The 57,671-nt window shown below is 63.2% G+C and carries 51 protein-coding genes and 1 pseudogene (2 of these 52 running past the window's edge); 36 read left to right on the top strand and 16 right to left on the bottom strand.

Features of this window, described 5'->3' with window-relative positions:
• Positions 1-765 carry the 3' portion of an SDR family NAD(P)-dependent oxidoreductase gene (locus ACFFDA_RS02270; RefSeq protein WP_404477973.1) on the top strand. 3 nt of this gene lie to the left of the window's left edge, so 765 of the gene's 768 nt are visible here — the last part of the coding sequence; its start codon lies beyond the left edge, outside the window; it ends in the stop codon at positions 763-765.
• Positions 766-807: 42 nt separating this feature from the next.
• Here the strand turns inward: ACFFDA_RS02270 and ACFFDA_RS02265 are convergent, their stop codons facing one another.
• Positions 808-1,932, bottom strand: a complete 1,125-nt coding sequence (locus tag ACFFDA_RS02265; protein ID WP_404477972.1) for an FAD-dependent monooxygenase — start codon at positions 1,930-1,932, stop codon at positions 808-810.
• A gap of 163 nt (positions 1,933-2,095) precedes the next feature.
• Here ACFFDA_RS02265 and ACFFDA_RS02260 point away from each other — a divergent pair, with 163 nt between their 5' ends.
• The 4 genes from ACFFDA_RS02260 (at position 2,096) to ACFFDA_RS02245 (ending at position 8,027) form a co-directional block, all read left to right on the top strand.
• The gene (locus tag ACFFDA_RS02260; protein ID WP_404477971.1) at positions 2,096-4,609 is read left to right on the top strand and encodes a TonB-dependent receptor; all 2,514 of its coding nucleotides are present in this window, start codon (positions 2,096-2,098) and stop codon (positions 4,607-4,609) included.
• A gap of 69 nt (positions 4,610-4,678) precedes the next feature.
• Positions 4,679-6,067, top strand: a complete 1,389-nt coding sequence (locus tag ACFFDA_RS02255; RefSeq protein ID WP_404477970.1) for a sulfatase — start codon at positions 4,679-4,681, stop codon at positions 6,065-6,067.
• A 3-nt stretch (positions 6,068-6,070) separates the two neighbouring features.
• A complete protein-coding gene (locus ACFFDA_RS02250; protein ID WP_404477969.1) occupies positions 6,071-7,000 on the top strand; it encodes an NAD-dependent epimerase/dehydratase family protein in 930 nt (309 codons plus the stop codon).
• A 46-nt stretch (positions 7,001-7,046) separates the two neighbouring features.
• On the top strand, positions 7,047-8,027 hold the full coding sequence (locus ACFFDA_RS02245; RefSeq protein ID WP_404477968.1) for a LysR family transcriptional regulator: 981 nt from the start codon (positions 7,047-7,049) through the stop codon (positions 8,025-8,027).
• Here the strand turns inward: ACFFDA_RS02245 and ACFFDA_RS02240 are convergent.
• Complete coding sequence (locus ACFFDA_RS02240; RefSeq protein WP_404477967.1) at positions 8,024-8,467, bottom strand: winged helix-turn-helix transcriptional regulator; 444 nt, start codon at positions 8,465-8,467, stop codon at positions 8,024-8,026. The two genes, ACFFDA_RS02245 and ACFFDA_RS02240, sit on opposite strands and share 4 nt — an antisense overlap.
• Before the next feature lie 95 nt (positions 8,468-8,562).
• On the opposite strand from ACFFDA_RS02240, the gene ACFFDA_RS02235 reads away from it, so the two are divergent.
• The 4 genes from ACFFDA_RS02235 (at position 8,563) to ACFFDA_RS02220 (ending at position 12,359) form a co-directional block, all read left to right on the top strand.
• Positions 8,563-9,372, top strand: coding sequence for an SDR family NAD(P)-dependent oxidoreductase (locus ACFFDA_RS02235; protein ID WP_404477966.1), 810 nt, complete (start codon positions 8,563-8,565; stop codon positions 9,370-9,372).
• The gene (locus ACFFDA_RS02230) at positions 9,369-10,958 is read left to right on the top strand and encodes a phytoene desaturase family protein (RefSeq protein WP_404477965.1); all 1,590 of its coding nucleotides are present in this window, start codon (positions 9,369-9,371) and stop codon (positions 10,956-10,958) included. The genes ACFFDA_RS02235 and ACFFDA_RS02230 overlap by 4 nt, the downstream gene beginning before the upstream one ends.
• A gap of 20 nt (positions 10,959-10,978) precedes the next feature.
• The gene (locus ACFFDA_RS02225; RefSeq protein ID WP_404477964.1) at positions 10,979-11,185 is read left to right on the top strand and encodes a hypothetical protein; all 207 of its coding nucleotides are present in this window, start codon (positions 10,979-10,981) and stop codon (positions 11,183-11,185) included.
• 103 nt (positions 11,186-11,288) lie between these two features.
• Entirely contained in the window at positions 11,289-12,359 is a 1,071-nt protein-coding gene (locus ACFFDA_RS02220) for a VOC family protein (RefSeq protein WP_404477963.1), read from the top strand.
• A gap of 493 nt (positions 12,360-12,852) precedes the next feature.
• Here the strand turns inward: ACFFDA_RS02220 and ACFFDA_RS02215 are convergent, their stop codons facing one another.
• Positions 12,853-13,527 carry a hypothetical protein gene (locus tag ACFFDA_RS02215; protein WP_404477962.1) on the bottom strand — a complete coding sequence of 225 codons (675 nt, stop codon included), beginning with the start codon at positions 13,525-13,527 and terminating at the stop codon, positions 12,853-12,855.
• 391 nt (positions 13,528-13,918) lie between these two features.
• Between ACFFDA_RS02215 and ACFFDA_RS02210 the strand changes: the two genes are divergently transcribed.
• The 3 genes and pseudogenes from ACFFDA_RS02210 (at position 13,919) to ACFFDA_RS02200 (ending at position 16,129) form a co-directional block, all read left to right on the top strand.
• On the top strand, positions 13,919-14,902 hold the full coding sequence (locus ACFFDA_RS02210; RefSeq protein WP_404477961.1) for a helix-turn-helix transcriptional regulator: 984 nt from the start codon (positions 13,919-13,921) through the stop codon (positions 14,900-14,902).
• 87 nt (positions 14,903-14,989) lie between these two features.
• Positions 14,990-15,178: pseudogene (locus ACFFDA_RS02205) on the top strand (IS481 family transposase); the annotation flags it as partial.
• Between the two features lie 126 nt (positions 15,179-15,304).
• Positions 15,305-16,129 (top strand): IS5 family transposase, encoded by an 825-nt coding sequence (locus tag ACFFDA_RS02200; RefSeq protein WP_404477960.1) that lies wholly within the window; start codon positions 15,305-15,307, stop codon positions 16,127-16,129.
• Between the two features lie 95 nt (positions 16,130-16,224).
• On the opposite strand, the gene ACFFDA_RS02195 is transcribed toward ACFFDA_RS02200, so the two are convergent.
• Positions 16,225-17,481, bottom strand: coding sequence for a hypothetical protein (locus tag ACFFDA_RS02195; RefSeq protein WP_404477959.1), 1,257 nt, complete (start codon positions 17,479-17,481; stop codon positions 16,225-16,227).
• Between the two features lie 492 nt (positions 17,482-17,973).
• On the opposite strand from ACFFDA_RS02195, the gene ACFFDA_RS02190 reads away from it, so the two are divergent.
• From ACFFDA_RS02190 to ACFFDA_RS02145, 10 genes are all read left to right on the top strand, one after another.
• Positions 17,974-18,972: a hypothetical protein gene (locus tag ACFFDA_RS02190; protein WP_404477958.1), complete on the top strand. Its 999-nt coding sequence runs from the start codon at positions 17,974-17,976 to the stop codon at positions 18,970-18,972.
• Positions 18,973-19,003: 31 nt separating this feature from the next.
• Positions 19,004-21,382: a TonB-dependent receptor gene (locus tag ACFFDA_RS02185; RefSeq protein WP_404477957.1), complete on the top strand. Its 2,379-nt coding sequence runs from the start codon at positions 19,004-19,006 to the stop codon at positions 21,380-21,382.
• A 107-nt stretch (positions 21,383-21,489) separates the two neighbouring features.
• Entirely contained in the window at positions 21,490-22,449 is a 960-nt protein-coding gene (locus ACFFDA_RS02180) for a hypothetical protein (RefSeq protein WP_404477956.1), read from the top strand.
• A 2-nt stretch (positions 22,450-22,451) separates the two neighbouring features.
• Positions 22,452-23,621: a phosphotransferase family protein gene (locus ACFFDA_RS02175; RefSeq protein WP_404477955.1), complete on the top strand. Its 1,170-nt coding sequence runs from the start codon at positions 22,452-22,454 to the stop codon at positions 23,619-23,621.
• Positions 23,618-24,139 carry a hypothetical protein gene (locus ACFFDA_RS02170; RefSeq protein WP_404477954.1) on the top strand — a complete coding sequence of 174 codons (522 nt, stop codon included), beginning with the start codon at positions 23,618-23,620 and terminating at the stop codon, positions 24,137-24,139. The genes ACFFDA_RS02175 and ACFFDA_RS02170 overlap by 4 nt, the downstream gene beginning before the upstream one ends.
• Positions 24,140-24,263: 124 nt before the next feature.
• The gene (locus ACFFDA_RS02165; protein ID WP_404477953.1) at positions 24,264-25,313 is read left to right on the top strand and encodes a phosphotransferase; all 1,050 of its coding nucleotides are present in this window, start codon (positions 24,264-24,266) and stop codon (positions 25,311-25,313) included.
• Complete coding sequence (locus ACFFDA_RS02160) at positions 25,303-25,896, top strand: hypothetical protein (protein ID WP_404477952.1); 594 nt, start codon at positions 25,303-25,305, stop codon at positions 25,894-25,896. The genes ACFFDA_RS02165 and ACFFDA_RS02160 overlap by 11 nt, the downstream gene beginning before the upstream one ends.
• Positions 25,893-26,639 carry an NAD(P)H-dependent oxidoreductase gene (locus ACFFDA_RS02155; RefSeq protein ID WP_404477951.1) on the top strand — a complete coding sequence of 249 codons (747 nt, stop codon included), beginning with the start codon at positions 25,893-25,895 and terminating at the stop codon, positions 26,637-26,639. Before ACFFDA_RS02160 ends, ACFFDA_RS02155 begins: the two co-directional genes overlap by 4 nt.
• An 81-nt stretch (positions 26,640-26,720) precedes the next feature.
• Positions 26,721-27,824: an NAD(P)-dependent alcohol dehydrogenase gene (locus ACFFDA_RS02150; protein ID WP_404477950.1), complete on the top strand. Its 1,104-nt coding sequence runs from the start codon at positions 26,721-26,723 to the stop codon at positions 27,822-27,824.
• A gap of 52 nt (positions 27,825-27,876) precedes the next feature.
• Positions 27,877-28,665, top strand: a complete 789-nt coding sequence (locus tag ACFFDA_RS02145; protein ID WP_404477949.1) for an enoyl-CoA hydratase/isomerase family protein — start codon at positions 27,877-27,879, stop codon at positions 28,663-28,665.
• Between the two features lie 413 nt (positions 28,666-29,078).
• On the opposite strand, the gene ACFFDA_RS02140 is transcribed toward ACFFDA_RS02145, so the two are convergent.
• Complete coding sequence (locus tag ACFFDA_RS02140; RefSeq protein WP_404477948.1) at positions 29,079-29,969, bottom strand: LysR family transcriptional regulator; 891 nt, start codon at positions 29,967-29,969, stop codon at positions 29,079-29,081.
• 142 nt (positions 29,970-30,111) lie between these two features.
• Here ACFFDA_RS02140 and ACFFDA_RS02135 point away from each other — a divergent pair, with 142 nt between their 5' ends.
• The 5 genes from ACFFDA_RS02135 (at position 30,112) to ACFFDA_RS02115 (ending at position 34,565) form a co-directional block, all read left to right on the top strand.
• A complete protein-coding gene (locus ACFFDA_RS02135) occupies positions 30,112-31,095 on the top strand; it encodes an aldo/keto reductase (protein WP_404477947.1) in 984 nt (327 codons plus the stop codon).
• 23 nt (positions 31,096-31,118) lie between these two features.
• Complete coding sequence (locus ACFFDA_RS02130; RefSeq protein ID WP_404477946.1) at positions 31,119-31,976, top strand: aldo/keto reductase; 858 nt, start codon at positions 31,119-31,121, stop codon at positions 31,974-31,976.
• 69 nt (positions 31,977-32,045) lie between these two features.
• Entirely contained in the window at positions 32,046-33,476 is a 1,431-nt protein-coding gene (locus ACFFDA_RS02125) for an MFS transporter (RefSeq protein ID WP_404477945.1), read from the top strand.
• Positions 33,477-33,523: 47 nt separating this feature from the next.
• Positions 33,524-34,105: a flavodoxin gene (locus tag ACFFDA_RS02120; protein WP_404477944.1), complete on the top strand. Its 582-nt coding sequence runs from the start codon at positions 33,524-33,526 to the stop codon at positions 34,103-34,105.
• A gap of 49 nt (positions 34,106-34,154) precedes the next feature.
• Positions 34,155-34,565: a cupin domain-containing protein gene (locus ACFFDA_RS02115; protein WP_404477943.1), complete on the top strand. Its 411-nt coding sequence runs from the start codon at positions 34,155-34,157 to the stop codon at positions 34,563-34,565.
• Between the two features lie 63 nt (positions 34,566-34,628).
• On the opposite strand, the gene ACFFDA_RS02110 is transcribed toward ACFFDA_RS02115, so the two are convergent.
• The 5 genes from ACFFDA_RS02110 to ACFFDA_RS02090 form a co-directional block, all read right to left on the bottom strand.
• On the bottom strand, positions 34,629-36,884 hold the full coding sequence (locus ACFFDA_RS02110; protein WP_404477942.1) for a molybdopterin cofactor-binding domain-containing protein: 2,256 nt from the start codon (positions 36,882-36,884) through the stop codon (positions 34,629-34,631).
• On the bottom strand, positions 36,881-37,618 hold the full coding sequence (locus tag ACFFDA_RS02105) for a 2Fe-2S iron-sulfur cluster-binding protein (RefSeq protein ID WP_404477941.1): 738 nt from the start codon (positions 37,616-37,618) through the stop codon (positions 36,881-36,883). The genes ACFFDA_RS02110 and ACFFDA_RS02105 overlap by 4 nt, the downstream gene beginning before the upstream one ends.
• A 78-nt stretch (positions 37,619-37,696) precedes the next feature.
• Positions 37,697-38,914: a carboxymuconolactone decarboxylase family protein gene (locus tag ACFFDA_RS02100; protein WP_404477940.1), complete on the bottom strand. Its 1,218-nt coding sequence runs from the start codon at positions 38,912-38,914 to the stop codon at positions 37,697-37,699.
• A 481-nt stretch (positions 38,915-39,395) separates the two neighbouring features.
• Complete coding sequence (locus ACFFDA_RS02095; RefSeq protein ID WP_404477939.1) at positions 39,396-40,373, bottom strand: hypothetical protein; 978 nt, start codon at positions 40,371-40,373, stop codon at positions 39,396-39,398.
• A gap of 19 nt (positions 40,374-40,392) precedes the next feature.
• A complete protein-coding gene (locus tag ACFFDA_RS02090) occupies positions 40,393-42,696 on the bottom strand; it encodes a TonB-dependent receptor (protein WP_404477938.1) in 2,304 nt (767 codons plus the stop codon).
• Positions 42,697-42,970: 274 nt separating this feature from the next.
• Between ACFFDA_RS02090 and ACFFDA_RS02085 the strand changes: the two genes are divergently transcribed.
• The 4 genes from ACFFDA_RS02085 to ACFFDA_RS02070 all read left to right on the top strand — a co-directional run bounded on the left by ACFFDA_RS02085 (position 42,971) and on the right by ACFFDA_RS02070 (position 45,916).
• Positions 42,971-43,843: a LysR substrate-binding domain-containing protein gene (locus ACFFDA_RS02085; protein ID WP_404477937.1), complete on the top strand. Its 873-nt coding sequence runs from the start codon at positions 42,971-42,973 to the stop codon at positions 43,841-43,843.
• A 138-nt stretch (positions 43,844-43,981) separates the two neighbouring features.
• On the top strand, positions 43,982-44,923 hold the full coding sequence (locus tag ACFFDA_RS02080; protein ID WP_404477936.1) for a hypothetical protein: 942 nt from the start codon (positions 43,982-43,984) through the stop codon (positions 44,921-44,923).
• 101 nt (positions 44,924-45,024) lie between these two features.
• Positions 45,025-45,390, top strand: a complete 366-nt coding sequence (locus ACFFDA_RS02075; RefSeq protein ID WP_404477935.1) for a hypothetical protein — start codon at positions 45,025-45,027, stop codon at positions 45,388-45,390.
• A 22-nt stretch (positions 45,391-45,412) separates the two neighbouring features.
• Positions 45,413-45,916, top strand: coding sequence for a hypothetical protein (locus ACFFDA_RS02070; protein WP_404477934.1), 504 nt, complete (start codon positions 45,413-45,415; stop codon positions 45,914-45,916).
• Here ACFFDA_RS02070 and ACFFDA_RS02065 read toward each other — a convergent pair.
• From ACFFDA_RS02065 to ACFFDA_RS02050, 4 genes are all read right to left on the bottom strand, one after another.
• On the bottom strand, positions 45,879-46,538 hold the full coding sequence (locus tag ACFFDA_RS02065) for a TetR/AcrR family transcriptional regulator (RefSeq protein ID WP_404477933.1): 660 nt from the start codon (positions 46,536-46,538) through the stop codon (positions 45,879-45,881). The two genes, ACFFDA_RS02070 and ACFFDA_RS02065, sit on opposite strands and share 38 nt — an antisense overlap.
• 181 nt (positions 46,539-46,719) lie before the next feature.
• A complete protein-coding gene (locus tag ACFFDA_RS02060; RefSeq protein WP_404477932.1) occupies positions 46,720-47,943 on the bottom strand; it encodes a phytanoyl-CoA dioxygenase family protein in 1,224 nt (407 codons plus the stop codon).
• 344 nt (positions 47,944-48,287) lie between these two features.
• Positions 48,288-50,444 carry a hypothetical protein gene (locus tag ACFFDA_RS02055; protein ID WP_404477931.1) on the bottom strand — a complete coding sequence of 719 codons (2,157 nt, stop codon included), beginning with the start codon at positions 50,442-50,444 and terminating at the stop codon, positions 48,288-48,290.
• The gene (locus ACFFDA_RS02050) at positions 50,441-50,848 is read right to left on the bottom strand and encodes a hypothetical protein (RefSeq protein WP_404477930.1); all 408 of its coding nucleotides are present in this window, start codon (positions 50,846-50,848) and stop codon (positions 50,441-50,443) included. The genes ACFFDA_RS02055 and ACFFDA_RS02050 overlap by 4 nt, the downstream gene beginning before the upstream one ends.
• Positions 50,849-51,057: 209 nt before the next feature.
• Here ACFFDA_RS02050 and ACFFDA_RS02045 point away from each other — a divergent pair, with 209 nt between their 5' ends.
• Positions 51,058-52,233: an ROK family protein gene (locus tag ACFFDA_RS02045; protein WP_404477929.1), complete on the top strand. Its 1,176-nt coding sequence runs from the start codon at positions 51,058-51,060 to the stop codon at positions 52,231-52,233.
• 96 nt (positions 52,234-52,329) lie between these two features.
• Entirely contained in the window at positions 52,330-52,986 is a 657-nt protein-coding gene (locus tag ACFFDA_RS02040; protein WP_404477928.1) for a hypothetical protein, read from the top strand.
• A 69-nt stretch (positions 52,987-53,055) separates the two neighbouring features.
• Here ACFFDA_RS02040 and ACFFDA_RS02035 read toward each other — a convergent pair whose 3' ends face one another.
• Entirely contained in the window at positions 53,056-53,307 is a 252-nt protein-coding gene (locus ACFFDA_RS02035; protein ID WP_404477927.1) for a hypothetical protein, read from the bottom strand.
• Between the two features lie 226 nt (positions 53,308-53,533).
• On the opposite strand from ACFFDA_RS02035, the gene ACFFDA_RS02030 reads away from it, so the two are divergent.
• The gene (locus tag ACFFDA_RS02030) at positions 53,534-54,328 is read left to right on the top strand and encodes a transporter (RefSeq protein ID WP_404477926.1); all 795 of its coding nucleotides are present in this window, start codon (positions 53,534-53,536) and stop codon (positions 54,326-54,328) included.
• A gap of 244 nt (positions 54,329-54,572) precedes the next feature.
• Positions 54,573-55,301: a MucR family transcriptional regulator gene (locus ACFFDA_RS02025; protein WP_404477925.1), complete on the top strand. Its 729-nt coding sequence runs from the start codon at positions 54,573-54,575 to the stop codon at positions 55,299-55,301.
• Positions 55,302-55,371: 70 nt separating this feature from the next.
• Here the strand turns inward: ACFFDA_RS02025 and ACFFDA_RS02020 are convergent, their stop codons facing one another.
• The gene (locus ACFFDA_RS02020; RefSeq protein WP_404477924.1) at positions 55,372-55,641 is read right to left on the bottom strand and encodes a hypothetical protein; all 270 of its coding nucleotides are present in this window, start codon (positions 55,639-55,641) and stop codon (positions 55,372-55,374) included.
• A 180-nt stretch (positions 55,642-55,821) separates the two neighbouring features.
• On the opposite strand from ACFFDA_RS02020, the gene ACFFDA_RS02015 reads away from it, so the two are divergent.
• Positions 55,822-57,671, top strand: partial view of a LamG-like jellyroll fold domain-containing protein gene (locus ACFFDA_RS02015; protein WP_404478287.1) — the beginning only. 1,894 nt of this gene lie beyond the right edge of the window; the window shows 1,850 of its 3,744 coding nt (coding positions 1-1,850); the start codon lies at positions 55,822-55,824; the stop codon falls past the right edge of the window.

Genomic DNA, 57,671 nt, shown 5'->3' with positions numbered 1-57,671 from the left:
GAGGCTTTGCCAACGACGCCCAGCTTCCGGCTGGATGGCAGGCGCGCGCTGGTGACGGGGGCAGGGCGGGGTATCGGCCTCGCATCTGCCGCCGCGCTGGCGCAGGCGGGTGCCCATGTGACGCTTGCCGCCCGCAGCGGGGAGGAGATCACGGCCGCGGCGGAGGCGATCCGCACCGCGGGCGGGCAGGCGGAGGCGGTCCGTATCGACGTCAACGATGTGGCGGGCATGACCGCTGCGCTCGGCGCGGTCGCCCCGTTCGACATTCTGCTCAACAATGCCGGGACCAATCGCCCCAAGCCGTTCACCGAGGTGAGTGAGGAGGATTATGACGCGGTGCTCGGCCTCAACTTGCGCGCCGCCTTCTTTGTCGCACAGATCGTGGCGCGGGGCATGATCGATGCGGGCCTGCGCGGATCGATCATCCATATGGGGTCGCAAATGGGCCATGTCGGCGGCCCGCGCCGCTCGCTCTATTGCGCGTCCAAATGGGGGCTGGAGGGGCTGAGCAAGGCGATGGCGCTGGACCTAGCGCCGCACGGCATCCGGTCCAACACGATCGCCCCGACCTTCATCGAAACCCCGATGACGCGGCCCTTTTTCGAGGACAAGGCGTTTCTTGCCAGCGTGCTCGACAAGATCAAACTGGGGCGGCTCGGCACGGTCGAGGATCTGATGGGGGCGGTGGTCTTCCTCGCCTCGGATGCCAGTGCCCTGATGACAGGCACCAGCCTGGTCGTCGACGGAGGCTGGACCGCCGAATAAGCAAAGGCCCGGCGGCTCCTGCCGCCGGGCCTTTCGCCGCGCTCAATAATCGTCCGCCAGTCGGTGCAGTCCCGCGCCAAGCGCCGCGCCGATAGATTCAGGCGGATCGCCCGCCAGCTGCATCTTGCCGACGGCGATGCTGGTTTCGACCACATGGCGGCAGCGCTCGTAACGCCGCGCTTCATAGGCGACCAGGCCGTCCTCCACGGTGTCCGCCCGGTCCAGTTCCTCCGCCAGCACCAGCGCGCTTTCCACCGCCATGCCCGCGCCCGACGCCATGTGCGGCGTGGTCGCATGGACGGCATCGCCCAAAAGCACGATATGCCCCATATGCCACGGGCCAGGCTGCAAGGCAGCGGCCAGCGGGCGATAGTTGATCCAGTCGTTACGGGTCATATTCTCCCGCACCCACGCGATGTTGCCGCCGAAATCGGCCATATTGTCCTGCAACCGGGTGAACAGTTCCTCGTCGGTAAAATGGGCCTCGCGATGTTCGTGCGGGGTGAGCATCCACAGATAGACCATGTCCTGTGCACAGCGATTGATGCCGGCAGGATAGCGATGGCCCAGATAAATCTCCCCGCTCTCCAGCGTCGGCGGGCGCTTCATCGATACCCGCCAGCATCCCTGGCCGGTGGGCTGCGCCTCCGCCATGTGCGGGAAGGCCATGCGCCGCACCGCCGAGTAGATGCTGTCCGCGCCGACCACCAGGTCAAAGCGCTCTTGCGTCCCGTCGGTGAAGGTCACGTTCACGCCGTCATCGCGGTTTTCGAGCGCGCTGACCGACAGGCCCAAGCGAATATCGGTATCCAGCGCCTTGACCCGCGCCTGCATGATGCGGTGCAATTTGGGCCGCATGATCCCGCCGGTCGCAGGAAGCCCTTCCTCCAGCGCTGGTTCGTCCAGTTGCTGCAACCGCAGCCCGTCATAGCGAAAGATCGTCGATCCCTTCGCGATTGCGCCTTCTTCCTTGATCGCGTCGAGCAGGCCAAGGCGCCTATAGGCGCGTAGCGTGGGGCCGGTGATCGTGATTCCCGCGCCATAGACCCGCCATTCCGGATCGATGTCGATCAGCGTGACCTTGCCGCCCAGTTCGCCCAAACGGATCGCAGCGGCCATGCCGCCAATGCCTCCGCCGACGATCAATATCCGTTTGCCCGAAATCATGATGCCATGCCTCTCCAGAAACTCTTCTCACAGTCCTGCTATCGAGTGCCGGGCGGCGGAGAAAATCCTTTGGCTCAATATCTGCTATCGGAAAGCTGGATAGACGGGGCGATTGCTTCGCCATCGTCCGTGCGTGCAGATAGGTCCCATCCAGAAAATCAATGTGACAGCGACCCGTTTCAGCGGCCAATGTCGCGCCAAAGCAAAACCAGTCAGGGAGAGGGCAATGCGCAAGATTCTATTCGCCACAACGGCCGCCGTCGTAACGACGGCTGCTATTCCGGCCGCCTGGGCGCAGGTCGCTGAACAGCCTGTCGATCAGTCGTCCGGCGGCATCGATGAAATCGTCGTGACGGCGCAGCGCAAGTCGGAAAGCGCGCAGAAGGCCGCGATCGCTATCGACGCCGTCACCGGCGACACGCTGATTCAGCAGGGCATCACCAAGGCGGAGGATATCACCAAGAGTGTCCCCGCGATCACAGTCACCAATGGCGGCGGCTCCAATACCTCCATTTTCATTCGCGGCGTCGGCAATATCACGTCCAGCAGCTACAACGACCCTGCCGTTACGCCCAGCTATGACGGCGTCGTGCTGGGCCGCGCGGCGGGTGCCTTCGGTTCCGCCTTCTACGACCTTGCACGTGTTGAAGTGCTCAAAGGTCCGCAGGGCATCCTCTACGGCCGCAACGCCACCGGCGGCGCGGTCAACATCATTCCCGCCCGCCCGGAACTGGGCCGCAATGGCGCGGGCTTCAACCTGTCCGTCGGCAATTATGACGCGGTCAATGTCGATGGCTATCTGAACCTTGCCACCAGCGACACCAGCGCGCTGCGCTTGGCCGCCACGCGTCAGGTCCATGACGGTTATAACCGCGATGGCAGTGACGATTTGAAGCGCACCGGCCTGCGTGGCCAGTTCCTGATCGAGCCGACCGACGCCATCAGCCTGCGCATCGGCGCGGACTGGACCAAGATCGGCGGTGTCGGGCCGGGGGGCAGCTATATCGGCGCTTATACGCCGGGTCCGTCGGGCTATAGCTTCACGCCGGGGCCGTTTGATGCGTCGGAAGGGTTCAACACCGATGCGGCCAACGCCTATCGGCAGACATTGCTCGGGGCGCCGGGCTTCGGCTTCCTCAACGCGATGAACCAGCAGCAGTCGGTCGATTACACTTATTGGGGCGTCAATGCGGAGCTGAACTGGAAGACCGATATCGGCACTTTCACCCTGCTCCCAGCCTACCGCAAGTCGAAGGGCGACAGCTTTTTCTACGGACCGGCCTTCAATACCGCATATACCAACGAAATCGACAAGCAGTATAGTCTGGAAGCGCGCCTTGCCGGGTCGGCTGGCATGATGGATTATGTGCTGGGCGGCTTTTACTTCAACGAAAAGATCGACGCGCAGAACGAATATAATCAGGAGTTCGTGCTGCCGATCCAGTCCTACACCCACAAGACGAAAAGCTGGGCCGCCTTCGGTCAGCTGACCGCTCATGTCAGCGATCGTTTCCGTCTGGTCGGCGGTGCGCGCTACACGCGCGACAAGAAGTCAATGGATGGCATCATCAACAATTTCATCACCTTCTGTGGTGGCCTGCCGCCGGCCAATATCGTACCGCCGGCCTCCTTCGCGGCGGGATGCGCCGCGCCGGGCGCGCTGCCGCGCTATCCCAATTTCCTGACGACTGGCGACACGGTCAACTGGCTGGCCAGCAATGGCTGGATCGCGGCGGGCAGCACCGACCAAGCAAACCCGCAAGTCTTCGCGCTGCTGAACGGCAACGGCACGATCCTCAAGACCTACAATCCGGTGGTGGACAGCGGCAGCTATTCGCGCGTCACCTGGAAGGCGTCAGCGGAATTCGATGTCGGCCCGGCAAGCCTGCTCTACGCCACGGTCGAAAGCGGCTACCGCGCCGGCGGCTTCCAATTGGCCGAAGGTAAGTCACGCTACAATCCGGAATTCATAACTGCCTATACCATTGGATCGAAGAACCGCTTCTTCGACAATCGCGTGCAGCTGAACGTCGAGGGTTTCTACTGGAAGTATAAGGACCAGCAGATCACCTATTTCACCGTCGACACCAGCGGCACGCTGATCAACTCCAATGAAAATGCGGGCAGGTCGACGATCAAGGGCGTGGATGTCGATGCAATCGTCAAGGCGACACCGACCACGACACTGAACGCCAAAGTGCAATATCTCAAAGCCACCTATGATGACCTGCACCTCTATACCGCCTCGCCCCGCGACAATATCGCCTGTCCGTTTTCCCTGACCGGCGCTACTGCCGGCGGTGCCCCGGTCAAGGACTTCAACTGCTCGGGCAAGCCCTTGCTCTATTCGCCCAAATGGACTGTCAATCTGGGCGCGGAACAGGTCGTGCCGCTCGGCGGCTCCCTCGAACTGGTCGGCAATGTCGCCACCGCCTGGCGCGACGATCAGTGGGGCGCGTTCGAATATCTCGATTTCGAGCATATCCGCGCCTATTGGCAGACCGACCTCAGCCTCACTCTGCGCGCGGCCGATGGCGGCTGGTCGCTGGGCGCCTTCCTCTACAATCTGGAGAATAAGCGCCGCATAGCCACGCCCCAGCGCTCGCCGATCGGTATGGCGGTCGCCCGTTACACGGCACCGCAGACCTATGGCCTGCGCTTCTCAGCGAATTTCTGAAATAGCTGAGGATAGGGTATAGGAGCAGGGCCTTGCGGTCCTGCTCCAGACACTTCCGGAAGGACGATCATGCAGTTGGACAGACGGGCTTTCATTGGCGGCGTATGCGCGCTCGGGACACTGGCTGCGAGCGGGGAGCGCGCTACTGCGTCGGTCGGCAAGGTTCGCCCCAACATCATCTTCATCATGGCCGACGATCTGGGTTATGCCGACCTGTCCTGCACGGGATCGCATCATATTCGCACCCCCGCGATCGACAGCATCGGTGCGCAGGGCATCATCCTGCGACAGGGCTACGCCAATAGCTCGATCTGCTCACCCACTCGTACTGCGTTGTTGACGGGCTGCTACCAATATCGCTTTGCCATCGGCGTCGAGGAACCGCTAGGCCCGGGCGCACCGGACGGCATCGGCGTGCCGGTCGACCGCCCTACCATCGCCTCGGTCCTGCGCGCACAGGGTTATCACACCAAGCTGGTGGGAAAATGGCATCTGGGCGAACCGCCCAGACATGGCCCGCTCCGCCATGGATATGACGAGTTTTTCGGCATCGTCGAGGGCGCGGCCGACTATTTCCGCCATCATATGGTGATGGGCAGAAAGGACCTCGGCGTCGGCCTTGCGCAAGGCGACACGCCGATCGAGCGCAATGGCTATCTGACCGACCTGTTCGGCGACGAAGCGGTGAAGACGGTCGAGCAGGCGGGCGACAAGCCCTTCTTTCTCAGCCTTCATTTCAATGCGCCGCACTGGCCCTGGGAAGGGCGTGAGGACGCCGCCGTTGCGCCGACGCTCGATGGCTCCTTTCACTATAATGGCGGAAGCCTCGCCAAATATAAGGAGATGGTCGAGGCGATGGACCAGAATGTCGCCAAGCTGCTGGCGGCGCTGGAGCGCAGCGGCAAGGCCGAGAATACAATCATCATCTTCACCAGCGACAATGGCGGCGAACGCTTCTCCGAAACCTGGCCCTTCACCGGCGTCAAGGGCGAACTGCTGGAAGGTGGCATACGCGTACCCTTGCTCGCCCGCTGGCCCGGCCATATCGCGCCCGGATCGACCAGCGACCAGGTCATGATCTCGATGGATTTCCTGCCGACCCTGCTGGCCATGGCGGGGGGCTATGTCGCAAAGGCGGGGACGTTCGACGGTGTCGACCTGTCGGCCCAGTTGACCGGCAAGGCTGCCCCGGTCGATCGCACCCTCTACTGGCGGTTCAAGGCCAATGGCCAGGCCGCCTTGCGACAGGGCGACTGGAAATATCTCAAGCTGGGTGACAAGGAACATCTGTTCAATCTTGCCAGCGACGTGCGCGAGCGGGCCGATCTTGCGCCCGACGATCCCGCGCGGCTCAAGGCCATGCGCCTGCAATGGGATACCTGGAACAGCCAGATGCTCGCCTATCCGCTCGGAAGCTATAGCGAGGATGTGCGCGCCCATTATCCGGACAGGTATTGAAACATGACGATCATCGTGACCGGGGCCGGCGGCTTCGTCGGCCGCCAGCTTGTGCAACGCCTGCTGGACGCGGGCGAAAGCGTCGTCGGCATGGATAGCGTGGCAGGCGGCATCCCCGCTGGCGCGCGCGCGGTGGCAGGTGACATTGCTTCGTCGTCCGTCCGTGCCGAAGCCTTTGCAGACGGATGCAGTGCGCTCGTCCATCTCGCGACCGTTCCGGGCGGCGCGGCAGAGGCTGATCCCGCCGCATCCCGCCGTATCAATATCGACGCCATGTACGACCTGCTCGATGCCGCTAAAGCAGCGGGGCGCAGGCCGCGCATCGTCTATGCCAGTTCGATCGCGGTGTTCGGCGACCCGTTGCCCGCCGCAGGCGTGGACGACCACACCCCGCTCGCCCCGCGCATGGTCTATGGTGGGCACAAGGCGATGATGGAGATCGCCGTCGCCATGATGCACCATCGCGGCGAGATCGAGGGGATCAGCGTCCGACTGCCTGGCATCCTTGCCCGGCCCAAGGGACCATCGGGCATGAAATCCGCCTTCATGAGCGACCTGTTCCATGCCCTGCGCGCGGGGGAGCCCTTCGTCTGCCCGGTGTCGGAAGGCGCGACCATCTGGGCGCAGTCGGTCGCGCGCTGCGCCGACAATCTGGTCCATGCGCTGACCATGGACCCGGCGCTGATGCCCGTTACCCGCGTCGTGACGTTGCCTGCACAGCGCATCGCCATGGGCGATCTGGCCGCCGAGGTTGCGCGGCAATGCGGCGTGTCGACCGATCTTGTCAGCTACCGCCCGGATGCCGCGCTGGAGACTGCCTTCGGCGCGCATCCAGCGCTTGCCACCCCGGCGGCGGACGATGCCGGCTTTGCCCACGACGGCGATCCTGCTAAGCTCGTTGCCAACGCGCTGTCGGCTATAGCGGCAGGCTGAGGAAGGAGAGCACATGCGCTTCGACAGGCTGGATCTCAATCTGCTGGTGGCGCTCGATGCGCTGCTGGCTGAGCGCAGCGTCAGCCTGGCTGCGGACCGCATCTGCCTGTCCCAGTCCGCCACCTCATCCGCTTTGGGCCGCCTGCGAGACTATTTTGCCGACGATCTGCTGGTGCAGAAAGGGCGGCAGATGGTGCTGACGGCCCGCGCCGAAGGTCTCGTCGATCCGGTTCGCGCCGTCCTGGAGCAGATCCGATCGACCATCGCGGTGCCGCCGCCCTTCGATCCCGCCACGTCCGACCGCACGATCCGCATCATGGCGTCGGACTATATCACCGAAGTGCTGCTGGCCGCCGCCATGACGGACCTGCAACAGCAGGCGCCCGGCATGCGATTCGAAATCCAGTCGCTGAGCGAAGCCTTGCTGGAATCGCTCGAACGCGGCGCCATCGACCTGCTCATCACCATCGACTATGCGATTTCCGCCGACCATCCCAGCCAGATATTGTTCGAGGATGACTATGTCGTCGTCGGCTGGAACGGCAATCCGGCGATGGCCGGGCCCATGACCAAGGAGCTCTATTTCGAGCTTGGGCATGTGACCGCGCGCTTCGGGCGCGCTCGTGTGTCTGCGTTCGAGGATTGGTTCGTGCGTCGTCAGAAGCGTCAGCGCCGGGTCGAGATCGTAACCCATAGTTTTCTCTCGCTCCCCGGCCTCGTCATCGGCTCCGACCGCATCGCAACGATGCACCGGCGGCTGGCGACCCGCATGGCTGCTTATCTGCCATTGACCCTGCGCGAAGTGCCGATGGATATCCCTCCCATTCGCGAGGCTATCCAGTGGCATATCTCCAGCAACAATGATCCGGCGATACGCTGGGTCGTGGAACGGATCATGTCCTATGCGCAGGTGCCTGCCGTTCCGGAATGCGATCAGTCCGTCATATCGCTAGAAGAGGCGCGCGTGTCGCGTGAGGAACTGGCGGCACAATTCCTGAGCGACTCGACACCCAAATCGCGCGGTTAGTCGCCCTCCATCCTGTCGAAGGCCGCGCGCGCCCGATTGATTGGCAAGCTGCTGGCCTGCACCCAGCCCAGCAGCCGACGGGCTTCCCCTACCAGCTCGGCCCCCAAAGGCGTCAGAGCATAGCCCACCTTGGGCGGAACGTCGTCGCTCACCGATCGCGCGACCAGTCCGTTGCGTTCTAGCAGCCGCAACTTGAGCGTCAGCACCCGCTGGGAAATCCTGCCTTCCGCGCTCAGCCGGTCGAGGAGCCTGCGCAATTCCGCATGGCGAAACGGCGCGACAGCCAGAAGCAGCAGGACGAGCATCGACCAGCGATCCCCCAGCAGGCCGAAGATGGTCCGGATCGGCGCATCGCGTTCGGCGCCATGGTTCGCCATGTCCTGCGCCAATGCCGCCAGACCCACGCGCGCGGGCGCATCGAAATCGTCGAAGTTCATCATCGGTCTCATTTTGGAGGGCACAAAAAAGTGCCGTCTTCCCGCATTTGCTGCGCAGCATATGATGCCTGCCGACAAGAGCAAGGGAGGAGAGGGCGATGCAGGCCGATGCGATCCGTCTGGATGGGAAAGTGGCGATCATCACCGGCGGGGCAGGCGGCATCGGCGCTGCGACGGCACAGTTGATGGCGGCGCGCGGCGCCCGCGTGGCGATCGCCGACATTGCGTTCGAGGCAGCAAAGGCGCTGGCGTCGACACTGCCCGATGCGCTGGCGATCGCGCTCGATCTGGAAAGCGAAGCGTCAACGGAAGCGATGATCGCCGCCACGATCGCCCATTATGGCCGGCTCGACATTCTCCACAACAATGCCGCGCTGCTCGGCCCCGACGTCGCGCGGCGGGATGGCGATATCGAGCAGATGGAAACGGCGCTGTGGGACCGCACCTATGCCGTCAATGTGCGCGGCAGCATGGTCGCCTGCCGCGCCGCACTGCCCCATCTGCGGGCCACGCGCGGCAATATCGTCAATACCGTCAGCAATCTGGCGTTGCAGGGGCATCTGATCCAGGCCGCTTACAGCTCGTCCAAGGCCGCGGTCATCCAGATGACACGCTCGATCGCCGCAAGCCACGGACCAGAGGGCATACGCTGCAACGCCGTCGCGCCCGGCATGACGATGACGCCGGCGCTCCGCGCCGCCTTCCCGCCGCCCTTGCGCGAAGCCGTGGAGGCCGAAACCCTGCGCGATCAGCTTGGCGACCCCGATGACATTGCCCAGGTCGCCGCCTTCCTCGCGTCCGACGCCGCCCGCAACATTACCGGCCAACTGATCGTCGCCGATGGCGGCTGCGCCAGCCACGTCCCCGGCATCGCCCAGTTCCGCGCCTTTTTTGGAGAGCATCGATGAGCAGTTACGACATCGTCGTCATGGGCGCGGGCCATAATGGCCTGACTGCGGCGGCCTATATGGCCAAGGCGGGAAAGAAAGTGCTCGTCCTCGAACGCAAGCCCCATTTCGGCGGCGGCGTTTCGACCCGCGAACTCATCACGCCGGGCTACTGGCATGACGAGCATAGCAACGTCCACATCATGATCCAGGGTAACCCGATGATCCGCGAGGACGAGCTGGGCCTGATCGGCAAATTCGGCCTCGACTATATCTACCCCGAACTGCCCCATGTCAGCATCTGGGACGATGGCACCGTGATGCGATCATGGAAGGATCTGGACCGCACTTGTCAGGAAATCGCGCAATATAGCGTGCGCGATGCCGACGCCTATCGGCGTTTCGTGGGCATCAGCCAGGGCGTCCTGCCGATGTTCATGGGTGGTCTTTACGCGCCGCCCTTCCCGATGGGCGCGTTCGTCGCGATGATGGACCAGTCGGACGAGGGCCGCTTCCTGCTCGACGTGATGCAGCGCTCCGCGCTGGATGTCGTGAACCAATATTTCGAGAGCGACCGGCTGAAAATCCACATCGTCCGGCTCGTCACCGAAAATCTCCAGATGCCCGACGAACTGGGTACCGGCATGGGCGCGCTGTTGATGCCGGGGATCATCCATACTTATGGCGTATCCATGCCAAAGGGCGGATCGGGCGAACTCAGCAAGGCGCTGGTCCGCGCGATCGAACATATGGGCGGTGAGGTGCGCTGTAACGCGGAGGTGAAGCGGGTCATCGTCACGTCCGGCAAGGCGACGGGACTGGCACTCACCGATGGCGAAACCATCATGGCGAAGGATGGCGTCATCGGTGCGATCCACCCCCATGTCCTGCGCAAATTCGTCAGCGAAACCCCTGAACCCGTGCTTGAGCGGGCCGAACGGGTTACGCCATCGACCTTCTCGATCAACCTGCTGCACATGGCCTTGAAGGAAAAGGCCAAGCTGCGCTGGGCCGAAGGGGAGGGCGGGGTTATGACCGAACTGCTCCAGACTCACACGATGCGCGACATGCTGCTGGATTACGACCATCTTCGCCGGGGCGTCGTGCCGCCACGCCGCCTGATCGCGGGCGGCGACAACACCACCAACGATCCCAGCCGTGCGCCGGCGGGGGGCGGAGTCTTCTACGGCGTCACCTTCGCGCCCTATGATCTGCACGAAGGCGGTCCGGCCGCCTGGGATCAGGTGAAGGAGCAGGTCGCACAAGAAAGCCTGCGCCAATATCGTCTGTTTTACAGCAATCTGGACGAGGATAACATCATCGGCTCGCTGGTCCGCTCCCCGCTCGACCATGAACGCGACAGCCCGGCCAGCTTCGTCAAGGGCGACATCCATGGCTGCGCGCCCTTCATGTACCAGACGGTCGGCCACCGCCCGACGCCCGACCTCGGCCATTTCCGCGTGCCGGGGATCGACAGCCTCTATCTCGTCGGTCCCTTCATGCATCCGGGCGGCGGCGTATTCGGCGCGGGACGCGCCACCGCGATCCAGATGATGGACGATATGGGCATCGATTATGACAAGGTCTGCGCAGGAGCCGTGCAGTGACGAACCAGAAACAGCCAGTCATGAAAATCCTCGACGCGCAGGACAAGGAACTGATGACCGTCCGCAAGATAGAGCGGGACGGCAACGCGCTTATCATCCGCGGCAAGATTTTCGGCGCAATGCCGATGGTGGCCAAACTCACCCCCGCCGAAGCGCGCGCCGCGCTGCGGTTGCTGGACAGGCGCACCATCCTTTTCCTGCTGACGATGCTGTTTCGCAAGGGCTGAAAAGACACCTGCTATTGGCAGGACCGATAGCAGGCTCCCACGAAATGCGTTTCCGCTCGCCAAGCCACGCCCGCATGGTGGTGCTCAGGATGAGGAGTCATGCATGAGCATTTTGGGCGTTGAGAGCGCGATTTTCGGGGTTGCCGACCTGGGCGAACATACCCGCTTCTGGACCGATTTCGGCTTGCCGCTGGAGCAGGCGAGCGAGGAGGAGGTAACATTTCGGCTTGCCTCCGGCTCGCGAATTATCCTCTATCGACATGGGGATACACGCTTGCCCTCGCCCGATCCTTACCCCGGCGATGGCCTGAAGGAAACGGTTTGGGGCGTGGAAAGCGCCGACGCACTGGATCGGATCGCCGCGAGCCTCGCGCGCGAAGTCCCTGTGCGCCGCGACGATGACGGCACCGTCCATTGCACCTGCCCCGACGGCCAGCCCATCGCCCTACGGGTCTGGGCCAAGCGCCCGGTCGTCAGCGAAACCAGCCCGGTCAACACGCCGGGTTCCTATCCGCGCTTCAACCAGCACCGGATCTGGCGGCGCAAGGCCATCCCCAAGACGATCAACCATGTCGTCTTCTTCTCGCCCGACTATGTGGGCAGTTTCGAATTTTACGAGCGCCATCTGGGCTTTCGCTATGTCGATCATAGCAAGGGCACCGGTATCTTTTCCCGCGCCGGCGGCACGTTCGAACATCATTCGATTTTCTGGGTGAATTGCGACCTCCCGATTGCGCCCGACCATTTCAAGTTCATGCATATCGCCTTCGGCATGGACGATATCGACGAAGTCATGCTCGGTGCCAACATCATGGAGGCGAAGGGCTGGAAGAACCAGACGATGAACAGTTCGGGCGGCATATCTCGGCACCGCATCTCGTCGGCCATCTATTATTATTGCGACATGCCGGGCAAGGCTGGGGAAGCGGAATATCATGCCGACACCGACTATCTGGACGATAACTGGGTCCCGCGCGCGTGGGATTTCCGCTTTGGTTCGCTGCTCTGGTCGAACAATGCCCCGCCGATCTTTCGCGGCGACAATATCCCCTGGGACATGAGCTTCGACGCCGATCGCGCCAGCTTCGAACCGTATCGCAAGAGCCAGCCGGGCAAGCGGCCGGTCGAAGGGAAGCTGGCTGACATCAGCGAAGCGGATGAACACGCCATATGAAGGATCTGACTGGCCGGCGGCCGCGCCGGCCAGTCCAAAGCGATACCGCTCAGCCTATTTGCACCCTTGCCAAGCCAGGGTGTCCGGGCGCAGCGTTCGCCCAATCATATTTAAAATTTGCGCTTGTCGCCACGTCCTCTCGATGCAGGACGCCATTGATTTCAGACTTTCATCGCTTTGGGAATCCCCAACCCGATTCAGCCTCAACGCAGGCTGTTATGAGACGGTATGCACCGTAAGGCGACCCTTCTCGATCCTGTGGCCGAGCACCGGCGTCAATGCGCCCTGGGAACAACGACGTGCGGCGGCCCATTTTGCCGCGGTTGCGAAACGGGGCCAGGAACAAGGGACACTTTCCCTGACCCCGCTTCGCGTTCCCATCGGCCTTCTTCAAGGATCGACGGGAACGGTCACCTGTGCAAACTTCGACAATCAAACTCGGCGTTTCCCGCCCCCCTACCCGCGAGGAGGGGAAAGGGGCGGCCTTCCAAGATCAGAAGGCATAACGCAGCGAGAATTGCAGGATCGGATAAACCTTGTACTTGTCGATATCGTCCTCAATTTCCTGCTCCTCACGGGCGAGGGCCGCTCGGAAATCAGGGTCGGAGGATATTGGACCACTAGCGCGCAGGTTGTTGATGCGCGGCGAGCCCTGAAACATGGCGCCAGCCTCGACTCCGAACTTGAGGCCCTTGGTGAGCCCCCCTGCATAGCCGACCGTCAATGTCGGAGCGAATTTCTTCGTCTTCACCTGCCCGCTGAGAGTGCCGACGGCAGCTCCCGAATATTCTGTATCGCCGACTTCGACGGTATTGTCCTGACTGGTGTTCGCTTTCAGGTTGACCTTGTTGCTGTTGATCCGAAAACCAGCCGAGACGCGAAAGCCACCGCTAAAAGGATGCAAGTCCGCCATCAAGCCGAGCGAACCCAGTTTGAGGCGACCGTCGTACGTGATATCGTCGCTGTCGACCGAGTGGCTGACTCCCAGGAACGTCGCGTTCGCGCGCAATCCCAGGACCGGAGAAACGCGAATTGCCGCTTCCGGGCCGATACCCAAGCTGCCACCCGTCACGCCAACACTTACCTGCGACGTCTGCTCCTGCGCCAGTGCGGGCATCGACGCACTGCTCGTAGCTACCGCAGCAACGATCAAGAAATGTTTCTTCAATTCAAACCCCCGTCAGTAGTTCAAGGGAACACCCCTTGTTCCCGTAGTGATCTTGAGAATTGCCTACCGGGCTTCGATCCCCACGGGTGGCATCTGCATGGTCCCGCATGCTCTTTCATCCCTCAAATGTGGGATGATTCTTAAAATATGAATCCGGACAAGAAACTTATTAAACACAGATACTTCCCGGACGGGCAGAGTGATGCTATTGCCCCGGGCCAGCCATGCTGGGCATGGCAAGGGGTACCCAAATGGGGCATTTTGATATCGCAAGTCGGAGCTTTGGCATTTGAGCGTTACGAGCCCCCCCATCCTCTCGACGGAAGATATTTACGACGCGCTGTTCGACGATGCAGCCTTCGATCGATTACCTGACCTGCTGGCGCGGACGGTGGGCGCACGCTCGGCCACGATGGCGTGGCGCCATCGTGGCGGTGGCACAGACGTCCTGCAGCATAACAACTATTTCACCGCTGCGCATTACGCCGACTATTGCGCCAATTACGCCGACAGCGACCCGTGGGTGGCAGTCGCGTACCGTCCGCAAAGGATGAACTGCGCTATCCGCATGGACGAAGAAGTCGATGCCGCTTCGGTTCGGCGCACCGCATTCTACAGTGACTGGTTGCGTGGGATGGGTGATGACACGCTCCATTGCCTGGGTGCTGCAGTCAAAACTGGCGATGGTGAAGGAATCATCGGGCTTCATCGCGGAGAAAGCGCTCGCGGTGCATTCTCCGTCGAGGAAGCCGGTCGGCTGGGCGCGGTGCTTCCCCATGTCGCGCGGGTGCTGATCGTGCGTGGCAAGCTCGCCGCAGCGGAGCGTCAGACGCAAGCCGCGCAATCGGCGCTCGATGCCACCGGCCTTGCGATGATTGTCGTCGATACCGGCGGACGCGTACGCTCGGTCAACGCGGCAGCGGAGGCCGCACTGCTTGAAGGAGAGCCCCCGGCCCGGCTTCGCGGAGGAGCCATCACCGCCGGCGCCGATCTGGCGCGTGCGATCGCAAATGCCACGCACCGAACCACGCCTTGCTCGACTGCCATCGTCGTGCCGCGCTCCGACGAGCGCCAGGTCTTCGTGAACGTTACGCCCTTCACCGATCCTTCCGGACGGCGCGCGGCCATGATCCTGTTCCGGCACGGGATAGGTCAAGGCGCGCGCCACGATGGGCTGCGGCAGTTGTTCGCGCTGACTGGGGCGGAAGCAGACGTCGCTCTGCTTCTGGCACAGGGAGAATCGCCGGCGCGCATAGCCGTGCGCCGCGGGACCAGCGTGCAGACCGTCCGGACGCAGGTGCGGACCATCATGGGCAAGATGGCATGCAGCCGCCAGGCCGAACTGGCAGCGCTCGTGAATGCTCTGCCCTTCTGACCGAGCCGTGGGGTGATCCATCACGATCCTCGATAGAATAGGCGGAATCAACCCCAAGACCGTTGCGATTGGTGCCAACGCCGATCGCTCGATGACCGGAAGGCCGGGCCGCAGGCGACGATCCCGCACCTGACGCGGTTGCCCGAGGGCGAGGGCGACAAGGCCGGGCGGAGCAAGTTCAAGAGCTGCCCCATCGGCTGCTTCCATATCGATATCGCCGAGGTCCGCACCGAAGAGGGCAGGCTTTACATGTTCGTGGCGATCAACCGCATCAGCTGCGCGAACACCTCGCCAACTTTAAAACTTTGCCACGCGGCTTAAGACCCTCCAGGACCTCAGAGGCTGTTTGGAAAATCGTTGCCGGGGGTTGTCGCGAGGCTCTGCGTCTGATTCAGGCTCTGGATGTGGACCCAGCAGAGCCGAGGGCGAATGGCCCAAATTGCCAAGAAGACGAAGCGCTATCCCAGTGATCTGACCGATGAAGAATGGGATCGCCTGGCGCCCCTGATGCCCAAGCCGGGGCGCCGGGGCCGTCCACGCGAGGTGGATTTTCGCGAGGTGATCAACGCCGTGCGCTACCTTGTTCGTTCGGGCTGTGGCTGGCGGATGCTGCCGATCCATTTCGGGGCATGGCAGACAGTCTATGGCTGGTTCCGGGAACTGGCTCGCAGGTTCCTGTTCCAGACAATCCACGACATCGAACTGATGCTCGATCGCGAGCGCCAAGGGCGAGAGGCCAGTCCGAGCGCAGCAGTGATCGACAGCCAGTCGGTCAAGGCGCCATCGGCAGAAAAGCGTGGGTTCGACGCAGGCAAGAAGGTTGTCGGGCGCAAGCGGCATATCGCCGTCGATACCGATGGGCGGCTGCTGATGGTCAACCTGACCACTGCGGACATTTCGGACAGCGCGGGCGCTCAGACCATCCTCGATGGCATCCGCAAACGCTGGCCCTGGATCAAACATCTCTTCGCCGATGGCGCCTATGACCGCCTCAAGCTCATGGACAAGGCAAGCTATCTGGATTTCGTCGTCGAGGTCATTCGACGCAGCGATCAGCAGCAGGGCTTCAAGGTGCTGCCCCGACGATGGGTCGTCGAGCGGACCTTTGGCTGGATGATCCGATGGCGCCGATTGGTCCGTGACTACGAGAAGCGCATCGACGTCTCGCAGGCCATGATCCTCGTCGCTATGGGCGGCAATCTCCTACGCCGAAACGCTCACCCCTGATTTTCCAAACAGACTCTCACCCCTGCGCGTTCATCTGCAAAAGAACCCCAGCGCTTTACATCAGACCAGCACAATCAAACCCCGGGACCAAACACCTAGGTTTCCTGCGTATAAAGGAAGGAGACAGACTTTAGAATGTCGTCGCATCCCGCCGGACTGATGGCCGCGCACGTATCGTTTAGAATCGCCTGGCCCTTGATCCAGATGCCGAACACCGTGGCGGCAGACCGCTCGATCGTCAGCCCGGTCGGCCAGATCGTCTGGCTGGCCCGAAAGGTTCCCGCCCCTTCGATCTTGCGAAGGTGGAGAATGACCGGGAGCAGGTCCTTTCGGCGCCTGGCGAACAGCGCGGCTTGTCCGATCAGCCGGGCAACCCCGACGTAGAAGCCCGGCCGGGCCTGCTCCTGCCGGGGTCGAATGAGCCGGGCCAGGAGTTGCGTCCAGTCATCGATGGCGGCCAGCGGCATGCCATCCGCGCGGTTTGGATCGACCTCGATAGGGATTCCCTGCACGAGGGCGCGCCAGACAGCTTCGTTCACGAAGCTTTCGGTATCGCCGAAATGGTAAGCGATCATCGACAGCGAAGCGTTCGCCTGCTTGGCGATCTTCTTGAGATTAAGTCCGGGGATGCCGTGGGCGATGATGTCGTCGATGGCGAATGCCATTAGTCTTTCCCTCAGCGCACTGCCGTCCGCATTCTCTGCTCGAATGCGAAACCGGCTTTCGTTGTCCGAGGCCCACTGGCTGACGGCGCTCTCGCAAGGCCGCGGCGGTGCGCCGAAGTACCGCTCGGCCAGGGCTCGGGTGGTTTCCCGCAGCATCAGAATGTATTCGATCCGGTCATGTAGGGCATACGAATATACTTCCTCCATCAGGATGTACGTATGCAGGATGGGAGCAAGCGTTCCATCGAGACCGAACGCGATCAGGCGGCCGGCCCAGAATTCCACCCGCATTTCGATCCAGCGATGCAGCGACACGCCTGGCGAATCGAGGCCGGCGTGCTTCAGCAGGATCTCCGACCAAAAGGGTGGTACCGTCCGTGTCGCTCTCAACTCGATATAGCCCGAGATCAGCGCGGCCAGCCCGTCGAGGCCAAGTGCGACGGTTCCGATGTCGGCCGTAAGCGCATCGTGAAACTCGCGGTCTTTTTCAAAGGCGCTGTCCATCGCTGCTTCGATCAGCTTGGCTTTGCCCGCAAAGTTCTGAAAGACGACGGCGGTCGAGCAGCCTGCGTTCGTGGCGACCGATCGCAAGGTGAATCCATCGAGGCCGTCCAGCGAGATCGCCTCGATCGTGCGTGTGAGAAGCGCCTCCTTCATGTTGACCGACACGTCAGATGTCATGGCCATGAGTTTCTGCGATCCTTTTGAGCGGTTGTCGGATGCGAGGGGTGGACGGTGTTCACTCCGGCCGTCTCGACGTGTCGAGCACGCGTCATGCCCTGCGCCAGCATTAGGGTTCCGCCGGCGGAAGGCGCAAGCGCTGTTATGCCGGGGTGGCGCGGAACAAGATGTTGGAAAACACAAAGATGGTCGGCGATATGCAGAAAATGCGCGGTAATAAGCGGCTTACAAACGATAAACTGCATTATCAAATAACACGATTACGGTTGGCATCGGGCGCGAACGTGCTACTATCACCAAGACACGGGCATCCGACTCGAAGCGGGGCCTGGCAACCTGTGAGAGGGTGCATGACCGACGATAGACACCGAAGCCGGTAGGCATCCCAAACCCGTCCTCAGGCCGTGTCGAAGCGTGCCTATTGCAGTGTCCGGTGCGTGACTGCGCACTTGTCCCGGCCGTGCCGCATGGATGCATGCTGCGCGCAGGGATGGGCGCGTGCAAACCGTCAACAAGAAGGTTCATTTAATGGCTTTTGACAATGTAATCACGACCCTTCCCGCGTTCGGCATCGAGCACGATAACCGCCACCGGTTGCGCGGCGACCCTCATTCGCGCGAGGCGGTGGTCTTCATGCTTCAGGTGCCCGAGCATGGTATCGCGGGCTTCATTTACCCTTGGATCAATGCCGATGGGACCGCGAGCGCCGCCACATGTATTTTCGGTCCGGGGGTAGGCGAGCCCATCCAGGAGCGTTTCGATGCCATCGCAGTGTCGCCCGACATGGACTTCTACGACTGGAAGGTCGCCGGACTCGCAATGAAGATCGACGAGCCGCACGTCAGCGCGGACGTTTCCTTCAAGGGCAAGCGGATCGACATCCAATACCGGTTCGACGCCATGCACCCGGTTTATGCCTTCGGCTCGCATCCGGACGGGTGTCCGCAGTATTATGCGGACGATCGGACGGAACAGCACGGCCGCGTCAAGGGCACGATCGCGATTGACGGAAAATCGTACGATTTCGAGGAGCTGGGCCAGCGCGACCATGCCTGGGGCAACCGCATCTGGGGCCTCAACCAGCACTACAAGTGGTTTCATGCCACAACCCCCAACCAGGCCGTGCATTTCTTCGAGATGCAGTCGTTCGGCACCCGCCATATCCGTGGGTTCGTCTTCAAGGACGGGCAGATGGCGGCGGTGCAAAGCGTCGAATACCAGTATCTGTTCGATGACGAGATGCATCACACCGCGATCGACGTGATTGTCACCGACGATGCCGGGCGCAAAACGCCGGTTCGGGGCAGGATGTTCGCGAAATTCCAGTTCGAAGTGAACCCCAAGGTCTTGCTGAATGAGTCGGCGATTACCGTCGAAATCGAAGGAGAGACGGGAACGGGCTGGTGCGAGTTCTGCTGGAACCGCGATTACCTCAACTTCGCCAAGGATCATGTGACCCAGTTCCAGCCATTCAAGAAACTGACCTTGATAAAATAAATTCATAAACAAAAAATGGGTGAGGATAATAATGAAAAAGAACAAATCGCAGCTTCTCTGCGCAGCCGCCTGTCTGGGTGTTTCCATGGCCGGCCATGCGACTGCGCAGACGGTGTCCTCGACGCAGGACCCCCAGGCCGGACCTGCCGAGATCATCGTGACTGCGCAGAAGCGCGCCCAATCGATCAACGACGTCCCGGTGACGATGACCGTGGCAAGCGGGGACCAGCTCATCGCCGCCGGTATCGCGAGCACGTCGGACCTGGCAAAGGTGGTTCCGGGACTTTCCGCGCAGCCGTCGCCGCTCAATACGCCGATCTACACCCTTCGCGGCGTCGGGTTCTTCGAGTATTCGCTCGGAGCGACGCCTACGGTTGCGATCTACAATGACGAAGTGCCGCTGCCATTCGGGGCGATGACGAAAGCCGCCGGCCTCGATCTGGAGCGGGTGGAAGTGCTGAAGGGACCGCAGGGTACGCTGTTCGGCCAGAATACCACAGGCGGTGCGATCAACTTCATCGCCGCCAAGCCTACGGATGCTTTCGAGGCCGGGATCAACGTCAGCTACGGTCGCTTCAACACCATCGACATGCAAGGGTTCGTCAGTGGCCCTCTGGGCGATACCTTGAAGGGCCGTGCCGCCTTCCGCTACAAAAGGAGCGACGACTGGCAGGTTAACCCGTTCCGCACCGATACCCTTGGCGCGGTCAGAGAAGCGCAGGGCAAGCTGTTGCTGGACTGGCAGCCGTCCGATCGCCTCAAGTTCGCCTTCAACGTCAATGGGTGGATCGACAAGTCCGACTCGCAGGCCCCGCAACTGGTCGATGCGTTCATCAGCGCTCCAGGCAACAGCAATGCCGACGCGATCGCCGCCCTGCCGGCGCTGCCTTCGACCGGAAACCGGGACGCAGACTGGTCGACGACGGGTGACTTCGGAACGAAGCGCCTCCCGCTCAAGCACGACGATAATTTCATCCAGGCATCGATAAGGGCCGATTACGAAGTCACTGACGACATCACGCTGACGTCGATTTCTGCCTATGCACATTACAAGACCGACTCGATTCAGGACTACGACGGAACGGCGCTTAACATTGCCGACCTGCATTCGAAGGGAAAGATCGATACGTTCTCGCAGGAGCTTCGCCTCTCCGGCAAAACGGGGCGACTCATCTGGACACTTGGCGGCAGCTACGAATACGACAGTGTCGACGATGCATACATGTTCTATGCGCAGGACGCCTCGACCAACTTCGTCGCCGGCCTGAGGGGCGGGCCGGTGATCGCGATCAACGATCAGCGGATCAAGACCGCAGCGGTCTTCGGCAATCTGGAATACGAGATCGTCGACGATCTGAGCATCATCGCCGGCGCCCGTTACACAGACCGACGGGCGCATCAGGTGCGGGCGGGCAACTTCGGTTCGGCGGCGCCGTTCCTCGGTGAGAGAAACCTCGATCCAGCGATCTACAGCTTCGCGAACGTCTTCACTTTCCTTCAGACCGTCCTCCCGCCGGTGGTGGAAAACCCGATCACGCTGACGCCGAGCGACAACATCGTTTTCGGGGAAGACGGTTATCCGATCGTCAAGCCGATCACCGCGCGCCTCAACGAGGACAACGTGTCCTGGCGCGCCGGCATCAATTACAAGACGGCCAACAGGGGGCTGATCTACGCGACGATCAGCAAGGGGTACAAGGCCGGCTCCTTCCCGACCACCGGCGGCGCGACGCTGCGGGAATATGCTCCGGTCCGGCAGGAATCGCTGCTTTCCTACGAAGTCGGCTTCAAGCAGCCGCTTCTCGGGCGGCGCCTTCAAGTCAACGGTGCGGCGTTCTATTACGACTACAAGGACAAGCAGCTTCGTGGCCGCGTACTCAACCCCGTGTTCGGTCCGCTGGACGCACTCGTGCAGATCCCCAAGTCCCGCGTGATCGGGTTCGAAGGCGAGATCCAGGCCGAGCCGATAGACGGGCTGCAGATTCACGTCGCGGCGACGTACATCGATACGAAGATCCAGCAGTTCACCGGCTACAACCAGGCAGGGACCTTGTCCGATTACAGCGGTTTCCGTTTCCCGTTCTCTCCCAAGTGGTCGATCATATCGGACGTTCAGTACGACTGGGCGCTCAACGATGCGCTCAATGCGTTTGTCGGAGCATCCTCGATGACGAACTCGTCCACTACCGCCAGCATCGGCGATATCCCGCAGCTCGCGATAAAGGGTTACACCCTCGTCGATATGCGGGCGGGTCTGCACGCACCGGACGACAGCTGGCGCTTTTCCGTCTGGGGCCGCAACGTGTTCAACACCACTTACTGGTCGAGCGCGAACCAGTCCCAGGACGTCTACGTGCGTTTCATGGGGCGCCCGGTGACCTACGGAGCTTCGTTCAGCTACCGCTTCTGAAGCTCGGCATGTCGGCGGTCGAGGCCGCCGATATCAGTGGCCTTGTGGCGAGGAAGGCCGGACATGCGCGGGCCGGTAAGAATATAGACGCTGAGGAGAGCGATAGAGTGATCCACGAACACGACATATTGTTCCATACCCCGCAGAACCCGCCGTACGACTGGGCCGAAACCGGCTTCTTCGGCTTCTACGTCCCCGAAGCGAACATATTGGGATGGGTATATATCGTTCACCGGGCGGGCGTGGGCGCCACCGTCGCAGATGTCGAGATCATCGATCGCTGGTCGCCCCACATCCACGATGCCCTTTACATGAACATGACCAATCACAATCCGCTGCCGCAGCGTGCCGAACTTTTCGAACTGCCCAATGGCTTGCGCTTTCACGCCAGGAGCCTGCGCGAATACGCCCTGGCCTATCAGGCGGCGGGCATCGCACTCGATCTTGAGGTGAGCGGCCTCATGCCGCCCTACGACATCCATGATGCCGACATGGACCCGATGGCGACCGACGACGCGGTTGCCGCCGTCGCCAACAGCGGTTTCGGCGCTGCCTATTCGGCGCATTTCGACATGACCGTGCGCGTGAGCGGTTCGCTGCGCCTCGGCGCGAAGACGTATCGCGTCGACTGCGTGGCGACGATGGACCACAGTTGGGGACCAAGGCCTGAAACTGGTATACATCCGATCCTCTGGGCGAACGCCCATTTCCACGAGAATTACGCTTTCCACGGGATATTCGCCTATGATCGCGAGGCAGCCATCGGCGAACAGCACGTCTTCAAGCACGGCTATGCGCTGATCGACGGCCAGGTGAGGGGCGCGGTAGCCGGTTCGGTGCGGGTGAAGCGCGAAGGCCTCTACGCGACCGAAGCCGAACTGCGCATCACCGACCGCGACGGTCGTGAGCATGTCGCGCATGGGGAAATGATGAACCATCACCCCTGGATGCCCTACGGCAACAATCTGGGCCCGATGTCCCTCGCCAGATGGAAGACCGAAGGCCGGGACACCGGGCATGGCATTTTCCTCGAGGGATTCCCTCTCAACCGTATTCGGGCTGCGTAACCATGGCGAGTTCAGTGATATCCTACGAACGCGACCTCGACGAACAGGACCCGTTCCTTGCCGCGATGCTGGATCGCCGGCAGGAACGCCTGCGCCGGGGCGCGTATCTGCCTCTAAGCACCGACGCGATCACCCATCGCCTGGCCAAGCTCATCGCGCACGGCGGCGTCCACGATGCGCATGCCGAAAACGTTCGGCGCATGGCTGGCGGGGCGTCGAAGGAACAGTTCGTGTTCGATCTGGTAGGCGACCATGACGGAAGTCGCGAAAAGCTCGTCCTGCGCATGGACCCCACCGACGGTGTGCTGGAAACCAACCGCGAGCGCGAATGCGAAATCATCGACGCCATGAAGGGCATCGTCCCGGTGCCCGAAGTGCGTTTCCGCGATCTCCATGGAGATCATCTGGGGGGCGTGGGCATGGTGACCACGTTCGTGTCCGGAGTGACCAAGCCGAGCGACAGCGCATCGGGCGTCACGGGGCTGGGCACGGGCTTCTCCGAGGCCTGGAGGGAGCGACTGACGCCGCAGTTCATCGAGGTCTTGCGCAAGATCCACGCGGTGGATTTCCGAAGCGTCGATCTGCCCCACTTCGGCATACCCGACAAGGATCCGCGGCAGGCCGCGCTGTGGCGGGTCAACCTGTGGTCGCGGGTATGGCGCGAGGACAGCCAGGTCCACCTTCCGATCTTCGCGCTAACGGAATCCTGGCTGCGGGCGAACTTGCCGACTTGCGACGACGTGGTGCTGCTGCACGGCGATTTTCGCACCGGAAATTACCTCTTCGACGAAGGGACGGGTGAAATCACATGCGTCCTCGACTGGGAATCGGCGCATATCGGCGATCACCATGAAGATCTGGCGTGGTCGCTGGTCAGGATCTTCGGTGCGCGCGCCTCCGACGGGACGTACTTGTGCTCCAGCCTCATGTCGGTCGACGAACTCGTCGATCGCTATGAGCAGGCGACCGGCCGTACCGTCAATCGCACCACGCTTCGGTTCTACCGCGTCCTGCAGGCATGGGGAACGTTAGCGATGGCGGCGGCGACGGGGCTTCGCGCCGCTGCCGCTCATCACAACCACCAAGACGTCCTTCTGACCTGGCTCTCGATGGTGACGCCGTCGTTGATCGACGAACTGACCGATGTGCTTCTTGAGGAAAGCGTTCTATGATCCCGAGCATTGAATTGCGGCTCGACAGCATGACCCGTGCGCTGCAGCAGGTCATCATTCCGGCCATCGACCCCGGCAACAGCCTGGCGCTCGAGCAGGCGGCATTGATGCTCGGGCACATCGGCCTGATCGTCGATCAGATCAGCGTGAAGGAAGCGTTCGCGGCGCTCTGCCTGGACGACATCGCGTCCGTCGTCGCGGATCTCGATCCTCAGGGCGGTGCGGCCGTCGCCGCCGTGATGCGGCAAATCAACGAACAGGAAAAGGCCCCCGGCGAAACAGCCGAAGCAGCCTATGCACGGCTTTCGGGGCTCATCGAACAACTGATCCGCGCTGCCGACATCGACGGCACGCAGAGTTTTCGGGCTGATCTGCACAAGGCCGTGCTGCACTTCAGCAAGCGTCAAGCCAGGCGCGACCGCATCTGGTTCGCGAAAAGCGGCTTCGATCCCGACAACGGCGAACTTCCCACCATCCGCTCGCTCCTGGCAACCCGGGAGGTGGGCGGTGGATCATAAGCAGAAGCCCAGCGATGCGTGGATCGAGCATTTGCGCGAACGGTTCCCGACAGAGGACACCGTCGACGAAGCGCTGACGCGCAAACTGAAGCAGCGTGCCGGGCCGGGCTATGTCGCCAGCCCCTTGGCCGAAATCGAGGCTTCGGTCCGAAAGTTCGTCGCGGACAAAGTACCGGGCGCCTCCGTGTCGGGCATACGCCCTTTGGGCGGCGGCGCATCCAAGGAGCAGTACCGGTTCGATCTGGCCGGTCCGGGCATTTCGCAAAGCTACGTCCTCCGGCGCGAACCGCCGGAATCGATCGTGGAAACGCATCGACTGCGTGAATTCCAGATCATGAACGCAATGCGCGGCGTGGTCCCCGTTCCCGAGGTTCCCTGGGTGGATCCGCAGGGGGCGTATTTCGGGCGCCCCTCTCTCGTCAGCGCCTTCGTGTCCGGGGTGACCAAGCCGGCTGCCTCGACCTCGAACGTTTCCGGTCTGGGGACGGAATTCGGTCCGGATCTGCGCGCTGCGCTTGGGCCGCAGTTCGTCGAGATTCTTGCGCGGATACATATGTTCGACTGGCGGGCGGCGCCGCTGGACGCGTTTTACAAACCTGCCGCCGGCACAACGGACGGCGTCCATTCGATCATAAACTGGTGGGACCGGATCTGGGAGGAAGACAGCTTCGAGGCGGTTCCCGTCATGCGCCTTGCAGCGCACTGGCTGCGCGCCAATGCCCCTGTCATCGACCAGGTCACGATCGTCCATCACGATTACCGTGCCGGAAATTTCCTCTTCGATCCCGATACCGCGCAGATCACCGCGGTGCTCGACTGGGAACTGGCCCATCTCGGCGATTATCACGAAGACCTCGCCTGGACGCTGCAGGAAGGATACGGCTATTACGACGACGAAGGGCGCTTCTATGTGTGCGGCCTTATCGAAAGAAGCGAGTTCCTTCGCCGCTACCAGGACATCACCGGCTTCGCAATCGACGAAGCCAGGCTCGCCTACTACGGCGTGATGAATGCCTGGAAATCGACGATGATCGTCATCGCCACCGGCATCCGGTGCCTCATTGGCGGCAAGAGCCATCAGGACGTGCTCCTGAGTTGGATCGCTTCGTTTGGCAATGTCACTTTAGCTACGCTGAACCGGTTGCTGAGGAAGGAGATGGGACATGGTGCCTGACACACGCATGAGGCTGGCGACGATCCTCAAGGCGTTGAACGACATCGTCGGTCCCGCCATTCCGGCCGAAGCCACTTTCGTTCACGAGCAGTTGGCTCTCATCTGCAAATCGCTGGCCATCGCCATAGACCACAGCGCCCACGAGTATGCGTTCGTGGTTTGCGACGCCGCCGACGTCATGAGCCTCGCACGCGATCTCTTGGCGGTCATGGCGGAAGATTTCCCTGGACGGACGCAACTGGCAGACCTCGTTGCCAGGGGCGAGAAGGTCGTGCCGGGCTCGATGCCGGACCACATCGGCCTCGAGGGTTTCCTTCGCGAGCTCAAACTGGCCATCGAGACGACAACGGCCGACCTGTTCACCGATCCCGAGGACGGACGCCTTCGGCAAATGCAGCGGCTGATACTCGACCATGGCGACCGGCAAACGCTGAGAGAGCGTTCGTGGACGATCGCCACCGGCTTCGAATCCGATGCCAGGAATATTCCGCCTATCGAGGTGCTCCTCTACGAGCAGCCATTTCCTGCAGTTGCCAATGCCGGAAAACCGAATGCGTTGCCGGTAGGGAGCGGTGTGACATGAGCGCGCGGGATGCGCCCAGGCCAAGGGTTCACGTCGTGCATGCGCATTCGGAAGCGGACTCGTTCGTGACTGCGATGAAGAACGTCATCGTCGCGGAATTTCGCGATACGGGCCACCAGGTGACGGTATCGGATCTCCACGCCAAAAACTTCAACCCGGTCGCGTCTCCGCGAGATTTCCTGGAACGCAGCGATGCATCCCGGCTGGTCTATCCGCTCGAACAGCGGCACGGCTATGCCACGGGTACGCTGGCGGCCGATATCCACGAAGAGATCGAGCCTGTGCTTGCGGCCGATCTGTTGGTGTTCACATTCCCGGTCTATTGGTTCGGCGCCCCTGCCATCCTGAAGGGCTGGTTCGACCGGGTTTTACTGTCCGGGGTCTGCTATGGCGGGAAGCGGGTCTATGGACGGGGCGGGCTGGCCGGCAAGCGTGCCTTCAGCGCCTTCAGTCTGGGGGCGAAGGAGGGCATGTTCGGCGCCGACGGAATACACGGTGAACTGGTAACGGGGATGATGCGCCATCTCTTCCAGGGCACCATGGGCTACGTGGGACTGGACGTGGTGCAGCCGTTCGGCGGCTACAACGTCCCATACATCGCCCAGGACAAGCGCGAAGGGCTGCTGGACGAACTGCGCGCCGTGGTCCGCAATCTTGACGATCGCCCGGTCCTGGCCGTCCCCGATCTCGATGATTTCAGCGAGAAATTGCTGCCGCTGCATGAGAATCCCGCTGTCTCATGAAGTAGTTTACCTATGTGGCCGGATACGTTGCGGATAACGCGCGCGGCGGCCGGCATAAACGAATGTCTGGAGAGATACTGCATGATCGAAGCAATCGCCGCCGTCACGCGAGAGGCCAATGCGCCGTTCACGATCGAGCCGGTTTCGGTAGCCGATCCGGGACCCGGTCAGGTACGCGTGAGAGTCGAGGCGGTGGGCATCTGTCACACCGACTTGGTTTGCGCGACAGGTGCGCTGGGGGCCGTCTTCCCGATCGTCCTGGGCCATGAAGGCGCTGGTACCGTCGAATCCGTGGGGCTCGGGGTCGGCAAGGTCGCTCCTGGCGACAAGGTCATCATGACCTTTGCCAGCTGTGGCAAATGTGGCCCGTGCCATGACCACGATCCGGCGTATTGCGCCAGTTTCACCACACTCAATTTCCCGGGGGTCGGCGCAGACGGCCGCACGTCGCTGAGCCAGTATGGCAAGGCGATTTCCGGGCGGTACTTCGGGCAGTCGTCGTTTGCGAGCTACGCGATCGCCGAGGAGCGCAACATCGTCAAGGTGCCCGCGCACCTGGACCTCGCGCTTCTGGCGCCGCTGGGCTGCAGCGTGCAGACCGGGGCAGGGGCGGTCATGCGCTCGCTGGAGGCCAAAGCGGGAAGCACACTGATTGTCGTCGGAGGCGGGGCAGTGGGCCTGAGCGCCGTTCTGGGTGGCGTCCTTTCGGGATGCGGAACGATAATCCTGGTCGAGCCGCAGCAGGACCGCCGTGCTGTAGCGCTGGAGATCGGCGCAACGCATGCGATCGATCCGGCCGCGGGTCCGCTCGCCGAGGCGGTGCGCGGGATAGCGCCGGGCGGGGCAAACTACATTGTCGATACGACGGGCAATGTCGCGGTCCTGCAAGAAGCTGTCGGTCTGCTGGCACAGAAGGGCAAGCTTGGAATGATCGGCGTTCCGGGTGCCCTCGACGCCGCGGTTCAGATGCCGATCGTACCTGCGCTCACCGTCGGATATTCGATCCAGGGCATATGCGAAGGCGATAGCGATCCCGACACTTATTTGCCTGAACTGATCGAATACCTCGAAGCCGGTCGCCTCCCGGTCGAGAAGTTCATTACGGTCTATCCGTTCGATCAGATCAACGAGGCGATTAAAGACGCCCATGGTTCCAAGTGCGTCAAGGTCGTACTCACGTTTTAAACGATCACCGGCCTCCGGGTGGCATCCGGCACAAGGCAAAGAAGGTTTCGTCATGCAGTTTGAAAAGATTTCCATCACCGTGGACGAAGGCATCGCAAGGCTTTGCTTCATCGACGGCGCCAAGGGCAATCCTATGGACGGGCAGCTCTGTGCCGAACTGGCCGAGGCGGCGATTGTGCTGTCCGAGCGCAGGGGCGTACGCTGTGTCCTGCTTACGGCGCAAGGCAAGGCGTTCAGCTATGGCGGCGATATCGCCGCTTTCTTCGCGGAACTGGACGCCCTGCCGTCAAACATCAAACGGTGGACGACGACGCTGCACAGTGCGATCGCACGTTTCCAGCGAATGGATGCCCCGATCGTCGCTGCTGTCCATGGCATCTGCACCGGCGGAATGGCTGGCTTCATCGCAGGCAGCGACATTGTCGTCGGCTCGCCGCAGGCACGGTTCGTCGCTGCTTATGCCGGTATCGGTTATAGCTGTGACGCTGGCTCATCGGTCATGATCTCACGCCGCATGGGGCTATCCCGCGCCCGCAAGTATCTACTCCTTAACGAAATCCTGGATGCCGACGCGGCATTGCAAGCCGGCCTGCTCGACGAAATCGTAGCTGACGCGGACTTGCTGGGCCGTGCTGAGGCAATCGCGCAGCAGCTTGCCTCGGGGCCGACCAAGGCTTTCGGGGAAATGCGGCGATTGCTGCTGACGGTGGAGGACCAGCCTCTGGAAACACAACTCGAACTTGAAGCGCAGGCGCTGGCGCGAATCTCGCGCTCTCAAGACGCGCGTGAAGGGCTTACCGCGTTCTCGCAAAGGCGCGCGCCGCGATTTATCGGGGCCTGATCTTTCGGGCTCGTTTTCGCGAGCAGCCCTCAGGCGGTATCGACCTGCAACTGAACGTCAACGTCTGTGGGGTTTTCGTAATGACCCAGGCTGCGCTGAAGCATATCTAACGGCGGCCGTGCCATCCCTGTGGGCATCGATGCCGGCCTGTCCGTCCCTTTTGCAGTCATAGCCGTCCATGCGGCGACCAAGTCCGCAATGGAGAGCTTCGCCCGCAGCCCTCGTCAACTAGTTCGGCGCTTGCGAAACCACCGTCAATCCGGTTCGTCCCGGCCGGAGTCACGTGGTCGGGTATCCTCGTCGATGCCGGTATCGCTGCTAAACTCACAACGAAGTCACCAAGTTCGAACAGCATCTTCTGGCAGTCTTGGCAAGTCTGCGGAACGACTGGCGCGACGCGCACTCCGCAGCCGTCACTCACGATACCGCAGGGCGCCGAGGAGAAGGCTGAAGGCCGCAGAAGGCTGGCGGCGGCTCGGGTAATAGAGGAAATAGCCGTCGAACGGGTCGCACCAATCTTCCAACACCCGGACGAGCGAGCCATCCTCTACGAGCGGTGTGACGCGATCCTCGACGAGGTGGGCGATGCCATGCCCGGAAAGAACTGCCTTGAGGATCAGATCCACGTCATTGAGAACGAGCTGGCCATCGGCTTTCACCTTCAGCTCCCTGCCGTCCTTTTCATATTCCCATTGATAGATGCTGCCACCGGCCATCCGCAAGTTGATGCAGGCGTGGCCCGTCAGGTCCGCAGGCACAGCCGGAATACCGCGTTTCTCAAAGTAGGCAGGCGATCCGACCGTTGCCATCCTAAGCCGGGGCCCGATCCGCACCGCCACCATGTCCTGATCGAGCCGCTCGCCCAGGCGCACTCCGGCGTCATAGCGCTCGGCGACAATGTCGGTCAGGCCGGACTGTATGTTCAGTTCGACCTTCACGTCCGGATGCTCTCTGGTGATGCGGTCGACTGCCGGCCACAGGAGCGTCCGGGCGGCGTGCTCCGATGTCGAAATCCGCACGGTTCCCGCCGGCTTCGTTCTCAGTTCCGTCAACGTGACGATCTTGGCATCGATCTCCTCGAAGGCGGGTGCCACCGTTTCCATCAGACGCTCACCCGCCTCGGTAAGGCCGACACTGCGCGTCGTGCGGGTGAGCAGTCGAAGGTCCAGCCGTTGTTCTAGCCGCCGGATCGAGTGACTGAGCGCCGACTGCGAGACGCCCAGCTTCGTGGCCGCCTTTGTAAAGCTGCGCTCCTCGGCAACCGCGATGAACATCGCCAGGCCGCCCATGTCCGTGCGCTGCATGGAATCGCTTCTCCATAGGTTTCATGACGCAGTGTCATAAGGTTTAGTTACATTACCCGTCTAATCATCATCAGAGCAGATGCCTAGATAGACTTCCTGGAAAGGCGTGGCTCGCCGCCGCGCCCATCATGAGGACTTTATCATGCAGACACGTATGCTCGGCCGCAGCGGCCTCGAAGTATCGGCGCTGGGTCTGGGCTGCATGGGCCTGAGCTTCGGCTACGGCCCGGCGACCGACCGCGCGGACGCGGTCAGGCTCATCCGTGCGGCGCACGAGCGCGGCGTCACCTTCTTCGACACCGCGGAAGCTTATGGCCCCGGCATCAACGAGGAAGTTGTTGGCGAAGCGCTCGAACCCGTGCGTGACGAAGTCGTCATCGCGACCAAGTTCGGTTTCGTGAACGGGGTGCCGGCGCAAGGCCTGGACAGCAGGCCGGAACGCATCCGCCAGGTTGCCGACGAAGCGCTTCAGCGCCTGCGCACCGATCACATCGACCTGTTCTACCAGCACCGCGTCGATCCGAACGTGCCGATCGAAGACGTCGCCGGCACGGTGAAGGACCTGATACAGGCTGGCAAGGTGAAGCATTTCGGCTTGTCCGAGGCTGGCGCCCAGTCGATCCGGCTGGCCCACGCAGTGCAGCCGGTTGCGGCACTGCAGAGCGAATATTCGATGTGGTGGCGCGAACCGGAAGCGGAGGTTTTGCCGGTCCTGGAAGAGCTGGGCATCGGTTTCGTTCCGTTCAGCCCACTCGGCAAGGGCTTCCTGACCGGCCGTTTCGATGCGGATGCGACCTTCGGTGAAGGCGATTTCCGCAGCACCGTCCCCCGCTTCTCGCCCGAAGCGCTCAAGGCCAATCAGGCACTGGTGCTTCTCGTCCGCGACCTCGCTGCCGAAAAGGGCGTGACCCCGGCGCAGATCGCGCTCGGATGGCTGCTGGCGCGCAAGCCCTGGATCGTGCCGATCCCGGGCACCACCAAGCTGCACCGGCTAGAGGAAAACCTCGGCGGTGCCAGCGTCGAGCTTAGTTCGGACGACATGGCCCGCATCGAGCAGAGCCTCGCCACCGTCGATGTGCAAGGCGATCGCTACGCAGCATCGCACCAGCAGTTCGTCAACCGTTGAGCGCTTTGAAAGGATAACCGACGATGACCACCACCATCCCCACCGTGACGCTGAACAATGGCGTAGAGATGCCCAGCCTTGGTTTCGGCGTGTTCCAGGTGCCCGACCCGGCAGAGTGCGAGCGCAGCGTGCGCGATGCGATCGACGTGGGCTATCGCCTGCTCGACACCGCGACTTCCTATGGCAACGAAGGGGCCGTCGGTGCCGCGATCCGCAATCACGGGATCGACCGCAGCGAACTGTTCGTCACCACCAAGCTGTGGATCGAGGACGCGAGCTATGAAGGGGCCAAGGCCGCCTTCGAGCGCTCGCTCAACAAGCTGCAGCTCGACTATCTCGACCTCTGGCTGATCCACCAGCCTTATGGCGATGTCTATGGCGCCTGGCGCGCCATGGAGGAACTGCACCGCGAAGGGCGCATCCGCGCGATAGGGGTCAGCAACTTCTATCCTGATCGCCTCGTCGATTTCGTGCTTCACAACGAGGTCACGCCCGCCGTCAACCAGATCGAGATCCATCCCTTCCACCAGCAGGGTGATGCCCAGGAAGTCCTGGAAGAATACAAGGTCCAGCCCGAAGCGTGGGGCCCGTTTGCCGAAGGCAAGAACGGCCTGTTCACCAACGAGGTTCTGCAGTCGATCGGTCGCAAGCACGGCAAGAGCACGGCGCAGGTCGTGCTGCGCTGGCTTAACCAGCGCGGCATCGTCGCCATTCCCAAGTCAGTCCGCAAGGAACGGATGGCGGAGAATTTCGCGATCTTCGATTTCGAGCTGGACCTCGACGACGTCACGAAAATCGCGGTGCTCGACGAAAAGGCCAGCGCATTCTTCGACCACCGCGATCCCGCGATGGTGAAGTGGCTGGGCACTCGCAAGCTCTGACAAGTAGCCCGGGAAATCGGCCGAACAGCGCCGATTTCCCGGGCTACCGGCAATACCAAGGCAAATACGATGGTTTCAAATAGCACGGATCGGCCCGGTGCCCATTCCAACGCGATCCTGGCGATCATTCTCGTCAGCTACGTCATGATCGTGCTCGACATCTCGGTCGTGCTGACGGGCCTGCCCAAGATACACCAGCAACTGGGGTTCTCCGAAACCAATCTCGCCTGGGTCCAGAGCGCCTATACGCTGACGTTCGGAGGATTTCTCCTGCTGGGCGCGCGTGCGGGTGACATTCTCGGTCGTCGCCGGATGTTCATTGCCGGGATCGCGATCTTCACGCTTGCTTCCCTGGCGATCGGCGCTTCCCCAACGGCGACCTGGATGCTGGTCTGGCGCGGCATCCAGGGCGTGGGCGCCGCGATCCTGGCGCCATCCAGTCTTTCCCTGTTGCAGACCAATTTCGCCGAAGGTCATGCCCGCACCCGCGCGGTATCTTACTATGCTGCAGCCGCCGGGGCCTCAGCCACGGTGGGCCTCGTGCTCGGCGGCGTGCTGGCGGAATGGATATCGTGGCGGGCCGGCTTCTACATCAACCTGCCTGTTGGCATTGGCCTGATCTGGGCGACGCGCCGCCTCATCGCCGAGACGCCCCGCCATGCCGGCACCTTCGATATTCCCGGCGCGGTCACCTCCACGCTGGGCATGGGCGGTCTGGTCTATGGCTTCATCCGATCCGCGCACACCGGTTGGGCAGACCCGCTGACCCTGGCGACGCTAGCCGCGGCGATTGTCCTGCTCGTTGCATTCGTCGCGATCGAGGCGCGGGTACACCAGCCCATCCTGCCCCTGCATCTATTCGCAAACCGGGTCCGGTCCGGAGCCTACGCTGCGCGCGTTCTCTATCTTGGCGCGATGGTCGGATTTTTCTTCTTCACCACGCTCTATCTGCAGGAAGTCGCCGGCTATAGCCCGGCTTGGACGGGTCTCGCGTTCGTGCCTGCGACCATCCTGCACGTTCCTTCCGCCATCGCCGTGCCGCGCCTGGTGAAGCGTTACAGCCCCAAACTCCTGCTCGTCGTGGGCATGATCGCCGGTATAGTGGGAATGGCGTGGCTGAGCCGGGTATCGGTCCATTCGGGCTATCTGGTCCCGGTCGCTTTGCCGATGCTGCTGATCGGCGTCAGCCAGGGCCTGACGCTCAGCCCGCTGACGTCCGCCGGCGTGGCGGGGGTGACCGACAGGGACGCCGGCGCGGCTTCGGGGGCGGTCAACGTGGCCCATCAACTCGGCAGCTCGGTAGGCCTTAGCATTCTCGTCGCCGTCGCATCGACCGGCTCGGGCAGCCTGACGGGCAGCGCCCTGACCGCCCATCGGATCACCACGGCATTCGATGCCGGCACGCTGATGCTGATACTCTCGCTTCTGGTAGCCACGCTGACCATCGTCCTGCCAGTCCGCCGGGTTACTCCGCCAAAGCCGGCGGCAGCATCAGCTTGAGAGAACGGCCGGAGCGACTTCCCTGCCTAAAAACGAAGGAACCCACCATGGACAGCCATTCCGACCTTTCCCGGCGTGCCGTTCTGGCCACCCCTATCGCGTTGTCGCTCGTAGGGAGCACGTCCGCATGCGCCGAGGAGCAGGCGGACGAGGCCGGTTCGGGATCGAAAACGCTCGTGGCGTTCTTCACCCGTTCGGGCAATACGCAGGTCATCTCGGGCACCCTGCACCGTCTGCTGGGAGCGGAACTTTTCCAGATCCTCCCCGCTCGCGCCTATCCCGAAGACTACGAGCAGACGGTCGAACAGGCACGACAGGAGCGCGATCGTGGCTATGAGCCGCCGTTGGAAACCCGCGTTCCCGGCTTCGCTGCCTTCGAAACGGTCTACCTTGGCTTTCCAATCTGGGGGGAAACCACCCCGCCGGTGATCCGCTCGTTCCTGAAAGCGCACGACTGGAGCGGGAAGACACTGCAACCGTTCATCACTCACGGAGGATACGGTCCCGGCAACAGCATGGAAATCCTCCGCAGCCACGCACCGGCCGCCAAAATGAAAGAACCCTTTGTCCTGGAGGCCGACCAGGAGCGGCGTACGCTGAACCAGGTCAAGGAGTGGCTGGGAAAGTGATGGCCACTCGGTCCCTCCGATCTATAACCACAGGAAAAAGGAACATGTCATGATACTCAAGCGTGCAGGCTCTCAGCCCTCGCAGGTCGCGCCTAGCGAATATTTCACCGGCACGGTCCGCCTTGATCCGCTCAGCGCGCCGCCTGCGCCGGCGCGCCATTCCTGCGCTGCCGTCACCTTCGAGCCCGGTGCCCGCTCGGCCTGGCATACCCATCCGCTGGGGCAGACCCTCATCGTCACCGCAGGCTGTGGCTGGACCCAGTGCGAAGGCGAGCCGATCGTCGAGATCCGCGCCGGCGACGTGATCTGGTGCCCGCCCGGCCACAAGCACTGGCACGGCGCCACGCCGACGACCGCGATGACTCATATCGCGGTGCAGGAAGCGCTCGACGGCAGCGCCGTGACCTGGATGGAGAAGGTGACCGACGCGGACTATCTTGTCGGCCCGCCGCAGGACTGAAGACGGCCACGGCCCGTCCGCAGTGCCGGCGGGCCGTGGCGCTTCCCGGTGGCGCCGGAAGGATCAGGCTAAGGGCGGCAAACGGTCGAGATATTTGTCGAGCGTGATCGGATAGTCGCGCACGCGCACGCCCGTCGCATTGTAGACCGCGTTGGCGATCGCGGGCGCCACGCCCGAGATGCCCAGTTCGCCGACGCCCTTGGCCTTCAAGGGCGACATCGTCGGATCGACTTCCTCGAGGAAGATCACCTCCTGATGCGGAATGTCCGCGTGGACGGGGACTTCGTAGCCGGCGAGGTCGTGGTTCACGAAGAAGCCGAAGCGCTTGTCGACGGCCAGTTCCTCCATCAGCGCGGCCCCCGCGCCCATCGTCATGCCGCCGATGATCTGGCTGCGCGCCGTGACCGGGTTGAGGATGCGCCCCGCCGCGCAGACCGCAAGCATGCGCCGGATGCGGATTTCGCCGGTATAGGCATCGACCGCGACTTCGCAGAAATGCGCTCCGAAAGTCTGCTGCGAATACCGCTTCGACAGATCGCCGTACTCCATCCTGTCTTCGGCGGTGATCGTGCCGGCTTGTGCGGCTTTGACGATAGGCATGGCACGGCCATCAGACCGGACCTGCCCGTCTTCGAAAACCGCATCCATGGCGTTGAAACCGAGGCTGGCGGCAACGGCCTCCCGCAGTTTCACGCAGGCCGCGTAGACACCCGCCGTGGCCGAGGCAGCGCCAGCCTGGCCGCCGCCGCCGAACGCATCGGGGAAGCGGGAATCGGCTAGCTTCACGACCACCCGCTCGAGTGGCACCCCCATCATCTCGGCGGCGGTCTGGCCGATGATCGTGTAACTGCCGGTGCCCATGTCGGTCATGTTGCTCTCGACGGTGACGATGCCCTGCGCATCGAGGCTCACGCGGGCACCGGCCGGCTGGATCGGCGCGCCGCGGATCGCCGAGGCCATGCCCATGCCGATCAGCCAGCGGCCTTCGCGGCGCGAGGCTGGTGCCGCGCTTCGCTTCGCCCAGCCAAACCGTTCGGCGCCGGTTCGAAGGCACTGCACAAGTTCACGCTTGGAAAACGGAATCTCCCCCGGCCCAGGCTTGGCTGCATCGCCTGCCTGCCCGCCTCCTGACGCGGAGCCGCGGTCGGCGTGTCCCGGCACGACCTGCGTGTCGTTCAGAACCCGCAGGTCCACGGGGTCCATCCCCAGTTTCTCGGCAAGCTCGTCCATCGCCACTTCGAGCGCCATCATTCCCGGCGCTTCGCCGGGAGCGCGCATGGCGTTGCCTTCGGGCAGGTCCAGCAGCGCCAGCCGCGTCAGGCCCAGCCGGTTGGCCCCGGCATAGAGCAACTGCGTCTGCGCCGCGGCGATCTCGGGCCCGCCGCCCGGCAAGTTGCCTGACCAAGTCTCATGCCCAATCGCGACGATCTTCCCCTGGCGATCCGCACCGATCCGCAACCGCTGCACCGTGGCGGGCCGATGGGTAGTGTTGTTCGGCATGAGCGGCCGCTGCAAGGTCACCTTGACGGCTCGTCCCGTGGCCCGCGCTCCGAGCGAGGCCAGGACCGCGTCGGAAGCTACGCTGCCCTTGCCGCCGAAACCGCCGCCGATGTACGTCGCGACGATGCGGACCTTGTCCCGCGCGATACCCAGCTTGTTCGCCAGGTCGCGCTGCGCCCAGCCGACGATCTGCTGCGCGGACCAGATCGTCAGGCTGTCGCCTTCCCACTTCGCGATGGTGGCATGCGGCTCCATCATCGAGTGGCTCTGGTCGGGGGTCGTGTAAGTCTGCTCGACGGTCACCGCCGCCGACGCGAAAGCGCCATCGAAATCGCCGATCCTGACGTCTGGCTGGCGCTGGTGAGGCTTGGCGCCCGACCGCGCGCCCATCAGGTCGTATGCCCCGTCCGCGCGCTCGTATTGCACGCGGATCAAGCCGGCCGCAGCGCGGGCCTGTTCGAAGGTCTCGGCAACCACCAGCGCGACCGCCTGATGGTAGTGCTGGACTTCCGGTCCGGCGAGCGGCCTGGCAACATAGAACCCTTCGCTGCGCAGCGGTCCCGCGTTCGCTGCCGTGACGATCGCCAGCACGCCGGACGCGGCCTTCGCATCTGTGACGTCGAGCGACGCGATCCGACCCTTGGCGATGGCCGCGCCCAGCACGTAGCCATAGGCTGCATCGGGAGCGACATCGTGCAACTCGTACGAGTAGCGCGCCGTGCCGGTCGTCTTGAGCGGTCCTTCGATACGGGGATGTGGCCGACCGACGACTTTTCCCCGGTCGATCGGATTGATGCCAGCGGGCGTGTCGAACTTCATGTCGTCTCTCCCTTGCCGCGTACATCGGCAATCATGGCCGCAAGCGTACGCTCGACGAGCATGACCTTGAAGCGGTTGTCTTCGTTCGGCCTGCCGCCGGACAGCAACGCCGCCGTCGCGCCCCTCGCTCCCTGCGGGAGCGCCTGATCGGCTGCGGCCATTCGGCAGGGTTTGGGAGCGACACGGCCCACAGCGAACCGCCCACTCCCGTCGTGATGAATAATAGCGCCCACCGAAACCGGTGCGAAGGCATAGGAGGCCCGGGCGCGTACCTTGTGGTAAACGTGCGTGCCGCCGATCGGCTTGGGCAGGGTCACGGCGGTGATCCGTTCGCCTTCTTCCAGCGCGTTCTCGACGTGCGGGGTCGTGCCGGGCAGACCGCGGAAGTCGGCGATGGGGATCGAACGCTCCGAACCGTCGGGCTTTACCATCTCTACCCTAGCCTGCATCGGGTGCGGCTTGTCCGGCGTTCGCAGGCCCTCGATCGTGGTGACCTTGCCCTGGTGCATCACCGCGATGCTGAGGCAGCTATTGATACGGGTACCGTTGACCAGGCCCGTGCACCCCCCGCACTGCCCATGGTCGCACCCCTTCTTGGTGCCGGTCAGCCGCAAGCGTTCGCGTAGCGCGTTGAGCAGCGTGGTGCGGCTGTCTACGTTCAGTTCGCGGCGCTTGCCACCGCCGGCTACGAGCATTCCGCGGCTCGATAGTTCGAGATCGTTCCTGTTCGCCATCCGCTCATACTCCCGTGTCGCCGTAACGGGTCCCCGGCCTTGCTCCCGGAACCGCTTCATTCTGTTAGACCCGCGCCCTCATCTGTCCTTGCCCAGCGCTTCTGCCGGTGGGCCCTTACGATAAACCACCTCTGGCACCTGCTCGCCCCACTCGACCGCCTTGCCATCAAACGTTTCGGCAAGGGCCACATGGCTCATGGGGCCCGTGAGAGCGGCGCCGTGCCAGTGGCGCACGCCAGGGGGGCAGACGACTACGTCCCCGGCGCGCATTTCCACGACCGGCCCGCCTTCGACCTGGGTCCAACCCAGGCCCTCGGTGACGATCAGGGTCTGCCCGAGGGGATGGCTATGCCATGCCGTGCGAGCACCGGCGTCGAACGTAACGGTCGCCCCGCTCAGGCGAGAAGGCGCGCTCGCCTCGAAAGGCGCCGAGACGGTAACCTTCCCGGTAAACCGCGTGGCCGGACCATCGCTCACCGGCCCACTGCCGCGTCGGGCGACAATCAATGCCATCGAAGTTTCCGCAGCATGCTTTTCGGCGGCTTCGCGCAGGAGGGCTGCGCCGGACATGGCCTTGGGCCACCCGGCGTAGAAGGCCAGGTGTGTCATCGCCTCGCCGAGTTCGACCTCGGTCACCCCATTGTCGAGGGCACGGTCGATGTGGGAGGGCAATTGGCTGCCATCGCCGGCCATCGTCAACGCGGCGATCGTCACGAGACTGCGGTCGCGCGGAGACAGGTCGGGACGGCGCCACAGGTCGGCGAACACGATCTCGTTGGTGAAACGGGCGAGGCCGGGCGCCGCGATGGCCATTGCCGCGTCTACCTCGTCCCCGCGCGGCGTTTTCTGGGCGGGAGCCAGCGACAGCGGCGACATACGGACAGGTGCGTTCTCGGTCGAAGCAATCTTGCGCTGGTCGAAGACCTCGCGCACGATGGTGGTGGCCGACACCGCATTGGGCCATCCGCTGTAGAACGCCAGATGCGTGACGAGCCCCGAAATCTCGGAAGGCGTGACGCCGTTATCGAGCGCTCTGCCCAGATGGCCGGACAACTGCGCTGACTTTCCCCCTGCGATCAAAGCGGAAACCGTGATGAGACTGCGGTCCCGCTTGCCCAGTCGGGGATTTTCCCAGTTGTCGCCGAACAGGACATCATCGGTGTAGCGAGCAAGGGCGGGAGTCACTGCCTGCATGTCCGCGGGGGCGACCGACGGACGGTCCTCCGTTTCCGCCTCGCCAATCGATGGGGAGCAGATCGACAGGACGCCCAGCACGCTTCGCCAGATTTTTGCCATAACTCTATCCTGATCGCGGTGAGCAACGCAGGTAGCCTTGCCCTCCGCAAGATAGTTCAGACCGTCGGCATAGATTAGCGCTTAAACGTGCATGAACCTATGACTGGGTTTCATGGAACTTAAAAGCTGGATGGCATTAGGACCGCCGACGACGGACGGCTTTCGATGGATAGTGTTGAAAAACTCGGGCTTGAAGTGGTCTTCGGGGCCTGGCTGCGCAAAGGGATCGCGCCGCCTATCCCGGTGTTCGATCATAACAACCCGCGTACCGGCAGCTGAGCCTCAACGCGCCACGCAGCGGCGTCACACTTCGATCTCTCCACTCGGTCAAAACCGGCTTCTTCAACACTATCGGTCGGATGCTGCCGGAAGCTTGGGGGACAACAGCGCCGCTTGGCGAACGGCCAACAGTGACGAAAGCGGATGTTGGTGTTGACCGTGACGTGAGGCCTCCGCACGGACGACCGAGCCGGGCGCCCAGCTATTCACGGACACGAGACGCCAGAGCCGCGACGATCGACCGAATCGTTTCTGTTGCCGACTCGCCGCTGCCCGTCGTCCCGTCCGCCGGGGCGAACATGGTCGAGACGGCGCGGCGGTCGGCGATCATGTAGATGAGGTCCACGCCGGCCTCTCCGGCTACGATGGCCGTCATCCGGGCGCTTGCGGGCACGATGCGAACGTCGCCTGGGGCAATGCGGGAAAAGCCGCTGTGCAGAGACCCGGCAAATGGTACGAGCACGACCTCCGATCCTGCCACATGCTCGGGCAGGATTGTCGCTCCAGGCGCGGCGCGGATCATCAGCACGACGGGGCCGGCGAGCGCGTCTCCGAGTACGGCCGCGCAAACCCGCACGCCCGGTGCCAGTTCGTGCCAGTCCTGCGCATCATCGAAACATCCCCAATGGAACCCGCCGACGGCGCGGCCCTCGCTGATGGCGAGCGCCGATACGCCCCTGGCGCCGCCGGGAACATCGCGCCAGTAGGGATCGTCCGGCGATGCGACCGGACGGTCGAGCTGGTCCTCCGCCACCTCGCCCAGTTCGAACGAGCCGTCGTGCCGCGTCGTGGTGGAGCGGGCGCCGCGCCGATCGCCATGGACGGCGAACATCCACAAGGGCGCGTCACCGCCGTCGACCAGTCCCTCGCGGTAGGGAATGCCGGATGCCTGATAGCCGAAGTCCCCCGGCCCCATACGTTTGCGCTGGAGCTGGAAGCCACCCTGGACGACGGCGCGCAACTGGTCGGTCGCGTGGTAATGGGTATCAAGCCACATCGCCTGTGGCACTGGCGGACAGATGCCCAGTTGCACCGCCGGGCCCGCCTGGGGATCGCCAAGGCTGATCCACAAGCTGGGCGGCGAGCCATCGCCTGCCGATACGCGTGTCCAGCCGGTCGGATCGCGGAAACTGAGGTCGCTGTGACCCGCCCCGAACGTCATTCCCTCGGCATGCAGCATCGTGTGCGGCTCCTTTGGTTCAGAAAGTGAACTTGGCGCTGACGCCGTATGTCCGGGGCACGCCGGGGCTGTTGCTGGTGAAACCCAGCGGCGGCGCGAAACTGGTCCCTGCAGCGATGTAGCGCTTGTTCGCCAGGTTCTGCCCGAACAGTGCGAGAACGAGGGGGACCTTCGCGAAATCGAACGAGACCCGAGCATCGAACAGGCTGAAAGCGTCTTGCGAGAAGGTGGGATAGAGCGCGGGCGAAAGGCCCGGCGAGAGCGAGTACATGACCATCTTGGAACGATAGGACCAGCCACCGCCGAGGGTCAGGGTGCCGGCGCCGGTCTCGATCGGCACGGTAGCGTTGAGCGAGGTATTGAGCTTCGAGACGTTGACGGTCGGCTGCCCCTTCTGCGGCCCCTCGACGTACTTGGGGTCGGAATAGCCGAGGGCGCCGTCGATGTGCAGTGGCCCCAGGATTGCCGAGACCTCGATCTCGCCGCCCCAGATGCGCGCCTTGCCGCTGTTGGTCAGCACGCCCGGCGGGGTGCAACTGGTGCAGCCCGCGGGCACGTCGCCGTTCACGTTGAGCTGGATGTTGCTGTAGTCCGAATAGAACCCCGCGGCATTGATGCGCAGGTGCTTGTCGAACAGGTCGATCTTGATGCCCACTTCCGGGCTGACGAGCTTTTCAGGGGCGACCGGGCCGAACTGGGCGATGGCGGAGGTGTTGGCCGCGGCCGCTTGCTCCGGCGTGATGCCGTTGCCGGGGAAGGTGGCCGCCGGCCCGGTAAGCCCGAAGGCACCCGACCGGAACCCGCGCGAGACCTTGGCATAGACCATCGCACCGGGCGCGACCTCGTAGTCGACGCCGAGAGTGAAGGGCAAGTAGTGATACTTCGCCCGGTCCTCGAAGCGGCAGGCTTGGGGGTCGGGATCGCCCGGGGCATTGGCCAGGCTGCACACCAGGTAGGTGTAGTCATTGGTGGCGATGTGATCGCGATATAGCGCGCGGCGCTTGTCCACGACGTAGCGCAGGCCTGCCGTCAGACGCAGCCCCGGCGCGATCTCGTACGTCGCCTGGCCGAAAGCGGAATACGATTGGTTCTTGATGATCGGTCCGCCGATATTGACGGTGGGGCCCACGAGCGACTGCAGCACCGCCGCCTGGCTGAACTGACTGCCCGTGACCTGGAAGTAGTAGACCCCGCCTATCCACGTCAGCCGGCCGTCGAGCGCATCGCCGAAGAGCTGCGCTTCCTGCGAGAACTGCTTGGTCGCGATGGGATAGTCTACCAGTTCCAGAACGTCGTAGGGCGTGCCGTCCAGATCGTTCGCGGTATTGTAGCGCGTGCGGGTGTAAGCGGTGATGGAACGAAAGTTCACGGCATCGGTGACGGGCACGCTGAGCGTTCCGGTGATCCCGAACTGGCGCAGCGCAAACCGCGAATCGGTGTTCGAGTAGCTGTCGTGCCGGCCGCGTCCGGCGGCATTCACGTAGTTGCTCAAAAGGTCACCGGGATTGCCGCTGAGAGCGGGGATCAGGCCGTTGAGGAAATTGGAGGGATCGAAGTAGGCGAGATTTGTGGGAAAGCCGAAGCCCTCCGCATTGGCGTAGAAGCCGCTGATGAGCGCCTCGGTCCCGCTGTCCTGGCTGAGACGCACCGTGCCGCGGAAGTAGTCCTGATTGAACGTGCTGGTCGGATTGCCGGTCGTGAAATTGCGGCCGTAGCCGTCGTGCTGGCTGTGCTGGTACACGAAGCGGGTGTCGATGATCCCCGGCCGCAACGGCACGTTGAGGACGGCGGTGCCGGTCCATGCATCGTAGTTGCCGTAGCTGCCCTCGACGTAGCCGCCGAATTCGGGCGTGGGCTTGGCGGTCGTGATGCTGATGGCGCCGCCGATGGTGTTACGGCCGAACAGCGTGCCCTGCGGGCCCTTCAGCACTTCCACCCGCTCCATGTCGATCATGGCGTTGTTCGAGCCGGCATTGACGACGTTGTAGACCCCGTCGACATAGCTGCCGATGGCGGGGTCGGCATTGATCGAGGGCACCAACTGGGTGACGCCGCGAATGGCGACCGATATTTCGAGCGGCGTCAGGGTCGGCTTGGCCTGCAAGCCGGGCACGACGCGGGTCAACGACACGACGTCGGTAACCTGCTGCTGTTCCAGTTTGACCGTGCCTAGCGCGGTTACCGAAATCGGCACCGTCTGAAGGTTCTCCTCGCGCCGCTGGGCGGTAACGACAATGTCGTCCAGGCTGACCGCCTCCTGCTGCGGGGCTTGCGCCCATGCAACGGACGGCAGCGACACCCCGATCGCCAGAGCCAAAGTCACGTGTCCCGGTCGCCGCATCGGCATGTCCCGCATCCTCCCCCGATATATATGTTGCCTGTTGGCATTTCACGTTCCCGCCCGGTGGCGGAACCGCATGATGGAGAATAAAATCCACGGGCGCTGGCGCAAGTCGACCGGCGGACATAACTGCGGGCTTCACATGTCATCAAGACATGGCAAGTGCCCGATCGCGGATTCGGCCGGTACGGAAAAGGCCGTTGCCACCTCTCTTCCGGCAGGGGAAATTCCGGAGCCCGTCCGCTACCCATGCCGTATGGCTATCACTCTGCAACAGCTTCGCTACCTTACGGCGGTTGCCGACGAAGGCTCGTTGACCCAGGCCGCCGCCAGGCTGGGCGTCACCCAGCCGGTGCTGTCCCGCGCGCTGGCACAGCTTCAGCAGGAACTGGGGACGGCCCTGCTGAAGCGCAGCGACCGCAAGCTCATATTGACGGCCGAGGGGGAGGCTGCGCTGATACCGGCGCGACGGGCCGTGGCGGCGGTGCAGGAAGTTCAGCGGTCGGCCCTGCTGAAGCGGCAGGCCCCGCTGCTCAACATCGCCGCACAGTCGACGATGCTGGCCGCTATCGCACCGGCGTTTCACGATCTGGTCCAGCGCTATCCCGACATGCACCTGAACCTGACGACCACTGAATCGGTCGAGGCGATGACCGACGCCCTGGCCAACGAACAGATCGACATCGTCTTCGGGCAGATGCCTACCCTCAGCCACGGGGCGCGTTGGGTGGCATGGGACAGCCTTGAGGTCGTGCTCGTATCGCCACCCGACCTCGACCTGCCCGACCCGGTCACGCTTTGCGATCTCACGACCATTCCGATGATCTCGATCCAGGCCTCGACCCGCCGCCAGAAGACCTTCGACGACCTGTTCCTGCGGGCCGGCATCCGGCCGAACATCGTGCTCGAAGTCGAGGATCTGAGCGTGCTGTTTCCGATGGTGCAGGCGGGGGTCGGCTCGTTCCATGCCTGGCGCTTCATCGCCAGCCGCTACGAGGGCGTTGCCGTGCGACGGTTCAACCCGCCGCAGACGGCAGACATCGGCTTCGCGTATGTCGATCGGCGCAAGGCGCAAGTCCGCGAATTCATCGACCTGGCGCTGCGCCAGCCGAGACCTGCACTGCTCTAGCGGATGTCCCAGCATGTCCCAGCATGTCCTATCGACATATAGGCGCGGCAGTTATGCTTTCCATGGATGCTGCGTTTCGTCCTATCAGCGTCCCGAGAGCCAGGCGCGCGATCGCCAGGCACGGACGGAGAGAGGCGGATGTTTCAGGGACATGGCGGACTGGCGATCGAAGGCGATCATCTCGACTTTTCCTATGCTGCGAAGGACGCATGGCCGAAGCTGACCGAGAAAGGATCGTTGCGCGCCTTCATCTTCGGCATCGGCGACGAGCAGGTCGGCCCGATGATACAACTGGGCCTGGTGTCGATCCGCGACGATGAACCGCTCGACTGGCGCCACAGCATCGATCCGCTGCACCACCACGGCAGCGACCAGTTCCGCACCATCCTGCGCGGGCAGTGGAGCCTGGCCGGTCGCAAGCTCAATCCGGGCGACTATTCGTTCCAGGAATCGGGCATGGTCTATCAGGAGCATCCCGTCGCGCCGGAGAACTGGATGATGCTGGTGATGGGCGACAGGCGCGGCAACCAGGCGACGATCGCGACCAAAAAAGACGAATTGACGGTTTTCGAATATGACGAAATCTACGGCGCGCCGGTGGAGGGCAGGCCCTATCCCCTCCCGGAAGGAAATCGGGGAACGGCCGCCGTCGCCACTACGGGGGGATCGTGTGTCCGCGGCTTCGTCAACGGGCGGGGCGAGGCCTTGTCCGAAGGCGCGGCGATTTCCGGCCTGCTGGGTGAGCCGACCGCTGGCCCGGCTATCCATGTGGTAAAGGCTGGTCCGGGCGAAACCATCCTGCCGGCATCGCTCTGGGAAACCGAACTGCTGATAGCCGTAGTCGCCGGTTCGGTGCGCATCGGCGAGAGGCCGTACCATGCCGGGGAGATCAGGGTGCAAAGCGCAGAAGCGCCCTTGCCGGCAGTGTCCACCGCCGAGGCCGCGGCACAAGTCGTGCTAGTGCGGGGCGACCGCCGGGCGGCAGCCCACTTCGAAGGCGCCGCCGCGCCTGCCTGGATAGCAGACGCCACCGCACTGCACGCGCACCTCGTGCCCCGTCCGGGTGGGCAGGCACACTAGATGCGGGCCCATTACGGCATCTAAATTCGCACCAGCAATACCGGGGCAAACACGGAGGTTAATCTCGCAGGTCGACAGCGCGGGTCGGCCTACTTGCCGCATTGGCGCCAGCCGTCGCCAAGGAGCGACCGGAGGGTAGTGACGAGACCGAAGCAGAGCTGACGGCCCAGTTCGATTCCGTCGAGCCGTCCCATTGCGAGATCGTGGACCATTGCATAGCCGAGGTTGGCGAACTGGCGGCGGGCGATGGCGAGGTCTCCGGCGTCGATCGGGCGGCCGGGGCGCTCGATGCGCGGACCGGCGCCTACAAGTGGCACTATCAGGTCAACCCCGGCGAGAGCTGGGACTACAACGCCTCGATGGGCATGGAACTGGCCGATCTCGATATCGACGGCAAGCGGCGGCAGGTCCTGATAACCGCGCCTAAAAAACGGTTTCTTCTACGTCATCGATCGGATCAGCGGTAAGCTGATCTCTGCCAAGCCCTTCGTGAAGGTGACCTGGGCCTCGCGCATCGACCTCAAGAGTGGACGGCCGGTAGAGAACTCCGGTGCCCGCTACCCGAACGGCAAGACCTTCACCATGTGGCCTAGCCCCGTCGGTGCCCATACCTGGCTGCCGATGGCCTTCAACCCGAAGACCCGCCTCGTCTATATTCCTGCGATCGAGATGGCGACGAGCTACAACGATGTCGGCATCACCCGTGAGAACTGGCGCCGGGCGCCTGGCAGCGCCGTCGAGGGCGCCGCCAATCCCGATTTCGTCGTGCCCGATGCCGGTCCCACCACGAAGTTGCAGAGCCTGCATGGTCAGCGCGGCGGTAGGCGGGCTGGCTTCGACCGCCACGCTGCGGTTGGGCTCGAACAGCCTGGTCCTGAGGGTGTCGCCGGGCTGCGGCGACACGATCTCCGTGGCGACGCCTCGGTTGGGGTATTTCATTCGGGGACCGGCGATGTCACCAGGCTTGGTGTCCATCCACGAGGACGTCGATGATGAACGCGGCCTGGGTGCTTGCGTCTTCTGCGGAAATCGGAGTCTCGGCGCCTCGGCTGTTCACCCAACCCGAGATCATGGCCATGATGGCCTCGGCAATGCGTTCGGGCGCCTTGGCGTGAATGCCCGATGCCGGCCCATGGACGCGAATTTCGGAGCCGAGATAATCCACCATGCCGGTGTAGCCCAGGAAGTCGGTGAGAGCGCCGCTGGATCTACCCGATGCGCTCAGCGCGAGTTTCCGGAATGCGCGCACTTCGGACTTGGTCGTCCACAAGAGCATGGTCGTCACGTTGTGGGTGAGGCGTTGTCGCAGGTCGCTGGTGAGCTTGGTGTTCTGTTTCGAGGTCACTTGCGACCATGACGCCACTTTGTTGGCCAGCACGGCGTTGAGGAGTCCGAGTTTGTCGGGATAGCGCTTGTACAGCGTGGTCTTCGGGATTTGCACCGCGCTAGCTACGGCTTCCATCGAAGTGCCATCGAAGCCGTCCTTGAGGAACAGCGCGGTCGCCGCATCGAGGATGGCCGCCGTGATTGCCTGGGACTGCCTTTGCGAAGGCCGGCCTCGCCCGGTCGGGCGAATGTTTGCGGTCTTTGTGCTCTCGGGCTTGGAGGCGGGCATTTTCGGGCAACTCGGCATTGGGTCGGCGAACTTTTCCCGGACAGTTTGGCTCGGGGACAGGCGATGACCCCAGGGCCCGGCACTTCGCTGAAACGACCGCGTCCGAGGCCGCCATCCCACATGACACAATCCGGCTGTGCCGCAAACCGGGATCAGCGGTTTCGGTTCACGGGCAGGACGGCTATCTCCGCGACGTATCTTGATCGCGAAGAAGATCGTTCACCCGTTCGCGCAAGTGTCCGACCGAGGTGTCGACCAGCACCCCGCCCTTGGGTTCGAGCGGAATTTCGGTGTAGAGCACGCGACGTTCGGCGGAGACCGGACTGGTCGCATCGTGCAGGGTACAGGAGAGATGGACGGTGACATCGCCCGGTGCGGTCGAGAGCGCCACTACAGGCAGGTACGGTGCGGTCTTCGCGATTTCCACCGGCATGGCGAGGCGGTGAGACCCGGCGATCACCCTAAGCTGCCCATTCGCTTCGCTGGCGGACGTGATGGCGATGCCCACCGTCATGCGCGCGCACGCATAGCTGTGGCGGCCGAGGTGGCAGTCGCGGTGGAACGAGAGATCCGAAGGCCCTGAAACGACCCCGACGGGCTTGAACAGGGCTTCGATGATACGCCCTTCGACGGGCTTTCGGGCCAAGGCATCCATCCCTTCCAGGATTCGGATCATCCGCTCCCATCGCGCGCCGGAGAGGATGGCGGCCGTCGTGGGAGATCGCTCGACAAATTCCTGGAGCCGGACGCAGACGCGCGACCCGTCGGCTATGTCTGCCCACCAGGATTTGCCGTCGCCTTCGCGATAGTCGCCCAGCGAGTGATCCATGTCTGCTGAAATCGCCTCGACATCGGCGGGATCGATCCAGCCGCGCAGAAGCACGAAGCCGGTTTCGCGAAGGAAATGGGCAATCTCTGCCGGATCATCGTCGGATGAAAAGGCTCGGCACAGATCGAGCGGGTCTCCGTCGAGGGAGCGGAAATCCAGCTTTGGATCTACCACCGGCCAGCCCTCCAGGATTGCCATCCACAGGGAATCCCAGATGGACACGTCTTCAAGCGTGCCGCCGTGAAATGACAGGCTGCGCGCAACGAGCAGGCCGTTGAAGGTTATCTGATTTTGAGCCAGGTCCGTAAACTGGGTGGGCGAAAGTGAAACGACCAGGGCATTTGCCAGCGGCGACCTGGCGATGTCGATCGTCTCGCCGGAAGAGTATAGCGTCCACACGTCTCCAGCAACGTCGAGGCTGAGAGGTTTCGCGGATAGCGCATGGTATGCGGCCGCGGCGATCGGGCCATGAGCGCCCAGTAGCCCGGGCAGCGTGTCGGCGAAGAAATCCGCAGGGTGGATCGCGGCGAGGCAGTCGCCGTCGTCCCTGGTGCGCCTGTCCAAAGCAAACGTCATGCTTTGGCATCCTCGAAAGCGAATGGGCTTTCATCGGATCGTCGCGCATGCCTGCAGTCAACGTTCGAGCAGCGGTCGCGCCAACCCAGCATGTTCTTACGTCTGGAAGAGGGCCGCATTCCAATATCCTCCCCATCGCGCCGCTTTGGAAACGACGATGTCTCGATGCTCTTTAAGATACGCATCGTACTTTTATCGATGGGTGAGCGCAAGTTGATAAATATACGCTACGTTGCTATTTTGGGCATGTCGCCATGGATCGATCTAGCGGTCTCCACCGACCGCGAGGGCGATGTGCTGCATCGGCGCCCACCCTCGTTTTTTGCCGCGCCTCGTCGAACGCGTCACTTGACCGTTACGCGGACCCTTCCGAGATTCTGGATGCGCCCGAATGCGGTGACCCTGTCGCCATCGCGCTGGGAAATGCCGCGCAAGACCGGAAAATAGGTTCCGGGCGTATCGAACTTGTGCGTGATGGTGAACGTGGCCGTTTTCGCCTTTGGGGCGATGGCGGACTGGACTGCGAACGTCCCGGCCCCCTCGAAGTCCCATTCCGCCGCAATGACCGTCCCCGCGCCAGGCGGTACGTCGATCGTTCCCCTGAATGTCACGGTCTGGCCGGCGGTGATGTCCGCGCGTTCGCGGCCATCGACTGTCAGCGTGACCACGGGCTGGATGCCGCCGCGCGCGGCCGCGGTTGGGGGCACGATGATCTGGCCGTCCTCGTACCGGTAGTTCGTCGAGGGGAGGGGGGCGATCCCCTTCTCGACCCAGAGCGCGACGTCGCGCAGCGCCTGGTTGAGAACTGGCACGTAACTGACGGTATGGATCGCATCTTCCTGCGTATCGCTGTCGCCATGCAGGGCATGGTCGGTGAACCAGAGGCGGAAGTGGTCGTTCGCCTTCGCGCCGAAATGCTTCTCGACCCGCGCACGATACCAATCCGCCGACCAGGGATAGGCCTCGCGATCCCACAGCGATTCGACAAGGATCATCTTGCCCTCGAAATTGCCTTCCGGGACCGAGCCCGCCGTCGCTTTCGTAAAGATCGGGCCCAGGAGCATCGGTCGTTGCGGGTACGTCGGCTTGCCGTCCGCACCCCGGAATTGGTCCCAGACCTTGAATTCCGGGCCCGGCACCTGGTGGCGATGGTAGGTCTGCGCGGCCAGGAAGTTGCTGTTGTCGACCTGGACCTCGTCACCGCGGGCCAGCTTTGCGGCTACGGCCGGATCGACGATGCCGAAGATCGCGGTGTCGCCCTCGATCCGGCTCAGGGTCAGCCGGGTTCCCTTGGCCGCCCCGGAAAGCACGATGAGATCGCCGCCCAGGAACTGCACGGCCGGTGGCGGGGAGGACAGGCGGACCGCAACGACATATTGCGCCTCCTTGCCTTGCATTGCCGCGAAGCTGTCGTCCACGTTGCCGGCGATCTTGCCGTTGGTCACGCTGGTCTCGAGTTTCTGGCGCCGGGCATCCGCGCCGGTAATCAGACCGGCGATCGTCGCCTTGTGCTGCAATCTGTATCCCGTGAAGCTTTCGGGGTGGTCGAAGCCGTAGTAGCCAGGCTTCGTCCAGAAATCGGTGAAGTAGCCTGGGTCGGCCATCACCACGCCGCCATAAAGGGCGGCAAAACCGTGAATGCCCATCGTCTTCCAACCGAACCACGACTGAAGCGGAAAGCCCATGCGGGTCACTTCGCGCAAGGCCGCGGCCTGTTCGTCGTTCAACCCGGCATAGGGATCGCCGCTGCCCCCCGGTTCCATGGCATCGACGATTTGCGGGAACTTGTCGTTGAGCAGGCGCATGGCGTGCATGCGCACCGTGAAGCTGTTGGGAATCGCCATGCTCGAACCAAGTACGTGCGGAACGGCGCCGTCCCAGACTCCGCGCGTATTCTCCATCGATCCGACCGTGCGATAGGCCCCGCCGCTGCCGCCATAGGCATAGCCGTAAGGCCGCTTTCCCCCGTACATCTGCAATGCCACGACCCGTGAATACTGCGCGGCGGCTGCATTGGCGCGATAGGCGCCGACCGTAGGTTCGGCCGATCCGAAGCCAGCCACCGCCGGCCCGCCGCCATTGGTTTCCACGAAATATCCGCCGCTGGCGATAGAGAAGCTGATCTTGTCGTTGGCAGGCGAGGTCGGCCGTTGCGCCAGGTTCTCGTTGTCCGGAGCGGGCGTGAAGTGCTGGAAGAAGCGACCCTGGTAACGGTCCTTGGGCGGCAGGTAGAACGAAAAGCGGGTGTCGGTTCCCTTGAAGCCACCATGGACGTAGCGATGGCGGACCGGCGCATCACGCCATTCGTCGATGTCGATGTAGGGCTGGGTGAACAGCGGGTCCGGAGCGGGGGCGGCTGCCGTCGTCGTCCGGGCGGGCTGGGCATCGACCGGCGAGACATGGGCGATGGCCGATCCCGCGATCGCGACGGACACGAATGCCAGCCTTACGCGCTTGCCGGTCCTGGTGTTGGTATTCGCTGTTTCGTACGCACGCTTCATGGGAAAGCTCCGTATTCTCGGGAAGGGGAAGCGGGACTCATGCCGGCCGGGCGATGGCCGTCGACAAGGATCAGCGTCGACGAGCCGCCCCCGGACGCGCCCGGCAGGTTGCGCAGGTTCGGGCGGTTGATCCTGATCTGGCTCGAATTGATCGCCGATACGATCGGCGCGGCGTTGAACGAGGCTGCGTGCGGGACGCTGGCAAGGAGTTGCGCGGTCGAGTTGGCACCGCGGCAATGGTCGGCGTGTCGAGCGAAACGGTCTGCGAGCCGGCCGGTGCCGCTCAGCGGCGCCTCGGCATCCTGCTCTTGGCTTTCTTGCGCGATGGCCGCGAACGGCGCGAGCGGGATCATCGATACGTCGATCAGGGCGCACTGACCGACGTATCCGAAAGTCCTTTTCATGCTCTCTCCCCTGCCTGGCACCTGCGGATTTTGTTCCGGGTTGCCGATTGGTCCCATCGTCGCCGCTGTCGTTGTATCGACATGTGCTGGCGGTGGAGAGACAGGGTTGGCAGATTCGCGAAAGCTTGTCGCGAGAAAATTTTAGTCACTAAAATAACCGACCGGACGCCGGTATTGCGAAGGTTGGCCAATTCGTGGATGAGACGTCCATGCGTCTTTCCGACCAGGAATTTAACCGTCTGCTGTTGCTGAAGAAGCTTCGTGCGGCAGAACCGGTTGCCCGGACCGAACTGGTCGCGCTGACGGGCCTCACCGGCGGAACCATCACCGCAATCACGTCGGACCTGGTCAAGCGCGGAATCGTGATCGAGGAGAAAGTCGTCTCCAGCTCCGCCGGGCGACCCCGGGTCAACCTGCGGATCAATCCTGCCGGCAAGTACGTGATCGGCACTACTGCGACGGGCGATGGCCACGTCCTCACGGAAATTGTGAATCTGAGGGGAGAAAGTCTCGGGGGCGCGAAAGCCAGGCTTGCAACCACGACGCGGATCGAGAACCTTGCCGAGCAATTTGTCGCGGCGCTCGAAAATGCGATCGGACAGAGCCAGGTGCGCCGTGAGGACATCTTCCGGATCGGCATAGGGTTGCCTGGCATCGTCGACAGCCGCACCGGCACCGTCGAGCAGATCGTCACGTTTGAGCCGGGGCCATGCGATTTCGGCGGCATCGTCGCCCGCGCCTTGGGCATTCCCACGCTGGTCGACAACAATATCAACCTTCTCGCGCGTGGAGAGCATTGGTACGGGGCAGGCGCCCATGCGGACGACTTCACGCTCATCAACATCGATCTCGCAATCGGTGCCTCGCTCTACCGGGAAGGCCAGCTTATCAGCGGCGCCCACGGCATCGCCTCCGAGTTCGGCCATACCAAGATCGTGCCGGACATCGGGCGTCCCTGTTTCTGCGGTGCACGAGGCTGCCTTCAGGCCTATTGCTCGGTCCAGTCGATCACGCAGCAGTCCTGTGAGCACCTGGGCCGTCCGTCCCCTTCGTACGAAACCATGAATGCATGCTTCGCCAGGTTGATGGGCGAGCACGCGGCCGCCGAAATAGATATCTGGCCGGTTCTCGAGCAGGCCAGTCACTATCTGGGCGTGGCGGTCGCCAATCACATCACCATGCAGGACCCCGAAGCCATCATCATCATGGGCCCGCCGATGGCGATGATGGACCGGCTTCGCGGCACATTCTTTGCTGCCCTCGAGCAAAACACCTTCCCGGCCTTGCGACGGCGGACCAAGCTTCACTTCAAGGTCTGGGACAAAAGCGCCTATGCGCGGGGAGCTGCCGCCATGGTGCTAGAACAGGTATATGCGAGGTCCTGACCACACCGACGGGGCGCGTGGCGGCGAATGTCATGGAAGGGCGTGAGGATGAGAACGAAACGGCATGCCGTTGAAGGCGCTGTTCTGGGATTCGGCGTGGCGGCAGGTGCGCTGATCGCCTGCGCGAGCCAACCGGCCCATGCGCAGGATGCCGGACCGGCGGTCGATTCGCGGTCGTCGCCGGCAGGCGAGTATGTGCATTCCGAAATGGAACTCGTCGCCGGAATCCTGCTGAGAGAGGACGGTACGTTCGAGTACGGCTTCACCGTCGGCTCGTTGGACGAACGGGCCTCGGGACGCTGGAAGGTAGTGGACCGGCGCATCGAACTGACGAGCGACCCGCGGCCGGTCGCCCCGACCGTCACCGCCGACCGTACGGACCTGACGCCTGGACAACCCTTTGGCTTCAGGGTCCTAGGCCCGGACGGTCGTGACGTTCCGGGAGTGGATTTCCGGGTCGAGTTCGATCACGGCGATCCTGTGGAGGGATATACGCCGGGCGATAGCTGGTTCCCGCCGCAGGACCAGCGGCGCAGCGTGCGATTCATTAGCTTCAGCATGCCCTCGTATCGCCTGAAATCGGAGAGATTGCCGCTCGAAGCGCGCGACGGCCGGACCGCGATCTTCAAGCTGACCCCCAATGATTTCGGAGTGGCAGACCTCACCGGATCATTTGCCGATCTGGAAGGACCGACGCTGACGCTGCACAGGCCGGAAGGCACGATGGAATTCAGGCGGAGAGGCAAGGATTGAAACGGTTCGTTGAGGCGGGACAGTCCGGGTCCGCCGGTAGCCAACCTCCGCCGGTGTGATGGCCTTGCTTCAAGCCTGTGTCTGGGTCGGGCGGGCGTTCGCGGCGGCGGAGACCGTACCGGTCTGCGCGGCCTTGCGGCGATCGGCGTACTTCTTCAGCGCATAGCCGCCCACGGCGGTCGCTATCAGTCCCACCGGGCCCATGCGGCGCAGGACGGCGGTGGCGGCTACGCCGAGCAAGGCACCACCCGTCCCGTCGACGCCACGGACATGCCGGGCAACCTGGCTGCCTGCGATCGCTCCAACAATCTTGCCAATCATCTGGGTATCTCCTTCGCTTTATGTAAAGACGACCGCAGGCAATTGTTCCGGTCGCTCACCGGCAAACGCGCCCGCTCCGCGATCCATCGATGCCTTCGCCGATGCTACAGAATGTCGGATATATGACGAGTCTCATCCGGGGTCTCGTGCACGCCCGGCCTCGCTCTCGCCGGGAACAGAGGCCGGGAGAGAGGTATTAGCGTCTATCCAGTCGGGGGCTTCCAACATGCGTATTGCGGCACTTCTTACTGCCGGTCTCGTTGTTCTCTCATCGCAAGCCGGCGCGCAGCAGCGCGATTACTGCCCGGACCGGCCCGGCATCGGAACGCCCGCCTGCACGATGTCCCCCGGCACCTATTCCGTGGAGCTTGGGGTCGGCGACTGGACGACCGACCGCGATAGCGGCGGCAGGACGGACATCCTGCGGGCTGCGGACGTGCTCGTGCGCTATGGCGTCGCGGACCATGCCGAACTCCAGGTCGAGTGGGCGGGCATAGGGTTTTCCCGCACCCGCGACGAGTTGAGAAAGGTCGATCATCGCAATGGTGGCGGGGACGTCACCCTGGGCCTGCGCCGCAACGTCCTACATCCCGACGGATCGGGGTTATCCATGGCGGTAGCTCCCTTCGTATCGCTGCCCGTCGGCCGGCAACCTTTCGGTGCCGGGGACTGGTCCGCCGGACTGCGCGTGCCGCTGTCGTATGAAGTGTCGGACCGGTTCAGCATCGTCACCACCACCGAGTTCGACGCGGCGGTAGACGAGGACGGATCGGGCAGGCATTTCGCCGCCAGCGAGGCGGCGGGCCTGGCCTCGAAATTGAACGAGAAGCTCACTCTCACGGCGGAGTACCAGGTGCTTGCCGATAGGGATCCGCAAGGACATCATGTCGAGCATCTCTCCGGGCTTTCCTTGGGCTGGCAACCGACGGACGACCTTCAGCTCGATGCCGGTGCCAATGTCGGGCTGGATCGCCATGCCGACGACCTGGAAGTGTATTTCGGCGTCTCCCGCCGGTTCTGATCGTACACGCCGTCATTGCGCAGCCGGCGCTGGCGGCCCGACCGATCGGTGCGGGGGACCGGCCGCGAATATCTGGCCATCCTCGACCCGGACACTTGAGTTGATAATCCGCCGCAGCGACGCGCGCGCCAGCGAAGTCAGGCGACCATTTGCGCTTGATTTGCGTTGTTCAGGCGTCGAAGTATAGTTTTCCTGTATAAATCACACTTTCACCTGTTCAAAATCGTCCGGAGCACCGCCAGAAATGCCTGATACCGACAACGCCACTGAAGTGACCGCACTCACCGTGCAATTGTTGAGCGCTTACCTGTCAAACAACACTGTGGCATCGACCGACCTTGCATTTCTGATCCGGTCCACCCGTCAAGCGCTGACGGGAGACGTCGCAAAATCCGCCGCTGTAGACGTCGAAACGACGCATATCCCGGCCGTATCGGTGCGAAAGAGCCTCGCGTCACCCGATCAGATACTCAGCCTCATCGACGGCAAGCCATACAAGACGCTCAAGCGTCATCTCGCGACTCATGGGTTGACGCCGGAAACCTATCGCGAGCGATACAACCTCCCCGCTAGCTACCCGATGACCGCGCCCAGCTTTGCCGCGCTGCGTCGCGAGATCGCCGAAAAGATCGGTCTCGGCAAGAAGTCGGCCCCCGTCGCTGCGCCTGTGGTGGCGGGCGATGACGTTGCCCCCAGCATCGATGAAAAATCGCAGGCGGCGGGGACGAAGGGCAAGAGTGCGAAGGTAAAGTCGCAGGCGGCGCGATCCAAGCCCGCCAGGACAGCGGCACGAAAGGCCAAGGGGCCGGCAGGCAAGAGCGATGCTCCGGAACCGACGGATACGGTTACGGCAGAGATCCCGGCGCAATCCTCCGCCGATGAGGCTCCTGATGCGGCGGTCAAGAGCACCGCTCCCGCCAAAGCGCCGCCGCGTCGCCGCAAGCTCGGGCTTTTCGGCAAGGCCGCCGGCTAGCGTGGTGTTCGGAAGGCAGGCGTAAGAGCATCGGCTGTAGCGAAGGAATCCGCGGCAACCGGTGCCGCGGTTACCGAAGCAAGCGTTCGATGAAGTGCGCAGGTAATATCCTCTGGCTGCGCCGCCTAAGGTGCGGTGCAGCCATGACTTTTACCCTCCCTCCAGCTACCTCGCAGATCGCTGCGCCATCTGCGGAAATCGCGCCGGCAACATGCTCCCGCTTATCAGGATCGAGCAGTGCCTCGATGGCGAAGGCGCTGACCGCGCGCGTTTCGGAATGGTGGGAATCAGCCGCGCAGTTACGTCCCAATCTCATACGGTCGCACAGTGCGTAGACCATCGCTCGTGTTTTCATCGTTACGGCTTGAATGATTGATACCGGTGTCATAGTCAGGATGCGACAAGCGGGTGCATGGCCGCGCAGGCAGGGGATGAGAACAAGGTGTCCTTCACCATTCGGCGATTTCGCAGGCCTTTGACGTTCTCGCGCCTTGCGCTGGTTGCGGCGGGCGTCGGTCTGATGGCCGGATCGGGAGCAGCATGTGCTCAGGGTGGGGAAGGGTTGCTGTTCCACGCTCCGCTCGACCACGATTTCAATGCCACGACAGCCGGCGGCGCAACCGTGCCGAATTTCCAGAGCGACGTCGCCATCGTTCCCGATGGCGCCTCCGGCGGGGCCGGGCGCTGGTCCGACGGGGGCTATGTCGCCTGGGAAGCGCCGGGAAACATGTTCGCACAGCGCGGCACCCTGTCCTTCTTCTGGCGTAGTCGCACGCCCGTAGGCGAGGCGCCTTTCGTCATTTTCCGGGCCAGTGCGGGCGATCATTCGAGCTGGGACATGGCGTTCCTGCGCATCGACTGGAACGGGCACGGGTTCGACGCCTTCGTGACCGATGCCAACCTTTCGCGGATCAGGGTGAGCTGGACCATTCCCACGCCGCCGGACCCGGCCGCCTGGCACCATCTCGCCTTCGCGTGGGACGAGACCCGGGGCGTGCGCCTGTTCTGGGACGGCAAGCAGGTCGCCGCGAGGGACCAGGCGGCGGACCTCGACATGGCACTCGACCAGTTCGGGCTCGCGGGCCGCGTGATCGCGCCGCACCAGGTTCAAAGCCGGTACAACTTCATGCGCGGTTCGGACCTCGACGACATCCGGGTCCATGACCACATGCTGGCGGGCGAGGATATCGCGCGCCTGGCCGTCAGGCAGGTGCCTGCGACGGGGGGCTCGACCGCGCCATTGCCTGCCGCCGTGCGCCGGGCATGGTTGCATCGCTTCGGCTGGGACGCACAGACTCCGCCGGCGCTCGAACAGGACGTAACGGTCGTGCGCAAGGTCGAGTTCGCCGATGCGAAGGACCTCAAGGAATGGATGTGGAAAGGGGTCGACGGCATCGCCGAGACGACCTGGCCCGGCGTCTACAATCGCTCGCGCCTTCCAGGCCGTGACGATTACTTCCAGTTGCCGGACTGGAACGTCTACGTCGAGGGCGGAAAGACCTACGAACTGGCGCTTCCCGACAATGTCACCTTCAATAGGGTCGAGATCCGGGGGGCGGCCTACGGCTCGCTGGATTGGTCCGGCGACGGCAGAACCTGGCGCCAACTGGCCGCGCGGCCCGAAGGCGTGGTTCGCTCGATCACCGACACACCGACGAAGACAGGCGGGACCCTGCGTTTCACCAATGCGATGCAGGAGCAGCCGATCCAGGAAATCTGGGCCTACGACATCCATCCCGGGCGGGTGCCGGAGGGCACCTTCCAGCTCAGCTACACCGTCAACGCTTCGATCGCGCCGGACCTTGGCGCGCTCGCCAGGCTGAACGCGCATATCGCGGGTCGCTACCCGGCAAACGAGCGTACGACCGTGGTCGCCCTGCCGAGCGCCGGGGTACGCGTGGCGCCGGGTGCGGGCAGCGCCGCAGCCGCCGGAAGCCTGGCGCGGGACACTGCCGCTATGCCCATCGTCCATGTCCTGATACCTTCCAACTTCGGCGATGCGCCGGCCGGGCGCCCCTTGGCCCGGGCCTGGAACTATGGTTGGGAAAACAGCCACGACGGGCTCGACGGGATCGCGATCGACTTGCCCGCGATTGCCGGCAAGGGTGATGTGCGCGGCTTGATTGCGCTCGACATCCGCGTGAAGGACCCGATCTGGCCCGATCGTGACATGATCGACGTCCAGGTCTCGGTCCGCCCGGGCCAGCCGCGCACGCTGTGGCTGGACTTGCGCGATCGCATCCTGACCGGGGACAGCCTCTACCTGACGATCGCCTCTGCTTCCTCCGACTTCGGCGCCAGGTCGCTCGACGGCATGACGGTGCGGCTGGTGTTCAAGGACAGGGCGCAAGCGAAAATCGAGCACGTTGC

This window comes from Novosphingobium sp. BL-52-GroH (genome assembly GCF_044813085.1).
In the GTDB taxonomy this organism is placed as follows: Bacteria; Pseudomonadota; Alphaproteobacteria; order Sphingomonadales; family Sphingomonadaceae; genus Novosphingobium.
Note: the sequence above shows the minus strand (reverse complement) of the source record. Positions and strands in the feature narration are given on the sequence as shown.

Bases quoted from the DNA above. Each gene is read 5' to 3' on its own strand.
- ACFFDA_RS02265 (WP_404477972.1), bottom strand. From the start codon at position 1,932: ATGATTTCGGGCAAACGGATATTGATCGTCGGCGGAGGCATTGGCGGC.
- ACFFDA_RS02255 (WP_404477970.1), top strand. From the start codon at position 4,679: ATGCAGTTGGACAGACGGGCTTTCATTGGCGGCGTATGCGCGCTCGGG.
- ACFFDA_RS02250 (WP_404477969.1), top strand. From the start codon at position 6,071: ATGACGATCATCGTGACCGGGGCCGGCGGCTTCGTCGGCCGCCAGCTT.
- ACFFDA_RS02240 (WP_404477967.1), bottom strand. From the start codon at position 8,467: ATGATGAACTTCGACGATTTCGATGCGCCCGCGCGCGTGGGTCTGGCG.
- ACFFDA_RS02235 (WP_404477966.1), top strand. From the start codon at position 8,563: ATGCAGGCCGATGCGATCCGTCTGGATGGGAAAGTGGCGATCATCACC.
- ACFFDA_RS02230 (WP_404477965.1), top strand. From the start codon at position 9,369: ATGAGCAGTTACGACATCGTCGTCATGGGCGCGGGCCATAATGGCCTG.
- ACFFDA_RS02225 (WP_404477964.1), top strand. From the start codon at position 10,979: ATGAAAATCCTCGACGCGCAGGACAAGGAACTGATGACCGTCCGCAAG.
- ACFFDA_RS02220 (WP_404477963.1), top strand. From the start codon at position 11,289: ATGAGCATTTTGGGCGTTGAGAGCGCGATTTTCGGGGTTGCCGACCTG.
- ACFFDA_RS02200 (WP_404477960.1), top strand. From the start codon at position 15,305: ATGTGGACCCAGCAGAGCCGAGGGCGAATGGCCCAAATTGCCAAGAAG.
- ACFFDA_RS02195 (WP_404477959.1), bottom strand. From the start codon at position 17,481: ATGGCCATGACATCTGACGTGTCGGTCAACATGAAGGAGGCGCTTCTC.
- ACFFDA_RS02185 (WP_404477957.1), top strand. From the start codon at position 19,004: ATGAAAAAGAACAAATCGCAGCTTCTCTGCGCAGCCGCCTGTCTGGGT.
- ACFFDA_RS02175 (WP_404477955.1), top strand. From the start codon at position 22,452: ATGGCGAGTTCAGTGATATCCTACGAACGCGACCTCGACGAACAGGAC.
- ACFFDA_RS02170 (WP_404477954.1), top strand. From the start codon at position 23,618: ATGATCCCGAGCATTGAATTGCGGCTCGACAGCATGACCCGTGCGCTG.
- ACFFDA_RS02160 (WP_404477952.1), top strand. From the start codon at position 25,303: ATGGTGCCTGACACACGCATGAGGCTGGCGACGATCCTCAAGGCGTTG.
- ACFFDA_RS02155 (WP_404477951.1), top strand. From the start codon at position 25,893: ATGAGCGCGCGGGATGCGCCCAGGCCAAGGGTTCACGTCGTGCATGCG.
- ACFFDA_RS02150 (WP_404477950.1), top strand. From the start codon at position 26,721: ATGATCGAAGCAATCGCCGCCGTCACGCGAGAGGCCAATGCGCCGTTC.
- ACFFDA_RS02145 (WP_404477949.1), top strand. From the start codon at position 27,877: ATGCAGTTTGAAAAGATTTCCATCACCGTGGACGAAGGCATCGCAAGG.
- ACFFDA_RS02140 (WP_404477948.1), bottom strand. From the start codon at position 29,969: ATGCAGCGCACGGACATGGGCGGCCTGGCGATGTTCATCGCGGTTGCC.
- ACFFDA_RS02135 (WP_404477947.1), top strand. From the start codon at position 30,112: ATGCAGACACGTATGCTCGGCCGCAGCGGCCTCGAAGTATCGGCGCTG.
- ACFFDA_RS02130 (WP_404477946.1), top strand. From the start codon at position 31,119: ATGACCACCACCATCCCCACCGTGACGCTGAACAATGGCGTAGAGATG.
- ACFFDA_RS02125 (WP_404477945.1), top strand. From the start codon at position 32,046: ATGGTTTCAAATAGCACGGATCGGCCCGGTGCCCATTCCAACGCGATC.
- ACFFDA_RS02120 (WP_404477944.1), top strand. From the start codon at position 33,524: ATGGACAGCCATTCCGACCTTTCCCGGCGTGCCGTTCTGGCCACCCCT.
- ACFFDA_RS02115 (WP_404477943.1), top strand. From the start codon at position 34,155: ATGATACTCAAGCGTGCAGGCTCTCAGCCCTCGCAGGTCGCGCCTAGC.
- ACFFDA_RS02110 (WP_404477942.1), bottom strand. From the start codon at position 36,884: ATGAAGTTCGACACGCCCGCTGGCATCAATCCGATCGACCGGGGAAAA.
- ACFFDA_RS02105 (WP_404477941.1), bottom strand. From the start codon at position 37,618: ATGGCGAACAGGAACGATCTCGAACTATCGAGCCGCGGAATGCTCGTA.
- ACFFDA_RS02100 (WP_404477940.1), bottom strand. From the start codon at position 38,914: ATGGCAAAAATCTGGCGAAGCGTGCTGGGCGTCCTGTCGATCTGCTCC.
- ACFFDA_RS02095 (WP_404477939.1), bottom strand. From the start codon at position 40,373: ATGCTGCATGCCGAGGGAATGACGTTCGGGGCGGGTCACAGCGACCTC.
- ACFFDA_RS02085 (WP_404477937.1), top strand. From the start codon at position 42,971: ATGGCTATCACTCTGCAACAGCTTCGCTACCTTACGGCGGTTGCCGAC.
- ACFFDA_RS02080 (WP_404477936.1), top strand. From the start codon at position 43,982: ATGTTTCAGGGACATGGCGGACTGGCGATCGAAGGCGATCATCTCGAC.
- ACFFDA_RS02065 (WP_404477933.1), bottom strand. From the start codon at position 46,538: ATGCCCGCCTCCAAGCCCGAGAGCACAAAGACCGCAAACATTCGCCCG.
- ACFFDA_RS02060 (WP_404477932.1), bottom strand. From the start codon at position 47,943: ATGACGTTTGCTTTGGACAGGCGCACCAGGGACGACGGCGACTGCCTC.
- ACFFDA_RS02055 (WP_404477931.1), bottom strand. From the start codon at position 50,444: ATGAAGCGTGCGTACGAAACAGCGAATACCAACACCAGGACCGGCAAG.
- ACFFDA_RS02050 (WP_404477930.1), bottom strand. From the start codon at position 50,848: ATGAAAAGGACTTTCGGATACGTCGGTCAGTGCGCCCTGATCGACGTA.
- ACFFDA_RS02045 (WP_404477929.1), top strand. From the start codon at position 51,058: ATGCGTCTTTCCGACCAGGAATTTAACCGTCTGCTGTTGCTGAAGAAG.
- ACFFDA_RS02035 (WP_404477927.1), bottom strand. From the start codon at position 53,307: ATGATTGGCAAGATTGTTGGAGCGATCGCAGGCAGCCAGGTTGCCCGG.
- ACFFDA_RS02030 (WP_404477926.1), top strand. From the start codon at position 53,534: ATGCGTATTGCGGCACTTCTTACTGCCGGTCTCGTTGTTCTCTCATCG.
- ACFFDA_RS02025 (WP_404477925.1), top strand. From the start codon at position 54,573: ATGCCTGATACCGACAACGCCACTGAAGTGACCGCACTCACCGTGCAA.
- ACFFDA_RS02020 (WP_404477924.1), bottom strand. From the start codon at position 55,641: ATGGTCTACGCACTGTGCGACCGTATGAGATTGGGACGTAACTGCGCG.